This window comes from Labedella gwakjiensis (assembly GCF_003014675.1).
Classification (GTDB): Bacteria; Actinomycetota; Actinomycetes; order Actinomycetales; family Microbacteriaceae; genus Labedella; species Labedella gwakjiensis.
The window spans coordinates 907,671-963,334 of record NZ_PYAU01000001.1 but is presented as its reverse complement, the minus strand read 5'-3'; the positions used below and the strand labels follow the sequence as shown (position 1 = coordinate 963,334).

The 55,664-nt window shown below is 70.3% G+C and carries 54 protein-coding genes (1 of these 54 only partly in view); 35 read left to right on the top strand and 19 right to left on the bottom strand.

The window, feature by feature from the left end:
• Together CLV49_RS18450 and CLV49_RS04500 are read right to left on the bottom strand one after the other, a co-directional pair.
• A protein-coding gene (locus CLV49_RS18450) for a helix-turn-helix transcriptional regulator (RefSeq protein WP_208019865.1) crosses the window boundary here: on the bottom strand, positions 1-465 show its beginning. 1,041 nt of this gene lie to the left of the window's left edge; 465 of the gene's 1,506 nt are visible here — the first part of the coding sequence; the start codon lies at positions 463-465; its stop codon lies off the left edge, out of view.
• 121 nt (positions 466-586) lie between these two features.
• Positions 587-1,618, bottom strand: a complete 1,032-nt coding sequence (locus CLV49_RS04500; RefSeq protein WP_106562461.1) for a LacI family DNA-binding transcriptional regulator — start codon at positions 1,616-1,618, stop codon at positions 587-589.
• Positions 1,619-1,806: 188 nt separating this feature from the next.
• On the opposite strand from CLV49_RS04500, the gene CLV49_RS04495 reads away from it, so the two are divergent.
• From CLV49_RS04495 to CLV49_RS04470, 6 genes are all read left to right on the top strand, one after another.
• Positions 1,807-3,162 carry an ABC transporter substrate-binding protein gene (locus tag CLV49_RS04495; RefSeq protein WP_106562460.1) on the top strand — a complete coding sequence of 452 codons (1,356 nt, stop codon included), beginning with the start codon at positions 1,807-1,809 and terminating at the stop codon, positions 3,160-3,162.
• Positions 3,162-4,136, top strand: coding sequence for a carbohydrate ABC transporter permease (locus tag CLV49_RS04490; RefSeq protein WP_106562459.1), 975 nt, complete (start codon positions 3,162-3,164; stop codon positions 4,134-4,136). The genes CLV49_RS04495 and CLV49_RS04490 overlap by 1 nt, the downstream gene beginning before the upstream one ends.
• Positions 4,136-4,960 (top strand): carbohydrate ABC transporter permease, encoded by an 825-nt coding sequence (locus CLV49_RS04485; RefSeq protein WP_106562458.1) that lies wholly within the window; start codon positions 4,136-4,138, stop codon positions 4,958-4,960. The genes CLV49_RS04490 and CLV49_RS04485 overlap by 1 nt, the downstream gene beginning before the upstream one ends.
• Positions 4,957-6,171 (top strand): serine hydrolase domain-containing protein, encoded by a 1,215-nt coding sequence (locus CLV49_RS04480; protein ID WP_106562457.1) that lies wholly within the window; start codon positions 4,957-4,959, stop codon positions 6,169-6,171. Before CLV49_RS04485 ends, CLV49_RS04480 begins: the two co-directional genes overlap by 4 nt.
• A gap of 61 nt (positions 6,172-6,232) precedes the next feature.
• Entirely contained in the window at positions 6,233-6,556 is a 324-nt protein-coding gene (locus CLV49_RS04475; protein ID WP_106562456.1) for a DUF7882 family protein, read from the top strand.
• 94 nt (positions 6,557-6,650) lie between these two features.
• On the top strand, positions 6,651-7,043 hold the full coding sequence (locus CLV49_RS04470) for a hypothetical protein (protein WP_106562455.1): 393 nt from the start codon (positions 6,651-6,653) through the stop codon (positions 7,041-7,043).
• A gap of 9 nt (positions 7,044-7,052) precedes the next feature.
• Here CLV49_RS04470 and CLV49_RS04465 read toward each other — a convergent pair whose 3' ends face one another.
• On the bottom strand, positions 7,053-7,874 hold the full coding sequence (locus CLV49_RS04465) for a dienelactone hydrolase family protein (protein ID WP_106562454.1): 822 nt from the start codon (positions 7,872-7,874) through the stop codon (positions 7,053-7,055).
• A 332-nt stretch (positions 7,875-8,206) separates the two neighbouring features.
• Between CLV49_RS04465 and CLV49_RS04460 the strand changes: the two genes are divergently transcribed.
• The 9 genes from CLV49_RS04460 (at position 8,207) to CLV49_RS04420 (ending at position 18,350) form a co-directional block, all read left to right on the top strand.
• Positions 8,207-8,995 (top strand): DeoR/GlpR family DNA-binding transcription regulator, encoded by a 789-nt coding sequence (locus tag CLV49_RS04460; protein WP_106562453.1) that lies wholly within the window; start codon positions 8,207-8,209, stop codon positions 8,993-8,995.
• Positions 8,992-10,005 carry a 1-phosphofructokinase family hexose kinase gene (locus CLV49_RS04455; protein ID WP_106562452.1) on the top strand — a complete coding sequence of 338 codons (1,014 nt, stop codon included), beginning with the start codon at positions 8,992-8,994 and terminating at the stop codon, positions 10,003-10,005. Before CLV49_RS04460 ends, CLV49_RS04455 begins: the two co-directional genes overlap by 4 nt.
• Positions 10,006-10,014: 9 nt before the next feature.
• Entirely contained in the window at positions 10,015-12,060 is a 2,046-nt protein-coding gene (locus tag CLV49_RS04450; RefSeq protein WP_106562451.1) for a PTS fructose transporter subunit IIABC, read from the top strand.
• 36 nt (positions 12,061-12,096) lie between these two features.
• Positions 12,097-12,366: an HPr family phosphocarrier protein gene (locus CLV49_RS04445; protein ID WP_106562450.1), complete on the top strand. Its 270-nt coding sequence runs from the start codon at positions 12,097-12,099 to the stop codon at positions 12,364-12,366.
• Between the two features lie 94 nt (positions 12,367-12,460).
• Positions 12,461-12,829, top strand: coding sequence for a hypothetical protein (locus tag CLV49_RS04440; RefSeq protein WP_106562449.1), 369 nt, complete (start codon positions 12,461-12,463; stop codon positions 12,827-12,829).
• A gap of 122 nt (positions 12,830-12,951) precedes the next feature.
• Positions 12,952-13,581 (top strand): DUF4232 domain-containing protein, encoded by a 630-nt coding sequence (locus CLV49_RS04435; protein ID WP_106562448.1) that lies wholly within the window; start codon positions 12,952-12,954, stop codon positions 13,579-13,581.
• Between the two features lie 69 nt (positions 13,582-13,650).
• Positions 13,651-15,117, top strand: a complete 1,467-nt coding sequence (locus CLV49_RS04430) for an amidase (protein ID WP_106562447.1) — start codon at positions 13,651-13,653, stop codon at positions 15,115-15,117.
• Positions 15,118-15,312: 195 nt separating this feature from the next.
• Positions 15,313-17,046 carry a ribonuclease J gene (locus CLV49_RS04425; protein ID WP_106562446.1) on the top strand — a complete coding sequence of 578 codons (1,734 nt, stop codon included), beginning with the start codon at positions 15,313-15,315 and terminating at the stop codon, positions 17,044-17,046.
• A gap of 170 nt (positions 17,047-17,216) precedes the next feature.
• Positions 17,217-18,350, top strand: coding sequence for a spore photoproduct lyase family protein (locus CLV49_RS04420; protein WP_106562445.1), 1,134 nt, complete (start codon positions 17,217-17,219; stop codon positions 18,348-18,350).
• A 21-nt stretch (positions 18,351-18,371) separates the two neighbouring features.
• Here the strand turns inward: CLV49_RS04420 and CLV49_RS04415 are convergent, their stop codons facing one another.
• Together CLV49_RS04415 and CLV49_RS04410 are read right to left on the bottom strand one after the other, a co-directional pair.
• Positions 18,372-18,773, bottom strand: coding sequence for a DUF2256 and DUF3253 domain-containing protein (locus CLV49_RS04415; RefSeq protein WP_106562444.1), 402 nt, complete (start codon positions 18,771-18,773; stop codon positions 18,372-18,374).
• A 188-nt stretch (positions 18,774-18,961) separates the two neighbouring features.
• Positions 18,962-21,415, bottom strand: a complete 2,454-nt coding sequence (locus tag CLV49_RS04410) for a discoidin domain-containing protein (protein ID WP_106562443.1) — start codon at positions 21,413-21,415, stop codon at positions 18,962-18,964.
• 197 nt (positions 21,416-21,612) lie between these two features.
• On the opposite strand from CLV49_RS04410, the gene CLV49_RS04405 reads away from it, so the two are divergent.
• From CLV49_RS04405 to CLV49_RS04385, 5 genes are all read left to right on the top strand, one after another.
• Complete coding sequence (locus CLV49_RS04405) at positions 21,613-22,860, top strand: extracellular solute-binding protein (RefSeq protein ID WP_106562442.1); 1,248 nt, start codon at positions 21,613-21,615, stop codon at positions 22,858-22,860.
• A 57-nt stretch (positions 22,861-22,917) separates the two neighbouring features.
• Positions 22,918-23,796, top strand: a complete 879-nt coding sequence (locus CLV49_RS04400; RefSeq protein ID WP_106562441.1) for a carbohydrate ABC transporter permease — start codon at positions 22,918-22,920, stop codon at positions 23,794-23,796.
• Positions 23,783-24,694, top strand: coding sequence for a carbohydrate ABC transporter permease (locus CLV49_RS04395; protein WP_106562440.1), 912 nt, complete (start codon positions 23,783-23,785; stop codon positions 24,692-24,694). Before CLV49_RS04400 ends, CLV49_RS04395 begins: the two co-directional genes overlap by 14 nt.
• Positions 24,695-24,708: 14 nt before the next feature.
• Positions 24,709-26,136, top strand: coding sequence for a glycoside hydrolase family 5 protein (locus CLV49_RS04390; protein WP_106562439.1), 1,428 nt, complete (start codon positions 24,709-24,711; stop codon positions 26,134-26,136).
• Positions 26,137-26,203: 67 nt separating this feature from the next.
• Positions 26,204-27,424, top strand: a complete 1,221-nt coding sequence (locus tag CLV49_RS04385) for an ROK family transcriptional regulator (RefSeq protein WP_166426866.1) — start codon at positions 26,204-26,206, stop codon at positions 27,422-27,424.
• A 55-nt stretch (positions 27,425-27,479) separates the two neighbouring features.
• Here CLV49_RS04385 and CLV49_RS04380 read toward each other — a convergent pair whose 3' ends face one another.
• Positions 27,480-28,991 carry a SulP family inorganic anion transporter gene (locus CLV49_RS04380; protein WP_106562437.1) on the bottom strand — a complete coding sequence of 504 codons (1,512 nt, stop codon included), beginning with the start codon at positions 28,989-28,991 and terminating at the stop codon, positions 27,480-27,482.
• 233 nt (positions 28,992-29,224) lie between these two features.
• Here CLV49_RS04380 and CLV49_RS04375 point away from each other — a divergent pair, with 233 nt between their 5' ends.
• From CLV49_RS04375 to CLV49_RS04350, 6 genes are all read left to right on the top strand, one after another.
• On the top strand, positions 29,225-29,575 hold the full coding sequence (locus tag CLV49_RS04375) for a MerR family transcriptional regulator (RefSeq protein ID WP_106564883.1): 351 nt from the start codon (positions 29,225-29,227) through the stop codon (positions 29,573-29,575).
• Between the two features lie 27 nt (positions 29,576-29,602).
• A complete protein-coding gene (locus CLV49_RS04370; protein WP_106562436.1) occupies positions 29,603-30,625 on the top strand; it encodes a LacI family DNA-binding transcriptional regulator in 1,023 nt (340 codons plus the stop codon).
• A gap of 164 nt (positions 30,626-30,789) precedes the next feature.
• On the top strand, positions 30,790-32,919 hold the full coding sequence (locus CLV49_RS04365; RefSeq protein ID WP_106562435.1) for a beta-galactosidase: 2,130 nt from the start codon (positions 30,790-30,792) through the stop codon (positions 32,917-32,919).
• A gap of 57 nt (positions 32,920-32,976) precedes the next feature.
• Positions 32,977-34,311, top strand: a complete 1,335-nt coding sequence (locus tag CLV49_RS04360; RefSeq protein WP_106562434.1) for an ABC transporter substrate-binding protein — start codon at positions 32,977-32,979, stop codon at positions 34,309-34,311.
• A 130-nt stretch (positions 34,312-34,441) separates the two neighbouring features.
• Complete coding sequence (locus CLV49_RS04355; RefSeq protein ID WP_106562433.1) at positions 34,442-35,401, top strand: carbohydrate ABC transporter permease; 960 nt, start codon at positions 34,442-34,444, stop codon at positions 35,399-35,401.
• Positions 35,398-36,369: a carbohydrate ABC transporter permease gene (locus tag CLV49_RS04350; RefSeq protein ID WP_106562432.1), complete on the top strand. Its 972-nt coding sequence runs from the start codon at positions 35,398-35,400 to the stop codon at positions 36,367-36,369. The genes CLV49_RS04355 and CLV49_RS04350 overlap by 4 nt, the downstream gene beginning before the upstream one ends.
• Before the next feature lie 105 nt (positions 36,370-36,474).
• Here the strand turns inward: CLV49_RS04350 and sfnG are convergent, their stop codons facing one another.
• The gene (gene sfnG, locus CLV49_RS04345) at positions 36,475-37,629 is read right to left on the bottom strand and encodes a dimethylsulfone monooxygenase SfnG (protein WP_106562431.1); all 1,155 of its coding nucleotides are present in this window, start codon (positions 37,627-37,629) and stop codon (positions 36,475-36,477) included.
• A gap of 221 nt (positions 37,630-37,850) precedes the next feature.
• On the opposite strand from sfnG, the gene CLV49_RS04340 reads away from it, so the two are divergent.
• Positions 37,851-38,261 carry a hypothetical protein gene (locus CLV49_RS04340; RefSeq protein ID WP_106562430.1) on the top strand — a complete coding sequence of 137 codons (411 nt, stop codon included), beginning with the start codon at positions 37,851-37,853 and terminating at the stop codon, positions 38,259-38,261.
• Between the two features lie 33 nt (positions 38,262-38,294).
• On the opposite strand, the gene CLV49_RS04335 is transcribed toward CLV49_RS04340, so the two are convergent.
• From CLV49_RS04335 to CLV49_RS18275, 3 genes are read right to left on the bottom strand one after another with little or no spacing between them, the layout of a single operon-like run.
• Positions 38,295-39,017 carry a glycosyltransferase family 2 protein gene (locus CLV49_RS04335; RefSeq protein ID WP_243696722.1) on the bottom strand — a complete coding sequence of 241 codons (723 nt, stop codon included), beginning with the start codon at positions 39,015-39,017 and terminating at the stop codon, positions 38,295-38,297.
• The gene (locus CLV49_RS04330) at positions 39,017-40,402 is read right to left on the bottom strand and encodes a bifunctional PIG-L family deacetylase/class I SAM-dependent methyltransferase (protein ID WP_106562429.1); all 1,386 of its coding nucleotides are present in this window, start codon (positions 40,400-40,402) and stop codon (positions 39,017-39,019) included. The genes CLV49_RS04335 and CLV49_RS04330 overlap by 1 nt, the downstream gene beginning before the upstream one ends.
• Positions 40,402-41,445 (bottom strand): acyl-CoA dehydrogenase, encoded by a 1,044-nt coding sequence (locus CLV49_RS18275; RefSeq protein WP_158261902.1) that lies wholly within the window; start codon positions 41,443-41,445, stop codon positions 40,402-40,404. The genes CLV49_RS04330 and CLV49_RS18275 overlap by 1 nt, the downstream gene beginning before the upstream one ends.
• Before the next feature lie 169 nt (positions 41,446-41,614).
• Here CLV49_RS18275 and CLV49_RS04320 point away from each other — a divergent pair, with 169 nt between their 5' ends.
• Complete coding sequence (locus CLV49_RS04320; RefSeq protein WP_243696721.1) at positions 41,615-42,094, top strand: NUDIX domain-containing protein; 480 nt, start codon at positions 41,615-41,617, stop codon at positions 42,092-42,094.
• On the opposite strand, the gene CLV49_RS04315 is transcribed toward CLV49_RS04320, so the two are convergent.
• Complete coding sequence (locus CLV49_RS04315) at positions 42,073-42,549, bottom strand: hypothetical protein (RefSeq protein WP_127054460.1); 477 nt, start codon at positions 42,547-42,549, stop codon at positions 42,073-42,075. The genes CLV49_RS04320 and CLV49_RS04315 overlap by 22 nt on opposite strands.
• A gap of 325 nt (positions 42,550-42,874) precedes the next feature.
• Between CLV49_RS04315 and CLV49_RS04310 the strand changes: the two genes are divergently transcribed.
• The 5 genes from CLV49_RS04310 (at position 42,875) to CLV49_RS04290 (ending at position 45,976) form a co-directional block, all read left to right on the top strand.
• Positions 42,875-44,029 (top strand): SLC13 family permease, encoded by a 1,155-nt coding sequence (locus tag CLV49_RS04310; RefSeq protein ID WP_106564880.1) that lies wholly within the window; start codon positions 42,875-42,877, stop codon positions 44,027-44,029.
• Between the two features lie 119 nt (positions 44,030-44,148).
• Positions 44,149-44,400, top strand: a complete 252-nt coding sequence (locus CLV49_RS04305) for a hypothetical protein (protein ID WP_106562427.1) — start codon at positions 44,149-44,151, stop codon at positions 44,398-44,400.
• Positions 44,401-44,452: 52 nt separating this feature from the next.
• Positions 44,453-44,773, top strand: a complete 321-nt coding sequence (locus CLV49_RS04300) for a hypothetical protein (protein ID WP_106562426.1) — start codon at positions 44,453-44,455, stop codon at positions 44,771-44,773.
• Positions 44,774-44,817: 44 nt separating this feature from the next.
• Positions 44,818-45,183 carry a hypothetical protein gene (locus tag CLV49_RS04295; protein WP_106562425.1) on the top strand — a complete coding sequence of 122 codons (366 nt, stop codon included), beginning with the start codon at positions 44,818-44,820 and terminating at the stop codon, positions 45,181-45,183.
• Between the two features lie 49 nt (positions 45,184-45,232).
• Positions 45,233-45,976, top strand: coding sequence for a DUF429 domain-containing protein (locus CLV49_RS04290; protein WP_106562424.1), 744 nt, complete (start codon positions 45,233-45,235; stop codon positions 45,974-45,976).
• A gap of 27 nt (positions 45,977-46,003) precedes the next feature.
• Here the strand turns inward: CLV49_RS04290 and CLV49_RS04285 are convergent, their stop codons facing one another.
• The 8 genes from CLV49_RS04285 to CLV49_RS04250 form a co-directional block, all read right to left on the bottom strand.
• Complete coding sequence (locus CLV49_RS04285) at positions 46,004-46,528, bottom strand: hypothetical protein (RefSeq protein WP_127054458.1); 525 nt, start codon at positions 46,526-46,528, stop codon at positions 46,004-46,006.
• A 39-nt stretch (positions 46,529-46,567) separates the two neighbouring features.
• The gene (locus tag CLV49_RS04280) at positions 46,568-47,368 is read right to left on the bottom strand and encodes a polyprenol monophosphomannose synthase (RefSeq protein WP_106562422.1); all 801 of its coding nucleotides are present in this window, start codon (positions 47,366-47,368) and stop codon (positions 46,568-46,570) included.
• Positions 47,369-47,461: 93 nt separating this feature from the next.
• Positions 47,462-48,124, bottom strand: coding sequence for a class F sortase (locus CLV49_RS04275; protein ID WP_106562421.1), 663 nt, complete (start codon positions 48,122-48,124; stop codon positions 47,462-47,464).
• Positions 48,121-49,314 (bottom strand): family 8 glycosyl hydrolase, encoded by a 1,194-nt coding sequence (locus CLV49_RS04270; RefSeq protein ID WP_106562420.1) that lies wholly within the window; start codon positions 49,312-49,314, stop codon positions 48,121-48,123. Before CLV49_RS04270 ends, CLV49_RS04275 begins: the two co-directional genes overlap by 4 nt.
• On the bottom strand, positions 49,311-50,240 hold the full coding sequence (locus CLV49_RS04265; protein WP_158261901.1) for a DUF4397 domain-containing protein: 930 nt from the start codon (positions 50,238-50,240) through the stop codon (positions 49,311-49,313). The genes CLV49_RS04270 and CLV49_RS04265 overlap by 4 nt, the downstream gene beginning before the upstream one ends.
• A 74-nt stretch (positions 50,241-50,314) precedes the next feature.
• Positions 50,315-52,372, bottom strand: coding sequence for a glycosyltransferase family 39 protein (locus tag CLV49_RS04260; protein ID WP_106562418.1), 2,058 nt, complete (start codon positions 52,370-52,372; stop codon positions 50,315-50,317).
• Entirely contained in the window at positions 52,369-53,922 is a 1,554-nt protein-coding gene (locus CLV49_RS04255) for a glycosyltransferase family 2 protein (protein WP_106562417.1), read from the bottom strand. The genes CLV49_RS04260 and CLV49_RS04255 overlap by 4 nt, the downstream gene beginning before the upstream one ends.
• A complete protein-coding gene (locus CLV49_RS04250) occupies positions 53,919-54,533 on the bottom strand; it encodes a GtrA family protein (RefSeq protein WP_106562416.1) in 615 nt (204 codons plus the stop codon). The genes CLV49_RS04255 and CLV49_RS04250 overlap by 4 nt, the downstream gene beginning before the upstream one ends.
• Positions 54,534-54,854: 321 nt before the next feature.
• Between CLV49_RS04250 and CLV49_RS04245 the strand changes: the two genes are divergently transcribed.
• Positions 54,855-55,349 (top strand): hypothetical protein, encoded by a 495-nt coding sequence (locus CLV49_RS04245; RefSeq protein ID WP_106562415.1) that lies wholly within the window; start codon positions 54,855-54,857, stop codon positions 55,347-55,349.
• Positions 55,350-55,357: 8 nt separating this feature from the next.
• Positions 55,358-55,654 carry a DUF1905 domain-containing protein gene (locus CLV49_RS04240; protein ID WP_106562414.1) on the top strand — a complete coding sequence of 99 codons (297 nt, stop codon included), beginning with the start codon at positions 55,358-55,360 and terminating at the stop codon, positions 55,652-55,654.
• The last annotated feature ends 10 nt before the right edge of the window (positions 55,655-55,664 follow it).

Below are 55,664 nucleotides of genomic sequence, written 5' to 3'. Positions count from 1 at the left end.
CTCGTGTGCCGCGGCGAGGTCGCCTCGCAGGAGGTGGAGGAGGCCGTCCTCCACGAGGACGTCGGCCGTGAGCGCGAGGCGGTGGGGCGCGTGGAGGATCGACGCGAGGTGCCCGCGCGCGGCCGCGACGTCGGAGGCCGCGTCCTCGAGGCGGCCGAGGGCGCGGCAGAGGTGGCTGTGTGCGAGGCGGGCGACGATGGCTTCGGCCGCGCCTCGCGACCCGCGGGACTCCAGCGACTCGTTCAGGATGTCGAAGGTGAGGAGGGAGGCCGACGCGGTCGACTCGCCGGCCTGGAACGCGGCGAACACGCGCAGGATGTCGGCCTCGCTCGGCTCGTCCGCCTCGCTCGCCTCGTCCGGCGCGTCGGCGGCGTCGGCCGGACCGGACCCCCTGACGGCCTCGACGAGGGCTGTCGGCTGGGTCCGCGCGGCAGCCCAGAGGGGGATGACGGAGAAGTCGTCCATGATGTCTCCCGTCGGCGGTCGTGTTCTGCGGTGGATCCGCGCGCCTCCATCGTCGCACCGTTCGAGGTCCTCGGACGAGAACCCTGCGCTCGACGGATAATGCGGCCGACCAGCCCGAAAGTCAGGCGCGGGGAGCGGCCACCGACGCCCGCTCCACGACGGGCATGTCGACGAGCGTCTCGCCCTCGGTCGTCCCGCCCTCGGCGAGCAGGAGCTCGATCGCGCGCGCGCCCATCTCCTCGTGCGGCAGGCCGACCGTCGTGAGTCCCGGGCGCAGGTATGCGGCGAGCTCGTCGTTGTCGAACGAGACGATGGAGACGTCGTCCGGAACGCTCAGCCCGAGCTCCCCGAGCGCCTGGTACGCGCCGAAGGCGAGCCGGTCGTTCATGCAGACGAGTGCCCGGATGCCGGGTTCCCGGTCGAACAGCGCATGCGTGGCCTCGTAGCCGTTCTGCGGCTCCCACAACCAGATCGACTCCTCCGCGGCGAACGCGAGCCCGTGCTCGCGCATCGCCGCGCGGATGCCGGCGGCCCGTCGCGAGATCGTGGTGGAGCGGAAGAGCTCCCGCTCCACGTCGTCGTTCTGACCGAGGAGGGCGATGCCCTCGCGGTGTCCCGCGGCGACGAGCAGATCGACGGCGGCACGGCCGCCGGTCTCCTCGTCGGGCAGGACGCTGAGCGGGTACCGCGGGTTGGTCGCGTTGAGCAGCACGGCGCGCGTCGTCTCGGGCAGGTCGGGGATGAAGAGGTCGCGCGCCCGCATCGTGGCGAACACGATGCCGTCCACCTGACGGTCGACGAGGGCGGCGATCGCATCGGTCTCGCGCCGCTGATCGCCCCCCGTCTCCGTGACGAGGAGCACGTGGCGCGCCTTCTCCGCCGCGCCGAGAGCCCCCGTGATGAGTCCGCTCGCGAAGCGCGTGGTGGCGACGAGGTCGGAGACGAAACCGATCGTCTGGGTCTTGTCGGTGCGCAGGCCGCGTGCCGCCAGGTTGGGGCGGTAGCCGAGTTCCGCGGCGGCGGCGAGCACGCGCTCATGCGCCTCCTTCGACAGACGCGTGTCGGGTCGGCCGTTGAGGATCATCGACGCGGCGGCGCTCGAGAGGCCGGCCTTGCGGGCGACGTCGGCGAGCGTCACGCGTTTCGCTGCCATGTCGTCTCCTGCTCGTCGTCGTCGCGGGGGTACCGTCCGTGCGGCCGATGATATCGGTGAGGTCACGACCTCTTGCTTTTTCTCGCCCGTCCCCTCATCCTATGAGTGCTGAAACCATTTAGCACCCCGAATTCAGCGATCACCCGCACCGATACAGCACCACGCCCGTAGACGAAGGAGTCCACCTCATGGCACCATCCCCCCGCCGCTTGCCCCGCCGGGCGGCCCGATTCGCCATCGCGGCGACGGCAGCCGTCGGCGTCTTCGCGATGTCCGGCTGCGCACCGGGAGCCTCGGCCCCGACCGCGACGCAGAACACCGACGTGAGCACCGAGCTCACGAGCGAGGACGTCGTCCTCACGATCGCCGACGAGACCGGCTTCCCGGTCACGGACGAGCTGACCGAGGAGTTCACGAAGCAGCACCCCAACGTGACCTTCGAGATCACGCGCGACACGTTCGCGAACCTCACGGCGAACGCCCCGAAGCTCCTCGCGAGCAACGACCCGCCCGACCTCATCCGTCTGCCCACGATCGGCGACACCGTCAAGGACGGCCTGCTCGCGAATCTCGACCCGTACTACGACGCGTACGGCTGGGACGCGTGGCCCGCTTCGCAGCTCGCCCCGCTCCGCATGACGGAGGACGGCGTGCGCGGCTCCGGCTCGCTCTACCAGCTCGGTCTCGGCTACAGCATCACCGGCATCTACATGAACGACAAGATCGCCGGAGAGCTCGGCATCGACGAGGCCCCGCAGACGATCGCGGAGCTCGAGGAGGACCTCGCCACGGCCAAGGCCGCCGGCGTCACCCCGATCGTCGCGGGCGACAAGGACGGCGTCGTGAACTTCGTCGTGCAGGCCGCGATGAACCAGTACGCCGACAAGGACGAGTTCCTCTCGTGGATGTTCAACGAGCCGGACGCGACCTACGCGACCGACGGGAACATCGAGGGCGCGGAGCTCATCGAGAAGTGGGCCAAGGCCGGCTACTTCGACGAGGACATCAACGCCGTCGACTACTTCACGTTCGTGACGCGCTTCTCCGAGGGCGGTGGACTCTTCACCTTCAACGGCAACTGGGAGGCCGCGAACTACCAGAAGGCCCTCGGCAGCGACGTCTCCTACTTCCTCGTGCCCCCGGCAGAGGAGGGCGGCGACCACGTGGCCATGGGAGCGGCGAACTCGTTCTCCGTGGCCGCCGGCTCCGACAACATGGACGAGATCGTGTACTTCCTCAACTGGATCCACACGGACGAGACGGCTCGCCAGATCGTCGTCGACGTCACGGGCGCATCGCCGGGCGGCGACCCGTCGCTCGAGCAGCCGACCGTCGAGGCCGGGTCGCTCATCGAGCAGGCCCTCGCCATGGCGGCGCAGATCGGTGAGGAGAACGGCCAGGTCGACTTCATGGCCAACACCACGGCTGGCATCTACTCCGGCTCGATCATCCCCGAGTCGCAGCTGCTCGTCACCGGGAAGATCACCGGCAAGGACTTCGTCGAGCGCGTCCAGGCCTTCTATGAAAGCGAGATCGGCGGCTGATGTCGTCGCCCTCGCTCGACGCTCGCCCCTCGCTGGCGAGCGATGCCGGGGCGGACGGTCCCATCCTCACCGTCCGCCCCACCCGTCGGGTCGCCGCTCGCGCGGCGGCCCGACGGGCCGCGCTCACGGGGTGGATCCTGCTCGTCCCCGCCCTCGCCGCCTACGTCGGCTTCGTGATCTGGCCCCTCATCCAGGGCGTCCAGTACTCGTTCTACGACTGGAACGGCATCGGCGTGGCCGAGTGGGTCGGTCTCGACAACTACGCGACCGTCTTCACCGATCCGGCCCTCCTCGGCTCGATCGTGAACGCGTTCATCCTCATCCTCTTCTTCACCGTCATCCCCGTGACGGTGGGACTCGTGCTCGCGACGCTCATCCGGTCGATCCGCGCCGGCGTCTTCTCGAGCGCGGCCCAGACGATCCTCTTCCTCCCGCAGATCATCCCGCTCGCCGCGGCCGGTATCGCCTGGTCGTGGATGTACGCGCAGACGGGGACGATCAACCAGATCCTCGGTTGGATCGGCCTCGGCGGCATCACCCGCTCGTGGCTCGCCGACTACGCGACGGCACTGCCGGCCGTCGGCCTCATCGGCTCGTGGGTGCTCACGGGCCTCTGCACCGTGCTGCTGCTCACCGGCATCGGCAAGATCGACACGGCGCTGTACGAGGCCATCCGCCTCGACGGAGCCGGGTGGTGGCGCGAGTTCTTCACCATCACGGTCCCGGGCCTCCGCCAGGAGATCGTCGTGCTCGTGACCCTCACCGTGATCGCAGCGCTGTCGAGCTTCGACATCATCTACACGTCCACCCAGGGCGGACCGGGCCGGGCCACCCTCGTGCCCGGCATCTCGATCTTCCGGATCGGATTCACCCAGAGCGACGTGGGCCTCGCGTCCGCGTTCGGCATCGTGCTCATGGTGCTCGTGCTCGCGGTGGTCCTTCCGATCCAAAGACTCTCGAAGGCGAACGACTGATGAAAGCCAGCCGCATCGAGGCGTGGACGGGTCGCATCCTGCTCGTCGCGATCCTCGTGCTCACCGTCCTGCCGCTCGTCAGCATGCTGTCGGCGGCCCTCCAACCCGCCGATCGCAACCCGACGGGACTCGTCTGGCCCACCGATCCGCAGTGGGGCAACTTCGTCGAGGCCTTCGAGGTGGGCAATGTGTGGGTTCTCATGCAGTCGAGCGCGTTCATCGTGCTCGGCGTCGTGCCCATCAGCATCCTCGTCGCCACCCTCGCCGGCTATGCGCTCGGGGCGCTCAAGATCCCGGGCTCGCGCGCGATCCTGCTCTTCTTCGTGCTCGGTCTCACGATCCCGTTCGAAGCGCTCATCATCCCGCTGTACTACCAGTCGCAGTCGATGGGCACTCTCAACACCCAGTGGGCCGTGATCCTCCCCCTCATCGGCCTGTACATGCCGTTCAGCGTCTTCTGGATGCGCGCCCACTTCGTGAACGTGCCGCCCGAGCTGTCCGAGGCCGCGCGCGTGGACGGCGCGAGTGTGTGGCAGGAGTTCCGCAGCGTCCAGCTGCCGCTCGCCCGCCCGGCGCTCTCCGCCCTCGCGATCCTGCTCTTCCTCTGGACGTGGAACCAGTTCCTGCTCCCGGTGGTGCTCATCGCGAACCCGCTCAACCGCACGGTCGCCGGTGCGCTGACGTTCTTCCAGGGCCAGTATTCGCTGAGCATCCCGCTGCTCAACGCCGGAGCGCTCATCATCATCACGCCGGCGATCATCGTGTTCCTCGTCTTCCAGCGGCAGTTCATCCGCGCGCTCCTCCAGGGCGCGGTGAAGGGATGAGCGCCGTGCGCTCCGTCCCCGTCCACGGCACGGTCGCCCCGCGGTTCGACGCCGTCCGCTCGGCGTTCGAGCAGGCGTTCGCCGGAGCGGATGGCGGTGTCGACACCGAGATGGGTGCGGCACTCGCCGTGCGCTACCGCGGCGAACCCGTCGTGGACCTCTGGGGCGGCGTCGCGGACGTGCGCGACGGTCGGCCCTGGCGGGAGGACACGGCGAGCGTCGTGTTCTCCTCCACGAAGGGCGTCATGTCGCTCCTCGCGGCCCGGCTCGTGCAGGACGGGCTGCTCGACTACGAGGCGCCCGTGGCCCGTTACTGGCCCGAGTTCGCCGCCGCCGGCAAGGAGAGAGTGCTCGTGCGGCACGCCCTCTCCCACCAGGCGGGACTCTCGGCGCCGCGACGCGACCTCACCAGGGACGACCTCCTCGACTGGACGCGCGTGACCGACGCGCTCGCCGAACAGGCGCCCCTGTGGGAGCCCGGCACCGGCTACTCGTACCACGCGCTGACGCACGGCTGGCTCGCCGGCGAGCTCGTGCGACGGGTCACGGGGCTCATGCCGGGCGAGTACCTCCGGCAGCTGCTCACCGATCCGCTCGCCGCGGACTTCTGGCTCGGCCTGCCGGTGGAGCAGCGCGAGCGACTCGCGCCGATGACGGTGGGTCCGTCGCTCGCCGCCCTCACGGCGGCGCAGGAGGCGCAGCGCGCGCCCGACACGATCGACTGGCCGGCGCGAGCGATGACCCTCGGAGCGGCCTTCCCGCCCGAGCTCATCGCCGACGGCGTCGGCTTCAACGACGTCGAGGTGCTCGGCGCGCAGGTCCCGGGCGCCGGCGGCGTGGGCACGGCGCGCGCGCTCGCCGCGATGTGGTCGTCGACGGTCGTCGAGACCGACGGGGTGCGCTCGCTCGACGAGGTGGTCGTGCACGAGGCGACCCGCGAGCAGACCTCCGGCCGTCCCGTCTTCGACCTCCCCGGCCCGTGGCCGCGGTGGGGGATGGGCTTCCAGCTCGACTCCGAGGCGCGGCGCCTCCTCACGCCCTCCTCGTTCGGACACGACGGCGCCGGCGGGCAGGTGGCCTTCGCCGACCCGGAGCACGAGGTGGGCTTCGCGTTCCTCACCAACCGCATGGAGGCGGGCGACGACAGGCGCGCCACCCGCATCGTCGACGCGCTGCGCGACGCGCTCGCGGACGGGACCCGCTCGGCATGAGGCGGATACACGCGCCGGCGGCCGTCGCGGGTCCGGCCCGATCGGGTGCATCATGGAGCGCATGGGTTCTCTGAACTACGACGGTCACCTCTACGACTTCGAGGACCGTTTCCTCGCACACGTGCAGGTGGTGCTCGCGCAGAAGATGCGTCGCCGCGAGAGCTTCCTCCTCTCCTGGACGGCTCCCGCCCACGAGGAGGCATGGGGGCGGGTGTCGATCTGGATCAGCCCGTCGGCCGACGTGAGCTTCCGGTACTCGGGCTCGAAGTCCGCTGCGCTCAACAGCGAGTGGCTCGAGCGCATGATGTCCGCGACGCATTCCACGCGTGGTCTCGACCTCGACACCCAGAAGGAACCGCCGGCGGGTAGCCCTGCGCACTCCTGACGCCCCGGCGGACCCGCCTCACCCGGCCCATAGACGCCCTGTCCGTTTTGCGCAACGGGGAAAACCGCAGCAGCCGTTGGGGGAGAGTTTCCGTATGAGATGCATCACATACGCAGGGGAGAACGTGATCACCTCCGACGACGTTGCTTCCACCCTCGTCGAACTGACAGCCGCGCTCGCGAAGCGCGGCCAGGCCGAGGCTGTCCACATCCCGATCGTCATCGAGAAGACCGGGCGACACGACTGGGCCGAGCTCGTCGTGGGAGTCGGGAACGACGTCCTGTCCGTCCCGTACGCATGGGACGGCGACGAGGTCGACTTCACCGAGCAGTCCGCCGAGCTCCGCCGTCACCTCGACACCGTGCGCCCGCGCCGCGATGCCGAGGTCGTCGTCGAGGGGGAGCACGGCGACGACACGGGTGGAGACCCGGTCGACCCCTTCTTCGACATCGACATCCGCTTCGACGACGGAACCGCGAAGGCCTGACGGGCCCCGTCAGCCGAGGCGCTCGCGGAGGAACGCGACCACGCGGTCCCGGGCGGCGAGAGCCGGGTGGCCGGGCGTCTCGCGGACCTCGCTCGTGAGCACGGAATGCGCGCGGCGGGGGAAACCCCACGGGTTCCCGGCCGACGAATCGAGCTCGATGACCTCGAAGGCGTCGCCGAGGCGCTCGCTGATGGTGCGGAACCGTGCGGGCGGCACGCTCGCGTCCTCGCTGAAGCGCAGGCCGATCGCGCAGACCTCGCCGCGGGACGCCCTCCCCGCGACCACACCGAACTCCGCCGGTGACATCGAGGGGTCCGCCTGTCGCCGCGCGCCCACGGGGAAGGGTGCGGCCGGCTGGCTCAGGATCGACGCGCTCACGGAGTCGTCGACGGCCGCAGCGAGCGCGAAGCCGCCCGTGAAGCACATGCCGATGACACCGACGCCGCGACCGGGCGTCCGTGCCGCGAGGTCGGCGGCGACGCCCCGGATGTAGGCCGTGATCGGGCGCCGCGCCCCCACGGCGAAGGCGCGGAACTCGGCGGCGACGCACAAGCGGGCCACGACGCCGAGCGTGTACCCGACCGTTCCCTCGCGGCCGGGGGTCCCGAACGGCGACGGGACGACCACGGTGAAGCCCTGTTCGACGAGATGGTCGGCGAGCCCGAGGACCTCCGGTGTGAGCCCGGGGATCTCGGGGATGAGGACGACGCCGGGCCCCGTCCCCTTCTCGAAGCAGTCATGGGTGATCCCGGCCGACGTGAACGGCCGGCGCGACCACCCGTCGAGCGTCGAGGTCGGCGCGCTGGTGCTCTGGCTGTCGGACGCACTCATGGCTGACTCCTTCGACGATCGTGCGACCGACGATACGCCCGCCCCCCGGCACCCTCACCCCCCCCCGGCACCCCCGCCCCCGGCCCCGCCCCGCCCCCGCCCCGCCCCCCCGCCCCCGATTCCCGTCGGATGCAGCTTTTGAGCGCGTTTACGCCGGTACAGCGGTGTGATCACGCTCAAAAGCTGCATGTGGCGGGGTGTCGTGGCGTGCGGAGGAGGAATGATTCTGTGGTTGTCTTGTTTTATGTGGGTTTGTGTGGTTTTCTTGTTCCTACCCACATCGGGGATAGACGCAGATTCACGGTCGAGCACACACAGTCGAGGAAGACGCCATGTACGCAACGGAGCGGCACCAGGAGATCATCGCCTCCATCGAGGCCGACGGCCGCGTCTCCGTCACCGAGCTGTCCCGCCGCTTCAACGTGACGAGCGAGACCATCCGCCGCGACCTCGACCAGCTCGAATCGGTCGGCCACGTCCGCCGCGTCCACGGCGGCGCCGTCTCCGCCTCCCGCGCGAGCGTCGCCGAGCCCACGCTCGCCGACCGTGAGACCCTCAACCGCGACGGCAAGCGGCGCATCGCCGCGGCCGCCATCCGGCTCGTGCCCGCGGGTTTCCGCGGATCGGTCCTCGTCGACTCGGGCACCACGACGGGCGCGTTCGCGGCGCGGCTCGGGGAGTGGGCACCCGAGACGCCGGGGGACACCCTCGACGTCATCACCAACTCCGTACCCATCGCCGCCGCCCTCTACGGCGCACCCGCGCTCGACCTCCACCTCCTCGGCGGCCGGGTGCGCGGCGAGACGAGCGCGGCCGTCGGCGCCCCCACCGTCGAGCAGCTCGACCGCCTCCGACCGGACATCGCCTTCATCGGCACGAACGGCGTGAGCGCCGACTTCGGCCTCAGCACCCCCGACGAACTCGAGGCGGCCGTGAAGGCCGCGATGGTTCGCTGCGCCCGCCGCCGCATCCTGCTCGCCGACTCCGGCAAGCTCGGTGAGGAGGCGCTCCACCGCTTCGCCGCCCTCGGCGACCTCGACATGCTCATCACCGACGCCGAGCCCGACGCGCGGCTCTCGAAGACCCTCGAATCCGTGGGTGTGGAGGTGGTGGTCGCATGATCGTCACCGTCACGGCCAACCCCTCGATCGATCGCACGATCGAACTCTCCGAGCCGCTCAAGCGCGGCGAGGTGCAGGTGGTCGCCGAGCAGCACGAGCAGGCCGGTGGCAAGGGCGTCAACGTGGCGCGGGCGCTCCACGCAGCCGCCGTCGACGTGCTCGCCGTGGTGCCGTGCGACGCGAGCGACCCCTTCCTCACGGAGCTCGCCGAGCTCGAGGCGTCCGTCGCGAACGTGCCGACGGGTGCTCTCGTCCGCACCAACGTGACCGTGAGCGAACCAGACGGCACCACGACGAAGCTCAACGCCGCGGGCGAGCCCCTCACAGCCGCGGCCGTCGAGCGGCTCATCGCGGAGACGGCCCGTCGCGCGGCGACGGCGCAGTGGCTCGTCCTCGCCGGTTCCGTCCCCCCAGGCGCCACCGAGGACCTCTACCCCCGCCTCATCGCGGCCGTGCGTGCGCGATCCGCGGAGCTCGGCGTGCCGGCGCCCGCCGTCGCCGTCGACACCTCCGGGCCCGCCCTCGCCTCCGTGATCCGCTCGGCGGGCACGTCGGGCGGCGTCGACCTCATCAAGCCCAACGCCCACGAGCTCGCCGAGCTCGCCGCGACCCTCGGCTACACCGACGTCCCGGACGGCGACGCCCTCGAGGCCGACCCGGAGCTCGCCGCACGCGTAGCCGAATCGCTCCTGCCCGAGCTCGGGGTGGCGGCCATGCTGCTCACGCTCGGCGCGGCCGGGGCGCTGCTCGTGACGCGCGACGGATCCTGGGCGGCCCGGCCGCCGCGGATCACCCCGCGGTCCACCGTCGGCGCCGGCGACTCGTCGCTCGCCGGCTACCTCGTCGCCGTGCACGCCGGGCAGCCGCCCGAGCGTGCCATCGGCCTCGCCGTCGCCTACGGTGCGGCGGCCGCCTCCCTCGCGGGCAGCACCGTTCCGCGTCCCGATCAGACCCGTCCCGACCTCGTCGAGGTCACCCCCCTTCCGCGCATCGTCGCCGGACACCAGTAAGGACACATCATGACCACACTCATCACCCCGGCCCTCGTCGCCCTCGACGCGGACCTCGGCCCGGACAAGTCCGGCGTCATCCGAGCCCTCGCGACGCGCGTCGTCGACGCGGGCCGCGCGACCGACGTCGAGGCGCTCTACGCCGACGCGTGGGCCCGCGAGAGCCAGACCGACACGGGCATCCCCGGCGGCCTCGCCATCCCGCACTGCCGCTCTGCCTCCGTCACAGAGCCGACGCTCGCCCTCGCGCGCCTCTCACGTCCCGTCGACTTCGGAGAGCCGGACGCCCCGGCCGACCTCGTCTTCCTCATCGCTGCGCCCGACGGCGCCGACCAGGCGCACCTCGCGCTCCTGTCGACCCTCGCGCGTTCGCTCATCCGTCCCGAGTTCGTCGAGTCGCTCCGGTCCGCCCCCACGGCCGAGGCCCTCGTCGCTCTCGTCGACGAGGCGCTCACTCCGGAGGGGGAGAAGCCGGCCGCTGCTGCTGCTCCGGCCGCCGCTGCCCCGGCCGCAGGTTCTGCCGAGCCCGCCGCGCCGCGCGTGCTCGTCGGCGTGAGCGCGTGCCCCACCGGCATCGCGCACACCTACATGGCCGCCGACTCGCTCACCGCCGCCGCGAAGCGCGCCGGCGTCGAGCTCCACATGGAGACCCAGGGCTCGTCCGGTGCGACGCCGCTCGACCCCGCACTCATCGAGCGCGCGGAGGCCGTCATCTTCGCGGTCGACGTGGACGTGCGCGACAAGGCCCGCTTCGCCGGCAAGCCCGTCGTGCAGGTGCCCGTCAAGCGCGGCATCGACGACGCCGACGGCCTCATCCAGAAGGCGCTCGCCGCTGCGGACGACCCCAACGCGTCGCGCGTCGCCGGTTCGTCCACCGACGCCTCCGCCTCGGCCGCCGCGGCATCCTCGGGTCCGAAGGAGAGTGGAGGAGCGGCCGTGAAGCGCTGGCTACTCACCGGCGTCAGCTACATGATCCCGTTCGTCGCGGGTGGCGGTCTGCTCATCGCCCTCGGCTTCCTCCTCGGCGGCTTCGACATCACCGAGCGTCCCGTCGAGATCATCCTCGGCAACACGCTCTGGAACCTCCCGGCCGGTGGCCTCGGCGAGTACCTGGGTGCGGTCGCGTTCACGATCGGTAACGCCTCGATGGGCTTCCTCGTCGCCGCCCTCGCCGGATACATCGCCTACGCGATGGCCGACAGGCCCGGCATCGCCCCCGGCTTCACGGCCGGCGCGATCGCCGTCATCATGGGTGCCGGATTCCTCGGCGGCATCGTCGGTGGTCTGCTCGCCGGAGCCGTGGCCATGTGGATCGGCCGACTCTCCGTGCCCCGCTGGCTGCGCGGCCTCATGCCCGTCGTGATCATCCCGCTCGTCGCCTCGATCATCGCGAGCGGCCTCATGGTGATCATCCTCGGCGGCCCCATCGCCGCCATCACCACGGGCCTCAACGCCTGGCTGACCTCGCTCTCCGGCGTCGCCGCCGTGGGACTCGGACTCATCCTCGGCACCATGATGGCGTTCGACCTCGGTGGCCCCGTGAACAAGGTGGCCTACGCGTTCGCCGTCGCCGGTCTCGGCGCCGGGTCGATCGACAACCAGGCCCCGTGGGTCATCATGGCCGCAGTCATGGGCGCGGGCATGGTGCCGCCGCTCGCCATGGCGCTCGCGACGACGCTCGACCGCAAGCTCTTCAGCGCCGCCGAGCGCGAGAACGGCAAGGCCGCGTGGCTCCTCGGCGCCGCGTTCATCTCGGAGGGGGCCATCCCCTTCGCCGCAGCCGACCTGTTCCGCGTCATCCCCGCGTCGATCCTCGGAAGCGCCGTCACCGGCGCGATGCTCATGGGCTTCGGCGTCACATCGCAGGCCCCGCACGGAGGAATCTTCGTCTTCTTCGCGATCGGCAACGTGTGGCTCTTCATCCTCTCGATCGCGGTCGGTACGGTGATCTCGGCGCTCGCGGTCATCGCCCTCAAGCGCTGGGTGCGTCGTCGCCCGATCGAGACGGACAGGGCGGTCGTAGCGGACGACGTCCGCGCGCCCGTCGCCGCCTGACCTCTACCCCGTCCCCGTTCCCTGAAAGGACACATCATGGCCGAACGCAACGCCGTCATCGCGAGCCGCGTCGGGCTTCACGCCCGCCCCGCCTCCATCTTCATCGCCGCGGTGAAGGAGCAGTCCGTGCCCGTCACCATCGCGAAGGGCGACGGCCAGCCGATGCCGGCGTCGAGCATCCTGTCCCTCCTCGGACTCGGTGCGTCGCACGGCGACACCGTGACGCTGCGCGCCGAGGGCGAGGGCGCCGAGGAGGCGCTCGAGAAGCTCGCCGCGGTCCTCGAGACGGACCTCGACGCCGAGTAGGGCGCAACGCGGAACGGGTCGGGTGCTGACGCACCCGGCCCGTTCCGCGTTCTCCCGTGACGGTCCTCGGTGACGTGCCTGCCAGACTGGACGGATGAGCGAGTTCGAGCCGCGACGCGACCCGAAGAGGCCCGGGCTCGGGCGCGGTTTCTCCGTGGTGCTCTGGACGTGGCTCGTGCTGAGCCTCGCCGCCGGCGTCGCTGCGGCCGTCGCGACGTCCGCCGCCGTGGACGGGCCGCAGGATGTCGCGGGTAGTCGACGCCACATCCTTCAGGCTCTGGAGTCCGTCGGCTACGTGGTCCGTGGTGAGTACGTCGTCGATTCGGACGCACTCGCCTCGGCTCGAATCCTCCTTGCGGCGTGCCTCGTGATCATCCCCGCCATCGTCCCGTACGCGATCGTCGTGGCCGCTCGGGCGGGCCTTCGCGCCGACGCCGCGGAAGCCGCCGAGCGCGACGCCTGAGCGCGGCACCACCCCGTCTCCCCACCGGATAGCGGGCCTCGGCCTGGATGCGCGCCGTGAGCAGGCTGGGCGCGTCTGAGAGGGTCTGGACACCGGATCCACAGCGGGAGTCGGATGGAGCCATGTCCCGTCGTCTCTTCTCCTCCCTCGTGTCCGTCGGTGCCGCGGCGGTCCTCGCCGCCGCCCTCGCCGGGTGCACCTCGTCCGCCGATTCCGCCGTGAGTGCCTCCCCGTCGTCGACGCCAACCGCCTCCGCCTCGTCCGCTCCCGTCTCCGCGCCGAGCGCGGAGCCGTCCGCGAATGCCTCTCAGACCCCTGCCCCCGAGGGCACGTGCCCGACGGACGGTCTCGACATCACCGTCGTGGACGGCGGCGGAGGGGCCGCGGGTAGCGTCGACCTCGCGCTGCAGTTCACGAACACCACGGACGCCGAATGCCTGCTCGACGGCCCTCCCGGCGTCTCGTTCGTGGGCGACGGGAACGGCACCCAGATCGGTGCGCCGGCGACCCAGACGGGTGCGGGAGAGCCCGTGACGATCGCGGCCGGCGGGTCCGCCTACGCGCCGCTCAAGGTCGCGAACGCCCAGAACTACGACGCCGCCGACTGTACCCCTGTGACGGCGGACGGCTACAGGGTGTACCCGCCGCACTCCTACACGTCGGTCTTCGTGAAGGCGTCGGGAATGACGGCGTGCGAGAACCCCGACGCCGCGCTCCTGAGCGTCGGACCGGTGCAGTCCGAGCACCCGTGATCTGGTCGGTGTCCCCGTCCGCGCCGATAGGGTCGAGGAGGGTCCGCCGACCGACGACGAGGAGACGGCATGCGTGACGGGACGAGCACCGCCGACGGTCTCGACGGTCTCGACCGTCCTCATAGTCTCGACGGCGGTAGGTTGTCTGCGCGGACGGCGACGGAGCTCTCGCGACTCCTTCGTTCCGGCGAGGTGTCGGCCGTCGAGGTGCTCTCCGACCACCTGGCCAGACTCGACGAGGCGAACGGAGCGATCAACGCCGTCGTCAACATCGACGCCGACGGTGCGATGCGTGAGGCGCAGCGTGCCGACCGGGCGCGCGAGGCCGGTGCGCCGCTCGGACCCCTGCACGGGCTGCCGATCAGCATCAAGGACACCGCGTCGACGACGGGGTTCCCGACGACGTCCGGTTCGCCGCGCCACGCGAACGATGTGGCCACAGCCGACGACCTGCACGTCGCGCGCATCCGCGCCGCCGGCGCGGTCCGGATCGGCAAGACGAACGTGCCGGAGCACGCCGCGGGCTCGAACACGTTCAACACCCTGTTCGGGCCCACCCGGAATCCGTACGACCTCACGCGCAGCGTCGGGGGATCGTCCGGCGGCGCCGCGGCCGCGCTCGCGGCGGGGTTCCAGCCGATAGCGGACGGATCGGATATGGGTGGTTCGCTGCGCAACCCCGCCGCGTTCTGCAACGTGGTCGGCTTCCGCCCGACACCGGGCGTCGTGCCCAACACGTCGACCGATGTCCTCTCGACGCTCACGGTCACGGGCCCCCTCGCGAGGACCGTCGACGATGTGGCGCTGCTGCTGTCGGTCATGGCAGGCCCCGACGCGAGGGATCCGCTCTCCTACGCCGCCCCGACGATCGACGCGCCCGTGCAGGCCGTCCCGCTCTCCGGGCTCCGCATCGCCCTCGCGCCGACCCTCGGAGGACGCACGCGGGTCGACCCCGAGATCGTCGAGAGCGTCGAACGGGCCGCTCGTCTCCTCGAGGACGCAGGCGCGGAGATCGTCGAGGTCGCTCCCGACCTGGACGGGTCGGTCGAGGCCTTCCGGACCCTTCGCGCGGCGGAGTTCTTCGACGCGTTCGGGGAGGACCTCGACGCCGGCACGGAGTCGTTCGTCGACTTCCTCGCGGCGAACATCGAGGAGGGCAGGCGCCTCACCGCCGTCGACGTCCTGCGAGCGCAGCAGGTGCAGACGCGACTCGTGCGCGAGGCCGCACGCTTCTTCGACGACGTCGACGTCCTCCTCTCGGCGACCACCTCGGTGCTTCCGTTCGTCGTCGAGGACCGGTTCCCGAGAGCGGTCGCGGGCGAGCCCACGACCGACTACCTGTCGTGGATGGAGCCGTGTCTGGCGCTCACCCCGCTCGGCGTCCCCGGGATCTCCGTGCCGAACGGCTTCTCGGCGTCCGGCCTGCCCATCGGCCTCCAGCTGACGGCCGGCCCCCGCCGCGATGCCCGCCTGCTCGGAATCGCGCGGTCCGTCGTCGACGTCCTGCCCCCGTCGATTCGGCCGCTCGCGGTGTGACGTCCGGCGCCCTCGTCGAGACACGGGCGCACGCCGCACAGGTTCGTGTGGGAAGGTAGAGGGGATCCCCGTCGACGAACGCATCTCGTTCCGCCGACATCGCCACCCGTCGATCGACTCCGATCGATCGACTCGGGCGGAGGGAACCCCTCAGACTCCGGCACCCCATGTGGTGCCACCCCCTGCGCGTCGCGCATGAACGACGCACCTCACGAAACGAAAGTACACACGTTGAACAACAAGACACCCCGTCACGAGCTCGATCTGCCCGCACCCCGCAAGCTCGTCGACGGCGGCCTCCGCGTCACGCCGCTCGGCGGACTCGGCGAGATCGGCCGCAACATGACCGTCTTCGAGCACAAGGGCAAACTGCTCATCCTCGACTGCGGCGTCCTCTTCCCCGAGGAGAACCAGCCGGGCATCGACGTCATCCTCCCCGACTTCAGCGCGATCCGCTCGCGACTCAAGGACGTCGTCGCGATCGTGCTGACGCACGGCCACGAGGACCACATCGGGGGCGTGCCGTACCTCCTCAAGGAGCGCCAGGACATCCCCGTCGTCGGCTCGCGCCTCACGCTCGCGCTCATCACGGCGAAGCTCGAGGAGCACAAGATCAAGCCGAAGACCGTGCAGGTCGCCGAGGGCGACGAGGTCGACTTCGGACCGTTCGGCACCGAGTTCTTCGCCGTCAACCACTCCATCCCCGACGGCCTCGCCGTGGCGATCCGCACCGACGCCGGCACCGTGCTCGCCACGGGCGACTTCAAGATGGACCAGTTCCCGCTCGACCGCCGCATCACCGACCTCGGCGGCTTCGCGCGCCTCGCCGACGAGGGCGTCGACCTCTTCCTCACCGACTCGACGAACGCCGACGTCCCCGGTTTCACGACCTCGGAGGAGGACCTCGCCCCCGCGATCGACCAGGTGTTCCGCACGGCCCCGCGTCGCATCGTCGTGTCGAGCTTCGCGAGCCATGTGCACCGCATCCAGCAGGTCATCGACGCCGCCGACCGCCACGGTCGCAAGATCGCCTTCGTCGGCCGGTCGATGGTTCGGAACATGGGCATCGCGCAGGAGCTCGGCTTCCTCACCATCCCCAAGGGCATGCTCGTCGACATGAAGGCGATCGAGAAGATGCCCGACGCGAGCACCGTCCTCATCTGCACCGGCTCGCAGGGCGAGCCCATGGCCGCGCTGTCGCGCATGGCGAACCGCGAGCACATCATCGAGATCGGCGAGGGCGACACGATCCTCCTCGCGAGCTCGCTCATCCCCGGCAACGAGAACGCGATCTACCGCATCATCAACTCGTTCACGCGCTGGGGCGCCCAGGTCGTGCACAAGGGCAACGCCAAGGTGCACGTGTCCGGCCACGCGAGCGCCGGCGAGCTCACCTACTGCTACAACATCGTGAAGCCCACCGCTGTGCTGCCGTACCACGGCGAATGGCGCCACCTCACGGCCAACGCCGCGCTCGCCCGCAAGACGGGTGTGCCGGACGAGAACGTGTTCGTCATCGAGGACGGTGTCTCCGTCGACCTCGTGGACGGCAAGTCCAGCATCAGCGGCCGCATCCCCGCCGGCCACATCTTCGTCGACGGCTCCACGATGGGTGTCGCGACCGAGACGGCGATGAACGACCGTCGCGTCCTCTCCGAGGAGGGCACCATCACGATCCTCGCGATCGTCGACTCCACCACCAACCGCCTGCTCGAGCCGCTCGAGTTCTTCGCGCGCGGCTTCGTGGAGGAGAAGGGCTGGGAGGAGAACGCGAGCAAGGCGATCACCGACGCCCTCGCCGGTGCCGGTCCGCGTTCGAAGACGTCGAGCGAGGACCTCGAGGCCCTCATCACGCGCACGATCGGCCGTTGGCTGTCGCGCCGTCACCGCCGCAACCCGGTCGTCACGACGATCGTCGTCGACGAGTAGGTCGCCGGGGAGCTGGGGCTCGCCCATCGGGGATTCTCCGATCGAGTCATCACCGAGTGCGGGTGTCGCGTGTCGACACCCGCACTCTGCGTTCACGCGGCGGGGAGCGCGCGACCGGGCGGCGGAGACCTCGGCCGCAATGTCAGTGGTTCCGGGCAGACTCAGAGCACATGGATACGGTGACGACTGCTCCCTCCCTCCCGGACTCCGGCTCGGCGATCCCCGCCTCGTCGCCGGTCCGCCCTGCGCGCCCGCTGCTCGAGATCTCGCGCATCTACGCCGAGCCGGCTGCGGCGGCGTCGGAGCGGGGACGGCAGATCCTCGCACGCTGGCCGGACGCCGAGGTCGTCGAGGTGCCGAGCCACTGGCAGATCCCGGAACTCCACGGCGACGAACGGAACGTGCGCCGGTGGGTGCGCATCAAGACCGAGGCCCTCGTCCTCGGCACCAAGAAGACCCTCACGGTCCGACCCAACGGCCGGTCGGCCGACTTCATCGCACCCTCCCACGCGAACGGCTGCGCCATGGCCTGCGTCTACTGCTACGTGCCACGGCGCAAGGGCTTCAGCAACCCGGTCACGACGTTCACGAACATCGAGCAGATCTCGGCTGCCATCGCGAAGCACTCCACGAAACAGGGGATGAAGCTCGAGCCCAATCAGTGCGACCCGGACCTCTGGATCTACGACGTCGGGGAGAACAGCGACTGCAGCGTCGACGCGATGATCAGCGACAACGTGCGCGACCTCGTCGAGCTGTTCCGTTCCCTCCCCGGCGCGAAGGGCTCGTTCGCCACCAAGTACGTCAATCGTGAACTGCTGGAGTGGGATCCCCAGGGCAAGATGCGCGTGCGGGTCTCACTCATGCCCGCCGAGACGGCCAAGCTCGTCGATGTCCGCACATCGCCCATGGCGGAGCGACTCGCGCTGCTCGACGACCTGGTGGAGGCGGGTTACGAGGCCCACGTGAATTTCAGTCCTGTCATCATCGAGGACGGCTGGATCGAGAAGTGGACGGAGCTCCTGCGGCAGCTCGACGCGGCCACCTCTCCGGCCACGAAGGCGCAGCTCGCGTGCGAGGTGATCTTCCTCACCCATAATCGTGCGCTCCACGAGGTGAACACGGGCTGGCATCCGAAGGCCGAGGAGGTGCTCTGGCGGCCCGACCTCCAGGAGGGCAAGGTCTCCCAGAACGGTCAGTCGAACGTGCGCTACCGCTGGGAGGACAAGCTGCAGTACGTCCGGCAGTTCCTCGACCTCGTCGAGCACTACGCGCCGTGGTGCCGCGTCCGCTACGCGTTCTGACGGAAGGCTCGGCACCGCGTCCTAGCCGCGGTGGCGGCGGATGCGGATCGGGCCCTTCGCCGTTGACGGGTCCACGACGTTTCCGCCCTGGGTGATGTCGACGACGCCGTCCGCGACGAGGCGGCGGGCGGCGCGGCGGGCCGGTTCCATGAGGTCGCGCCAGGAGTCCTCGTCGCCCACGGCGCGAGCGGCGTCCGACGGGCAGATCGTGGAGGTCGCCGCACGCTTCCCGAGAAGTTCGAGGATCGTCTCCTCGAGCTTCCGATCAGTCGCTGTCACACCGCGGCGCCGGCACGCGTCGGAGCAGTAGCGGACCGCGTCCCAGTCGTCCGCCCACTTCGCGCGCCACTCGATGCGTCGACCGCACGACGCGCACGTCTTGTCCTCGTGCACGGGTGCCGACGTTCGCGCCTTATGAGCCATACCTTCAGTCTCGCCCCGCCACGTCCGCCGCGCACGGGGTAGCGCTCGCCTCGGACATCCGTCAGGTCGTGCGTTTGCGCCGATTCGCGGCGGCACACCGCACCGTATCGGCGCAAACGCTCTACCCGGACGACGTAAGGCCCGCCGGGGAGTGTCCTCGACGGGCCTTTCGCCTCAGTGCCGTCACATCAGTACGACGAGTACACCGTCACCTCGTCGATCGACCACCAGTTGGTGGGCGTCGAGCCGGTCTGCGTGATGCGGATGTACCGCGCCGACTGCGGCGTCACCGTGATGGGTCTCTTCCAGCCGAAGCCGATTCCCGACCCGACGGTCGTCCACGTGGTTTCGTTCGTCGAGAACTGCAGCTGGAAGCCCCGCGGGTAGTCCTCCTTCGCGTCGCCCGGCGTCTGGACGGTCACCTGCGCGATGGTCCGGGACGAGCCGAGGTCGATCTGGTACCACTGGCCGGGCGTCTGTGCCGCTCCCGAGTTCCACCGCGTGGACCCGTTGCCGTCGATGCCTCCCGCGAGGGAGCTTCCGGGACCAGTCGCCGACGCGGTCGCCGTCCAGCCCGCACGACTGATGGCCACGGGGTTGAACGTGGACAGGCCGCCGGCGTACTTCGTGACCGTCGCGGTCATCCGCTCGTTCTTCGTGAAGTTCGCGGTGCCGAAGCGCTGCAGCTTCTCGATGAACGTGGCGGACGAGTCGCTGTTGATGACGGGCACGGGCGCCGGGTTGTTGGAGTAGAAGCCCCAGTAGCCCTGCCCGTCGGCGTCGCCGCCCTTCACCTTGTACGTCCAGTTCGTCCACGACTGGTTGTAGCTGTTCAGTCCGGCCATCCAGCGCGCCCAGACGTCGTCGTAGTAGTACAGCGAGTACTCGCCGAAGAGGACGGGAACGCCGGGGTTGGCGAGCAGGCCGGGGAGCGCGTTCAGCTGGTCCGTCACGAGCTGGTTCTGCGCGTTCCAGTCCTTCGCATTGGGCATGTCGTACGGGTGGAGCTCGTAGACGACGTTGGTCCAGCCGTACGTCGACGGCGGTGCCACGTTGTTGTACCCGAAGAACGCGCCGATGTAGATGGTGTGGTTCGGATCGATCGCGCGGACGGCGTTGTACAGCGTGTTGTAGACCGCGCTCTTCTGCGCGACGTCCGCCGCGTCCTCCTGGAAGTCGAGGAGCGGCTCGTTGATCAGGTCGTAGCCGGCGACGGCGGGATTGCCGTTGTAGCGCGTCGCGATCGCCTGCCAGATCCCGGTGACCCAGCTCTGGTAGGTCGACGACCCCCAGAACCCGTTCGGGTTCGGTCCGATCCGGCCGCAGCTGCCCCAGGGGCAGCCGCCACCGGGGACCGTGTGCAGGTCGAGGAGCGTGTAGACGCCGCGTGCCTGCAGCTCGCTCACGATCCAGTCGAGCTTCGTCCACGGGTTCGACTTCCACGTGCCGTCGGGATTCAGGAACGTGGTCCACCCGATGGGTACACGCACGAGGTTCGTCCCCATCGCGGCGATGTTGTCGAGGTCGGCCGTGGTGATCCACGTGTCCTCGTGCGCGTTGCGGATGGTCTGCGCGCCCGAGGCGCCGAAGCGCTGGTTCATCGTGAGCTGGAGGTTGTAGTCGTCGCTGTTGAGGGCCACGGCCATCTCACCGATAGACCACCACTGCGCCGCCGTGCCCGTCTGGTTCACGCGCACGTATCGCGTGCTCACGGGCGGGAAGTTGATGTTGGTCGCCTTGAACGTCCCCGTTCCCGTCGCCACGTTCGTCCACGACGAGCCGTTGTTCGACACCTGCACGGTGTAGCCGCGCGGGTAGTCCCCTTCGTCCGTCGAGTCCTTGGCCGTGTCGAGCCAGACGTTGTTGATGGTCATCCGGGCACCGAGGTCGAGCTGGACCCACTGCCCGGCGGCCTGCGCCGCGTTGCTCGTCCAGCGCGTGCCGAGGTTGCCGTCGAGGATCGCGGACGCGGCGGTTCCCCCCGAGCTCGTGGCCGTCCACTGCGACGGGACGAAGGAGGCGGCATCGTTGAAGACGTTGATCTCGCCGACCGACCACCAGTCGCCGGCGCTGCCCGTCTGGTTGACGCGCAGGTAGCGCGCGGCCGTCGGCGAGAAGGTCGCAGACGTCACGGTGCTCGACGACGACCCCGCCCCGGTCGACACGGTGGTCCACGTCGACCCGTTCGGCGAGGTCTGGATCGTGTATCCCCGGGGGAAGTCGCCGCCGGCGAAGTCGGTGTGGTTGAAGGCGACGCGGTTGAACCGTGTCGTGGCGCCGAGGTCGAGACTCAGCCATTCGCCGCCGGTCTGCGCGGCGCTCGTGGTCCATCGTGTCGAGTCGGCCCCGTCGATCGCTGCAGCGGCCGAGCCGGCGGAGGCGGTCGCCGTCCACCCGGCGCGGTCGAGCGCGAACTCGCCGAGGGGTGACATCCAGTCCTCGTGCGTGAGCCAGCCGCCGAGGTTCGTGCCTCGCAGGTTGATGGTCGCGCCGGTCCCCGAGTTCTTCTTGAGGACGTTTCCGCTGACCTTGAGGAAGTCGCCGCTCGCGAGCGGAGCCGCCGTGGCGGGGGAGGTCACGGAGACCATCCCGCTCGCCGTCAGTGCACTCGCGATCGCGAGTGCCACCCATCGTTTCTTCATGATCCTCCTTGATCGACCGCCGCGACGCCGATGTCGCGACGGGACCATGATGCACTCTTGCGCGCACATTATCTACGCCTTAGGCTAAGTCGTAGACAAACTCCGGCTGCTTGACGGGTTCACCGACGAACCCCGACGGGACCATCGAGGTCGATGCCCCGTCAGCCACCTGCAGCACCCGAAAGGACAGCACCTCAATGAAGAGATCACGCCTCCTCGCGCTCCCCGCCGTCGTGGCCGTCGCCGGGCTCTCGCTCACGGCCTGCTCCGGCGGCGGAGACACCGCGGCCCAGAACGACGACACGCTCACCGTCTGGGTGATGGGCGACAGCTCGGCGAACTTCGAGGAACTCGTCGCCCCGTTCGCCGAGGACTCGGGGATCACCGTGGACACGGTGGCCATCCCGTGGGACAGCATCGACCAGAAGCTGACGACCGCCGTCGCCTCGGGCAACGGCCCGGACGTCGTGCAGATCGGCATCTCCAAGCTGCGCACCTTCGCCGACTCGGGCGCACTCCTCTCCCTCGACGACGACACGCTCGCCGACTACCCGAACCTCGCCTCCGAGAACTTCATCTCCGGAGTGTCCGGCGACGCCACGGCGATCGACGGCGAGGTCGTGAGTGTCCCGTGGGTCAGCGACACCCGCGTGCTCTTCTACCGCACCGACATCCTCGCGGAGAGCGGGATCGACGAACCGCCCGCCACGTGGGACGAGCTGCGCGCCGACGCGAAGACCCTCGCGGGTCGCGGAGACGGCCAGTACGGCTACTACGTGCCCCAGTGGGACAGCGCCCTCCCCGTCGTGATGACGTGGGACCACGGCGGTGACATCGTGAACGGGGACGGAGCCGTCGACTTCGACACGTTGGCGTTCGAGAGCGCGGTCGACGTCTACACCGGCCTGTACGCCGACGGGAGCGTGCCGACGAACAGCGACTTCGACCAGACGCAGGGCTTCACCTCCGGGGTGACCCCGATGCTCGTGAGCGGCCCGTACCTCGCCGCCGCCATCACCGAGGCCGCACCCGAGCTCGAGGGCAAGTGGTCCGTCGCGCCCATCCCCGGAGCCGACGCGGACACGTCGCTGCTCGCCGGATCCAACATGGGGGTCTGGGGCTCTACCGACAACGAGGAGGGCGCCCTGCGGCTGCTCGACTACCTCTCCGAACCCGAGACGCAGCTCACCTGGTACGGCCTCGACGGCCAGCTCCCCACGGCGACGGCCGCCCTCGAGGACCCGTCGCTCACGGAGGACCCGCTCGTCGCCGTCTACGCCGAGCAGCTCCAGGACGCGAAGATCCTGCCGCTCGTGCCGAACTGGGACGGCGACACGGGCAAGACGCTGCTCGACAGCCTCAACGCGATCGTCCTGAACGGCGCGGACCGTGACCAGACCATCGCCGACCTCGTCGCGGCGACGTCCGGCACCTCCGTCAACTGATCAGGACGCGGTGGGGTCGAGCGCGCACCCGCTCGGCCCCACCGCCCAGGAGTCCCCATGAAACCCCGCATCGCGCCGTACGTCTTCATCGGACCGGCCACCCTGCTCCTCCTCGCCTTCGGCGTCCTCCCGATCCTCGTCGCCGGGCTCGTGAGCCTGACGGACATGAACCTCGGGGGACTCGGCGACTGGTCGCGCATCGAGTTCATCGGTGTCGACAACTACGTCGAACTCTTCGCCGACGGCGCCTTCTGGCAGGCCATGGCCAACACGGGGATCTTCGCCCTCATCGGCGTCCCGTCCGTCATCGCGCTGTCGCTCGCGGTCGCGCTGCTGCTCAACCGCAGCGGGAGCGCGTTCTTCCGGGCGCTCCGCTCGTTCTACTTCGTGCCGGCCATCACAGCGATCGTCGCCATCTCGCTCGTGTGGGGCTACCTCTACAACACGCAGTTCGGGCTCTTCAACTACCTGCTGTCGATCGTGGGTCTGCCGCCGGTCAGCTGGCTGAGCGACCCGGTCGCCGTCAAGTTCTCCGTCGCTCTCGTCGCCGTCTGGCGGGGGACGGGGCTCAACATCATCATCTTCCTCGCGGCGCTCCAGGGCGTCCCGCGGGAGTACCTCGAGGCGGCGTCGCTCGACGGCGCCTCCGGGTTCCGCAAGACGGTGTCGATCGTCATCCCGCTCCTGCGGTTCGCGATCTTCTTCGTGACGATCACGACGATCATCGCGTGGCTGCAGTTCTTCGACGAGCCGTTCGTCCTCACGAAGGGCGGACCCATCGGCGCCTCCACGAGCATCTCGCTCTTCCTCTACCAGGAGGGGTTCTCGGCGAGCCAGTTCGGCTACGCGAGCGCCGGCTCCGTCGTCCTCTTCGTGGTCATCGCCGCCGTGACCCTCGTCCAACTCCGAGCCAGGAGAGCAGATGTCGACTACTAGCCTCGATCGGACGACGGAGGCCGTGTCTCCCGTCCGTCCGCCCCGTCGCGACGACCCCGCCAGACCGGTGCGCCGGCACCGCAGTCGCGGCCGCGGCCTCACCGTGGCGATCGGCGCGGCGCTCGCGGTGGGCGCCCTCATCACGGCCTTCCCCTTCATCTGGATGATCGCCTCGTCGGTCAAGCCGCGCAGCGAGTCGCTCGCCTACCCGCCGCGCGTGCTTCCGGAGGAGCCCACGTTCGAGTTCTTCGTCCAGCTCTTCCAGGAGCTCGACTTCGGGCGATACCTGCTCAACACCATCGCGATCGTGCTCATCGGCATGGTCGGACTCGTCCTCATGGCGATGGCGGGCTATGGCTTCGCGAAGTTCGACTTCCGCGGGCGCGAGCCGCTCTTCTTCCTCGTGCTCGTCACGATGATGATCCCGGTGCAGGTGACCATGATCCCCACCTACCTGATCCTCAACGGGATGAAGCTCACGAACACGCTCGTGGGCATCGCCCTCCCGAGCCTCGTGAGCGGGTTCAGCGTCTTCCTCTTCCGGCAGTTCATGACGACCATCCCCACGGAGATGATCGAGGCGGCGCGGATCGACGGCGCGAGCGAGGCACGGATCTTCTGGCGCATCATCATGCCCCTGTCGAAGCCGATCCTCGCGGTGCAGGTGGTGTTGACCTTCATCGGCGGGTGGAACAGCTTCCTCTGGCCGCTCATCATCGCGAACGACGAACGGCTCTACACGCTGTCGGTCGGCGTCGCGCTCCTCAATCAGCAGATCGCCTCCAACCCGTCGCTGCAGATGGCGGCCGCCACGCTGATGGTCGTCCCGATCCTCATCGTCTTCGTCGTCTTCCAGCGCTTCGTCGTGCAGGGGTTCGCCCTGTCAGGGCTCAAATGAGAATCGGGGCTCACATGAAAAAGGACACCGTGACCATTCCTCCCACCGGCTTCGTCCACACCAGCGGAACGGAGATCGTCGACGGCGCCGGGCGCCGCCTCCTCCTGCGCGGGGTGGGTCTCGGCAACTGGCTGCTCGCCGAGGGCTACATGTGGCGCTTCGGGGACGAGCTCGCCTCCCCTCGGCAGATCGAGGCGCGGATCGAGGGGCTCGTCGGTGCCGAACGAGCGGCCGAGTTCTGGCGCACCTTCCGGGCGCGCTACGTGACAGAGGCCGACATCGCGCTCATCGCCGAGTCGGGGTTCGACCACGTCAGACTCCCCATCAACGCGCGGGGCGTCATGGACGACGACGGGGTGTTCCTCGAGGACGGCTTCGCTCACATCGACGACGCCATCGACTGGTGCGAACGCCACGGGTTGTGGATACTGCTCGATCTCCACGGAGCGCCGGGGGGCCAGACGGGGACGAACATCGACGATTCGCCGAACGGGGTGCCCGAACTGTTCATGGACGAGCGCTACCGCGCGCTCACCGTCCGGTTGTGGACGGAGATCGCGCGACGCTACAGGTCGCGCACGGCCGTGCTCGGCTACGACCTCCTGAACGAGCCGCTGCCGAACGAATGGCACGACCGGTACGCCGACGACCTCGTGACCCTCTACGCCGAGCTCACGTCCGCCGTCCGTGCGGTCGACCCCGACCACCTCATCATGTACGAGGGCACGAGGTGGGCCACCGACTGGTCGATCTTCGATCGGGTGGAGGACGGCAACGCCGTGCTCCAGTTCCACCGCTACTGGTGCCCGCCGGACCGCAGCAGCATCGTCGAGTACCTCGACGCGCGCGACCGTCTCGGCGTGCCGATCTACATGGGGGAGGGCGGCGAGAACACGCCGGAGTGGATCTACAGCGCCACGCGCCTCTACGAACGCCACGGCATCGGCTGGAACTTCTGGCCGTGGAAGAAGCTCGAGACCCGCACGTCGCCGCTGTCCGTCTCCGCCCCCGAGGGGTGGTCGCGCATCACGGACCCTGCCGATGCGCTCGAGCCCGAGGCGGCCTGGACGATCCTCCTCGACATGCTCGATCGGATCCGGGTCGAGCGGTGCGAGTGGCGGGCGCCGGTGGTCGACGCCCTCTTCGGGCGCCTGCCCCTCGACCTCCCGGCGTGGGGCGGCGGGGCAGACGGGCCCGCGTGGTCGGACATCCCCGAGGGGATGTGGCACCACACCGCCGGCGAGCCCTATGCGACCGACGAGCACGTCTCGGTGCACCTGCCGACGGGTGCGCGGCTCGAGTTCCCGCTCGCATCCGAGCCGTCGTCGTGGGTCGTGCGATCGAGCGACGACGGCGCCGTCGACGTCGCGTGGGTCGACGACAGACTCGTGGCGACGGCTCGTCGGGCTGTCACGGTCACCGGCATGCGCGTGGAGGTGTGAGGTCGCCGTGACGACGGTCGGAGCGCCCGTCGAGGTCGGCCGCCTGCGGAGGGAGTACCGTCTAAACGTGACCCAGAACCCCTCTCCTGCGCTCGGTCAGCCGGGTGCGGAGACGGGGACCGTCGGGTCCCTGCGCCAACGGAACCGGGCCCTCGGCCTCCGGCACATCCTCCGCGCCGGACGGACCACCCGCGCCGACCTCGCTCGGGCCTGCGGCATGTCCACGGCCTCGGCGGCCAACATCGTCGCCGACCTCGTCGCGGAGGGGCTCGTGGAAGAGGCCGGCTCGGTCTCGTCCGGAGGTGGCCGGCCCATCGCCGTGATCGCGCCGCGAGCGGACGGCGCCTTCGCCCTCGGGGCCGACGTCGGGGAGCGCGGCGTCGCCGTCGAGCTCTTCGACCTCTCCCTCACGATGGTGGACCGGGAGTTCCGCGGGGGACGGGCGGAGGAGCGGCCCGAGGCGATCGAGGCCGACCTCCGGGATGCCATCGAGGCGCTCCGCGTGCGCAACATCGCGCGCTGGCCGCGCGTGCTCGGCATCGGACTCGGACTCCCCGGGGTCGTCGAGACGGGCGACGACGGCACGCAGACGCTCTTCGCGCAGAGCCTGGGCTGGGAGCCGCGCGCGGTCCCGTCCGAGCTGGGCGGCGACATCCCCGTGTTCGCTGAGAACGGGGCGAAGACGCTCGCGAAGGCCGAGCTGTGGTCGGGTGCCGCCGTCGGGGTCGATCATGCGCTCGTCGCGCTGCTCGGTCGCGGCGTCGGCCTCGGCGTCGTGTCGGACGGCCAGGTGCTCACCGGGTGGTCGAGCAGCGCGTCGGAGTGGGGGCACACGAAGATCCGTTTCGACGGCGAGCTGTGTCGATGCGGCGATCGGGGCTGTGTGGAGGCCTACGTGGGTGCCGACGCGATCCTCGAGGCGTGGAGACGGGCCGGCGGCGAGTTCGAGGGGACGGGGTGGCACGCGCTCGGTCGCCTCCTCGACGCCGCCGAGACCGACCCTGCCGCCGCGGCCGTCCTCGACGAGACTCTCCGCGCCCTCGGGGCCGCCCTCGGGAGCATGGTCAACCTCGCGGGTCCGCAGCGCGTCGTGATCGGCGGGTGGGTGGGGCTGCGCCTCATGGAACGTCACGCCGACCGCATCCTCGACACGATCCGCGCCAACTGCCTGGCACACGTGGGCGACCGCCTCGAGCTCGTCGCTGCCACGTTCGGGGGCGACACGGTGGCTCTCGGTTCGGCGCTCATGCCCATCGACGCCCTCATCGCCTCGCCCCTCTCCGCCTGATCCCTGCGGGGCCGGCGCCGCTCAGTGGCCGGCGCCGCTCAGGGACCGGCGCCGCTCAGTGGCCGGCGCCGAGGCGACCGGCGAGGCGTCCGTGCATACGGGCGCTCGCGTCGTTCATGCCCTCGATCACGACGGTCTTGTCGTGGTGCTCGTACTTCGTGGTGATGGCGTCGAGGGCCGCGACGGTCGAGGCGTCCCACACGTGCGATCCGGAGAGGTCGATGACGACGCGCTCGGGGTCGCCCGCGTAATCGAACTGCGTCGTGAGGTCGTTGCTCGAGGCGAAGAACAGCTCGCCGGTCACCGTGTAGTGCGCCGTGGCGCCATCGTCGGCGAGAGTGCGCTCGACGGTCGCGAAGTGCGCGACGCGGCGGGCGAAGATCACCATCGCGGCGATCACGCCCACGATCACGCCGATCGCGAGGTTGTGCGTGACGACGACGACCGCGACCGTCGCGACCATGACGAGTGTCTCGCCGACGGGCATGCGCCGCAGGGTGGACGGGCGGATGCTGTGCCAGTCGAAGGTGCCGACCGAGACCATGACCATCACGGCCACGAGCGCGGCCATGGGGATGATCGCCACGATGTCGCCGAGCACGACCACGAGGATGAGGAGGAAGACGCCGGCGAGGAACGTGGAGATCCGCGTCCGCGCCCCCGAGGCCTTCACGTTGATCATCGTCTGGCCGATCATGGCGCAGCCGCCCATGCCGCCGAAGAGGCCCGACAGCACGTTCGCGGCGCCCTGTCCGAGCGACTCGCGCGTCTTGTTCGATCCGCTGTCGGTGACGTCGTCGACGAGCTTCGCCGTCATGAGGGACTCCATGAGCCCGACGAGCGCCATCGCGAGGGTGTAGGGCGCGATGATCGTGAAGGTCTCCATCGTGAGCGGCACGTTCGGGACGAACAGCTCGGGAAGGCTGCGGGGCAGCTCGCCCTGGTCGCCGACCGTGGGGACGGCGATCGCCATGGTCACGGTCGCGACGGTGATGAGGACGATCGCCACGAGCGGGGCCGGCACGACCTTCGTGACGCGCGGCATGAGCACCATGATGCCGATGCCCACCGCCACGAGCGGGTAGACGAGCCACGGGACGCCGATGAGCTGGGGCAGCTGCGCCGTGAAGATGAGGATCGCGAGCGCGTTGACGAAGCCGACCATGACGCTGCGGGGGATGAAGCGCATGAGCTTCGCGACGCCGAGCAGGCCGAGGATGAGCTGGAAGACGCCGCCGAGGATGACCGTGGCGATGAAGTAGTCCATGCCGTACTCGCGTGCCACGGGGGCGATGACGAGGGCGATCGCTCCGGTGGCGGCCGTGATCATGGCGGGTCGTCCGCCGAGGAACGCGATCGACACGGCCATCACGAACGAGGAGAAGAGCCCGACGCGCGGGTCCACCCCCGCGATGATCGAGAACGAGATCGCCTCGGGGATGAGGGCGAGGGCCACGACGAGGCCGGCGAGGACCTCGCGGGTCAGGATGCGGGGCGAGCGCAGGGCGCCGAGGACGGACGAGTCGTTCGCGGCTCGGTGTCTGGCGAGGTCTTCGAGTGTCGACATGGGTCTCCTGTCGGAGTCGGGGCGCTCGTCGCGAGCGCCGATGGGGATGTTCGTGGGCCCGGCGCGACGCTGCGCTCGCCACCGCCGACACGCGCGCCGCCGGCGGCGTCGAGGACGCACGCTCTGTCGCGAGATGATGGTGGGGGAGTCCGGCTCGACGGCCGGTGATCTAAACTCTACCCTAACGTAAGGGTAGAGATGAAGGGTGAATCGTGGGCGACGAGCAGGGGACCATGCACATCGGCGAACTGGCCGAGCGCACCGGTATGTCGCTGCGCACGCTCCGCCACTACGACGAGGTCGGCCTCGTCACCGCGTCGGGGCGCACCGAGGGCGGCTTCCGCCTCTACACGCACGACGACTACGAGCGACTCCTCCTCATTCGGCGGATGAAGCCGCTCGGCTACTCCCTCGAGGAGATGGCCGAGCTGCTCGACGTCATCGACGGCGTCACAGCGGCCCAGCCCGACGCCGACGCGAAGCTCGACGGCTTCGTCCGGAGCGCGAGCGAACGCCGCGAGAAGCTCCGCACGCAGCTCGAGATGGCCGACGAGTTCATCGCGCTCCTCGACGCCCGCCGCTGACGGTCGCTGCACCGGTACCCTCGTCCTATGAGCGACGCCACGATCTACGACGTGGCTGAGCGAGCGGGGGTCTCGCATCAGACCGTCAGTCGGTTCCTGCGCGGCTTCGAGGGCATCAGGCCAGAGACCCGCGCGAAGGTCGAGCGCGCGCTCGCGGAGCTCGAATACCGCCCGAACAGTGCGGCCCGATTCCTCCGCCTCGGGCGCACGAATCGTATCGGCCTGCTCGCCGACAACATGCACCAGTCGGGCCCGGCGCGTACGATCGCCGGCGCGACGAAGGCCGCGCGCGAGCTCGGTTACGTGACCGACATCGTGTCGATGGACGGCGGCGACGAGGCGAGCGTCCGCGACGCCCTCGACCTCGTGCTCAGTCAACAGATCGCGGGTCTCGTGCTCACGGCGCAGACCGCGATCGCCCGCGCGGCCATCGATCGACGCGAGATCGAGGTCCCCGTCGCGCGTGACTTCGGGCTGCTGCTCGACGGTTCGGACGAGTCGCTGAACGGGCATGCCGGCGCCGTGGCGGCCGAGCACCTCGTCTCGCTCGGCCACCGCGTCGTCGCCTACGTCTCGGGCCCGGAGCAGTGGCTCGCCTCGCGCGAGCGCCTCGACGGGTTCACGGCCGCGACGGAGGCCGTGGGCGGTCGCGTTGCCGTCACCGCTGACGGCGACTGGTCGGCCGAATCGGGCTTCGAGATCGGTCGTCGGCTCGTGGCCGCCGGGCACGTCACAGCAGGAGGGGGCGGCGGGGGTGTGACAGCCATCGCCGTGGGCAACGATGCGATGGCGATGGGGCTGCTCGCGGCCCTCGCCGAGGCCGGCATCTCGGTTCCCGGCGACGTGAGCGTCATGGGCAACGACGACTCGCCGGAGGCGCGTTTCATGGTGCCGTCGCTCACGACGGTCGCCCTCGACTTCGACTCCGAGGGTGCCCTCGTGGTCCGGTCCCTCATCGCGCGCATCGAGGGCCGGGAGACCGATCCGTCGCTCCACCTGCACACGCCGCGCCTGGTCCTCCGGCAGTCCACGGCGGCTCCCCGCTCCTGAACGCGCCCCTCGAGGGGCCCGGATGTTGCTCTTGCGCCGCCCCCGGTGGTCGGGTATGTTCACTTCAGCCGGGATGTTATCGACAACATTTATCGACAACATTTTGCACAGCCCCTTCACCACGAGCCTCGGCCCTCGCTGAGGCGCGAACAGACAGGTCGACGATGACGTCAACGCCCCGCCACTCCGGAGTCCTCTTCGGCGCCGCCTACTACGCCGAGTACCAGCAGGCCGGCACTCTCGACCGGGACCTCGACCTGATGGTCGAGGCGGGGTTCACCGTGATCCGTGTGGGCGAGTCCGTGTGGTCCACATGGGAGCCGCGCGAAGGCGAGTTCGAGCTCGATTGGCTGCAGCCGGTCCTCGACGGCGCGCACGCTCGCGGGATCTCCGTGATCCTCGGAACGCCCACGTACGCCGTCCCGCCGTGGCTGCAGGTGCTGCACCCCGAGATCGCCGCTGAGCGCCAGACAGGGGTCCGCGCCGGATGGGGCGCACGTCAGGAGATGGACCAGAGCCACCCGGCATACCGCTTCTACGCCGAGCGCATCGTACGTCGCATCGCGGAGCGGTACGCCGGCCACCCGGCCGTGGTCGGATGGCAGGTCGACAACGAACCCGGCAACGAGCTTCCGCGCAACGAGCAGGTCTTCACCCGCTTCCTCGCCTGGCTCCAGCGCCGCTACGGCACCGTCGAGCGCCTCAACGAGGAATGGGGACTCGTCTACTGGTCCCACCGGATCACCGAGTGGTCGCAGCTCTGGAGGCCCGATGGCAACGTGCAGCCGCAGTACGACCTCGAATGGCGCCGGTTCCAAGGCGAACTCGCCGACGAGCTCATCGCGTGGCAGGCAGCCGTCGTGCGCGAGTACGCCCGCGACGACCAGTTCGTGACGACGTGCATCTCCTACTCCCGACCCCAGGTGGCCGACGACCGACTCGTGAAGAGCCTCGACGTGACCGCCGGCAACCCGTACTACAAGATGCAGGACGGCCTCACGCTCGGCGTCGAGATTCCCCGCGAGGCCGGCTGGTGGCACACGGGCGTCTGGGCGCTCCACCAGTGGGGCGACCGCGCGTTCTCCTCTGCGCAGGCGCCGTTCCTCGTCACCGAGACCAACGCCCAGTCCATCGGCGGACCCTGGCAGAACCACCCTCCCTTCGACGGCCAGATCAAGCAGGCGGCTCTCGCCCTGGTGTCCCGCGGCGCACGCATGGTCGAGTATTGGCACTGGCATACGCTGCACTTCGGCGTCGAGACCTACTGGGGTGGGGTGCTGCCGCACAGTCAGCGCCCCGGCCGCATCCACCGCGAGGTCGCCGGCCTCGGGGCCGCGCTCAAGGCGATCGGGGGAGCCGTCGACGGGTTCGAGCCGGCGTCCGACGTGCTCATGCTCTGGTCGACCGACACGAAGTGGTCGTTCGAGGGGTACCCGCCGCTCGCGCTCCCGAACGGCGACCCCGACCCGGACTCCTACCTTCACCTCTTCGACGCGCACTACCGTGGTCTCGCCGAGTCCGGGGCGCAGGTCCGCATCCAGCACGTCGAGCAGTTCCTCGCCGCCGGTCCCGCCGCGGTCGCCGCCGCGCACCCGGTGCTCGTGGTGCCGGGCCTCTACGTCGTCGACGACGAGACGCTCGCGGCCCTCTCCGCCTACGTCGAGGCGGGCGGACACCTCGTCCTCGGCGTCCGCACCGCCTACGGTGACCGGTTGGCCCGCGCCCGGCGCGAAGTCGCGCCCGCGGTCCTGTCGGCGTCGGCCGGCGTCTGGTACGAGGAGTACACCAACCTCGACGAGCCCCTCGCCGTGCAGAGTTCCGATCCGGCACTCGAGCTCGAGCCCGGATCGGCGGGCACCCGCTGGTCCGACGTGCTGATCGTCGACGACGCCGACGTCGTCCTGCGCTACGCCGGCGTCACGGAGATCGGCGCGGACGCCGTGCTCACGACCCGCGCGGCCGGCGCTGGACGCGTGAGCTACGTGGCCACCGTGCCGAACCCCGAGCTCTCGCGCAGCATCGCCCGCTGGCTCGTCCCGGCGACGGCGGCGCGCGAGTGGTCGGCGGCCGACACGGTCACCGTCACGACCGGGTCCCGGCCCGGTCGCACCGATCTGGCGTTCGTGTCCAACTGGTCGGCCCACGAGGCCGCCGTCACGCCGCCGTCGGCGGTCCGCGACCTCGAGACCGGCGAGGTCCTCGAGTCGGGCAACACCCTGACCCTCGGCCCGCGCTCGGCCCACGTGTTCGAGCACGTCGGTGGCGGGCACGAAACCTCCACCCCCACATCCTGAACACCCCGACCTGACACCCATCGAAGAGAGAAGACAATGAAGAGGAAGAACACAGCAATGGCGCTCGTGTCTGTGGCCGTCGTGACGGCCGTCGCACTGAGCGCGTGCGCACCGAGCAACGGAGGCACGGACGCCGGCCAGACCACCGCTCCCGTCTCGCAGGCCGAGATCGACGAGGCGATGGACACCGAGACGACCATCACCTTCTGGACGTGGGTCCCCGACATCCAGAAGGAGGTCGACCTGTTCGAGGCGAAGTACCCGAAGATCACGGTCGACGTCGTCAACGTCGGCACGGGAACAGCCCAGTACCCGAAGCTGCGGACGGCCCTCAAGGCCGGGAAGGGCGCGCCGGACGTCGCCCAGATCGAGTACCAGTACATCCCGTCGTTCCGCCAGACGAACAGCCTCGTGGACCTGACGCCCTACGGCGGCGCCGAGCTCGAGGACTCGTACGTCGAGTGGGTGTGGAACCAGGTGGCCGACGACGCGGGCGTCTGGTCCGTGCCGCAGGACTCCGGTCCGCTCGGGAACCTCTACCGCTCCGACATCTACGCCCAGGCCGGCATCACGGAGGCCCCGGCCACGTGGGACGACTTCGCCGAGGACGCGAAGACCATCAAGGAGAAGACGGACTCGTACATCTCGAACCTGCCGGGCAACGACCCCGGTCAGATCGTCGGGCTGTTCTGGCAGGCCGGCGCCAAGCCGTTCTCCTACGACGGCGACAAGACGGTCGGCATCGACCTCGACTCGGCGGAGACGCAGAAGGTCGTGTCGTTCTGGCAGGACCTCATCGACCAGGACCTCGTCTCGACGGACGCCGACTTCAACGACGCCTGGTACCAGGGCTTCGCCTCCGGCAAGTACGCGAGCTGGCAGACCGCAGCGTGGGGACCGGTGTTCCTGCAGGGGACCGCCGCCGACACGAGCGGCAAGTGGACGGCCGCGAAGATCCCGCAGTGGAACGCCGGGGAGGACGTCTCGGGCAACTGGGGCGGTTCGTCGAACGCCGTGATCACGGGTACGAAGAACCCGATCGTGGCCGCGGAGTTCAGCAAGTTCCTCAACACGGACCCCGAGTCGACGCTCGCCTTCGCGAACGAGCAGTTCCTCTTCCCGACCACGACGGACACGCTCTCGAGCCCCGACTTCATCGGGACGGAGTCGGAGTTCTACGGCGGACAGAAGGTCAACGAGCTCTTCGCGGGCGTCTCCGACACGGTGAGCACGGACTTCCAGTGGCTGCCGTTCAACGACTACGTCTACTCGAGCTTCAACGACACCCTCGGCAAGGCGATCGCCGACCACGGCGACATGTCGGCGGCTCTCACCGCCTGGCAGGACGCCGTCACCGCCTACGCGAAGCAGCAGGGCTTCACCGTCGAGTAGGCACCTCGAGGAGGCACCTCGAGTAGTCGCTCATGAGGAGGCGCCGTCGAACAGGCGCCCCAGCGCAGTACCACCGGGTGCCGTCCGCGTCGACCAGCGGACGGCACCCCTCAGCCGGCGAAGGAGCCGCATGTCCACCGTCACATCGCGACGAGGCGCGTCCCACGACGCCCCGTCAGCCCGTCCCCCGTCGGCCTCCCGGCGGCGCCGGTCCCTCGGCCGCCCACAGCTCTTCGCCGCCTGGGCTCTGACCATCCCGTTCCTCATCGTGTTCGCCGCGATGTTCCTCGTCCCCCTCGGCTACGCGGGGTACCTCAGCACCTTCACCTCGCAGCTCGTCGGCGGCCAGGTGTTCTCCGGCCTCGCCAACTACGCCCGCGCACTCGAGGACCCGAGCTTCTGGGCAGGTCTCGGCCGCGTCGCCCTCTTCCTCTTCGTGCAGGTGCCGATCATGCTCGTGATCGCCCTCGTGATCGCCCTCGCGCTCGACACGGGTCGCGTCGCCGGGAGCAAGTTCGTGCGGCTCGCGATCTTCGTGCCGTACGCGGTGCCGGGCGTCGTCGCCACTCTCATGTGGGGCTACCTCTACGGCCGCGAGTCGGGGCTGATCGCGCAGATGATCTCGAGCGTCGGCCTCACCCCTCCCGATCTGCTCTCCCCGCAGAACGTGCTCGGCAGCACCATGAACATCGTGAGCTGGGAGTTCATCGGCTACAACATGATCGTTCTCTACGCCGCCCTCCGCAGCGTTCCGACCGACATGTACGAGGCCGCGGAGATCGACGGTGCCGGTCCGTTCCGCGTGGCCTGGAGCATCAAGATCCCCGCGATCCGTTCCGCCATCCTCCTCACCGTGATCTTCTCCGTGATCGGGTCGTTCCAGCTCTTCAACGAGCCGAACCTGCTCTACAGCATCGCGCCGAACGCGATCGGCTCCGACTTCACGCCGAACCTGTACGCCTACAACGTCGCGTTCCGGAACCAGGACGTGAACTACGCTGCCGCGATCGCGTTCCTCCTCGGCTTCTTCATCATGGTCATCAGCTACGTCGTCCAGCTCGCCACCTCACGCAAGGAGCGACTGTCATGACGATCGCACCGCCGCCCGCCGACACCGCGGGGTCAGCGCCCACCAACACCGACCGTCCCGCCGGGTCGGATGGGGGAATCGGGGGCGTGAACCGTCGCTCGCGCCGCCGTCCGGTGGAACGCGACAAGCGTCGCAACCCGATCCTCACGGTCATCCTGTGGATCACGCTCGCGTACTTCCTGCTACCGCTCGTGTGGCTCGCGGTGCAGTCGACGAAGACGAACGCCGACATCTTCAGTACCTTCGGCCTCGCCTTCGGTCGCACGTTCGCGTTCGGGGACAACCTCGTCCAGTTGTTCACCTTCCAGGACGGGATCTTCCTGCACTGGATGGGGAACACGGTGCTCTACGCCGTCGCGAGCTCCGTGGGCGCCGCGATCCTCGCCACGATGTGCGGCTACGCGCTCGCGAAGTACGTCTATCGCGGACGGTCTTTCGTGTTCGGGCTCATCCTCGGCGCCGTCATGGTGCCGCTGACCGCGCTGGCGATCCCCACCTATCTGCTCTTCAGTGCCGCGAACCTCGTCGACACTCCGTGGGCCATCATCCTGCCGTCGCTCGTGAGTCCGTTCGGCGTCTACCTCATGCGGGTCTACGCGGCGGAGGCGGTCGACGACAGCCTTCTTGAGGCGGCGCGCATCGATGGTGCTGGAGAGTTCCGCATCTTCCTGACGATCTCGTCGCGACTGCTCGCACCCGGCATCGTCACGGTGCTGCTTTTCGCGCTCGTCTCGACGTGGAACAACTACTTCCTGCCGCTCATCATGCTGAACGACCCGTCGCTCTTCCCCGCGACGGTCGGTCTCGCGCAGTGGCAGCAGGCTGCCACCGGCGGCGGAGGTGCGCAGGTGCTCTTCTCCACGGTGCTCACCGGATCGTTCGTCTCGATCCTCCCGCTCGTGGTCGCGTTCCTCTTCCTGCAGCGGTTCTGGCAGTCGGGCCTCAGCACGGGCAGCGTGAAGGGCTGAGGGGTCCATCCACTTAGAGCGTTTGCGCCGAATCGAGGCATCAGGTCGGCTCGATTCGGCGCAAACGCACGACCTCGCGGGGGTGCGGGACGAAGGAGCGGGCGCCTAGCGCGCGGGGACGAGCGGGTCGCCGCTGCGCGCGAGGTCGGCCTCGAGCTCGCGGACGATCGGGAGGACGCGCTCGCCGAACGCCTCGATCTCCTCGATGAAGTGCAGGAAGCCGAGGAGGAAGAGGTCCACGCCCTTCTTCTTGTACTCGATGATGCGTCGGGCCACGAACTCGGGGTCGCCGATCAGCTGGGTGCGGAAGCCGTCGTTGTACTGGACGAGGTCCTCGAACGACGAGTCGGCCCACATGCCCTTCTTGTCGCCCGTCGACGCGCCGGCCTGTTGCACCGACTTCCGGAAGCCCTCGACGGATTTCGTGTCGGCCTTCGCGATGATCTCCCGCAGCTGCTCGCGCGCCTCCTTCTCGCTGTCGCGCACGATCGCGAAGCCGTTGAGCCCGAAGCGCACGGTGCGGCCGTGCTCGGCGGCCACGCGCGTGACGTCGTCGTACTGCTCGGTGAACCCGTCGAAGTCCTTCCCGTTGGAGAAGTACCAGTCGGCGTGCGCCCCGCCGTTGAAGCGAGCGGCGGTGGAGTTGCCGCCCTGGAAGATCTCCGGGTGGGGCCGGCCCTCCACGGGGTAGGGTCCCGGGCGCAGGGTGAAGTCGTTGACGCGGTAGAAGTCGCCCGCGAACTGAACGTTCTCCTCGGTCCACAGGGCGCGCAGCACCTCGATGAACTCGGCGGAGCGGCGGTAGCGCTCGTCGTGCTCGAGCCACGGGAGGCCGAGCTTCGTGTACTCGTCCTTGAACCATCCGCTCACGACGTTGACGGCGGCTCGGCCTTTCGAGAACTGGTCGGCGGTGAGGATGAACTTGGCGAGCACGGCCGGCTCCCACAGCCCCGGGTGCACGGCCGCGATGACCTTGAGCTTCTCCGTCGCCAGCAGCAGGGCGAGGCTGATGCTCGTGGACTCGTGCTGCTGCGCCGCCCCGTAGCTCGACAGGTAGCGGACCTGGCTGAGGGCGTATTCGAAGCCCACACGCTCGGCGGTCTGCGCGAGGCGCACGTTGTAGTCGTAGTCCCAGTCGGTGCGCTGCTCGATGGTGCTCACGACGAGACCGCCGCTCACGTTCGGGACCCAGTAGGCGAACTTCAGGGGCTCGTGACCGGGCGCGCGGTCCGGGCTGGTGGCTGGCGTGGTGTCGGTCATGGCTTTCCTCGCTGACGGGCGGCCGGGCCGCGACGGGTGGATGCGGCAACGATATGCGCGTCACCCTGCGTGCGGGCGGAGTGTTGCGTGGGATGACGCCGAGACGTTCCACAGAAGTCGCGTCATGATCGGCGTTCGTCCGACTCTCCCTGGTGGCCTTTCGAAGCGCCCCACGATCGAACGTCGCGCCACCCGAAGGCGCCCGACCTTTCAGGAGAGACATGTCGACGACCACCCGCCCGGCCAAGAACCGTCCGGCACAGAACCGTCCGGCACAGAACCGTCCGGCACAGAAGAGCCCGGTCGCGAAGAGCCCGGTCGCGAAGAGCCCGGCCACCAAGAGCCTGGCGAAGAAGAGCCAGGCGAACAACCGACCCGCGACCGGTATCGCGACGAACCGCCCGGTGAAGAGCCGTCAGGCGGACAGTGCGGGTATCGGCACCGTCGCGCGTGACCAGGCAGCTGCGGACCGCCGCCTCGCGGCCCTCGCCGACGAGCTGGCGCGCCGCGACAGCGCCGCGAACGCCGAGCGGGAATCCCGTCGCCCCCTGATCTGGCTCCTGGCCATGACGCTCGGCGCTGTGGCTCTCGCGCAGCTCGCCGTCTACGTGATGGTCGCCCCGCCGGTCTGACACCTGCCGGTTCGTGCGGAGACGCAGCCCGGCTCAGGCGCGGGCGGGGCGGGCGCCGTAGGCGGACGCGAGGAACGCGGCATAACCGCCGGGGGTGCGCCCGATGCGTCGGCCCGAGGTGATGACGGGGGCGGCGAGGGTCGCCCGCACGTCCAGGTCCGCGAGGCGGGCCCGCGCCACGAGGTCGACGTCCTCGTGCTCGGCGAGGGCCGCGAAGCCCCCGATCCGGCGGTAGGCGTCGAGTCGGACGCCGAGGTTCGCGCCATGCACGTTGCCCGGGAGATGACCGGGAGGATGGGTCTCGAGCCAGCGCCGACGGCCGTCCTCATCGAGGTCGTCGAAGTCCGGACGCACCGTTCCGAGCAGCACGTCGACGCCGCTCGTCAGCGCGTCGAGGTGCACGGCGAGCCACGAGGGATCGACGCGCGAGTCGGCGTCCGTGGTCGCGAGCCAGCGGTGTGCGTCCGGGACCGACGTGGGTGAGGCGACCGCAGCCTCCGCTCCCGCACGCCGCGCCGCACCCACGTTCTGCTCCGCGATCTCGACCACCGTCGTGGCGAGTCCCGATGTCGCGACGACCTCCGCGGTGCCGTCCGTCGAGGCGTCGAGCACCACGACGACACCCACCTCCACGCCCGGCTCCGTGCCGAGCAGACGATCCCGGGCGAGGCGTAACGCCTCGAGGCACGCCCCGATGAGTTCGTGCTCGTCGTGCGCCGGCACGACGACGTCGATCCGTGTGGTGGGACGCCCCATCAGACGAGCCCGGCGTTGGCCGCGATCGACGGCTGCCCGTCGCGCACGAACACGTCCACGAGGATGTCGTCCTCCGCGTGATGTACCGAGCGGCGGCCGGGCCAGCGCGCGGCGATGCGCTCGTGCACGTCGGCGGCGTCGGTCACGGCGTCCTCGTCGGGGTGGCGCCAGTGGCACGCGACGAAGACGCCGTCGTCGCTCAAGGAGTCGAGCGCGCGGTCCACGGTGCGCTCCAGGTCGGCCGCGGAGAGGTAGTAGCCCACCTCGCTGAGCACGACGAGGTCGAACGCGCCGTCCGGCCATTCGTCGGGGACGGTGAGGCGCTCGAAGGTCGCCGTCGGGGCGTTCCAGCGCGCCTCCTGCAGGGGCGCCTCCGCGATGTCGACGCCCACCGTCGCGTCGCTGCGTTCCGCGAGTCGGGCGGTGAGCACGCCCGTGGCGCAGCCGAGTTCGAGCGTGCGGCGGAACCGCTCGCGGGGAAGCGCCGCGAGCAGGACGTCGCGCTTCCGCGCCTCGTACCAGGAGGTGAAGTCCCAGCCGCCCGGACGCCGCTCGTAGAACTCCTCGAACGAATCGCGACTGCGGGATTCGGTCGTGTCGTCGCTGGAGTGGTGCGCACGCTCGGGCGAGGGCGTGAGGAACAGCACCTCCGACGATCGGAGGAAGTGGCGCAGGTGGCGTTCGTCCACGATCGCCTCGTCACCGGCCGCGGGGGAGAGCGGCTCGGTCTGCGAGCGGTACGCGTCCATGGCGAGCTGTTTCGCGTACGACGCGTCGCCGTCGAGATCGACCCGCGCGGCGGACGACCAGGGGAGGGAATCGTCGGCGGGATCCGCCCAGTGCCACAGCCAGATCGGGTACTCGGCGAGATGCGCGCCGGTGCGCTCGGCGACCCGCGCGGCCGCCTCTCCGGCGACGCGGTGGTCGTGATGCCCGTCGCCCCGCCAGGGCGCGACGATGAGCGGACGCGCACCGGCGAACGAGACGGCGCGCGCGATCGCGTCCTCGATCTCCCGCTCGTGGGTCCCGGACCCGCCATCGGGCACACCGAGCGCGCGGTGCGCTGCGTCCGGATTCAGGACGCGGAGTGCCGCGCGGAACTCCGCGGCGCGCACGAGTGCGAGCTCCGACGTCGAGTGTGTCGGCGACTCCGGGTGCGAGTTCTCGCCGATGGTCACGAGCAGCACCTCGACGGGGATGCCACGAGCGTGGGCCAGCGCGATGAGGCCGCCGACGGCGAGACTCTCGTCGTCCGGATGCGGCGTCACCACCACCATGCGCGTCGCGTCGGCCCATCCGTCCCACGCCGGGACGTCGAGCTGCGCGAGGCGTGTGTCCCACTCGGCCGGATCCGTTCCGGGGTCGCGGTGGTCGAAGTCGATCATCAGAGTGCTCCGTCGAGGATCATGCGGCCGAGGCGGGCGAGGTCGCGCTCGCCGTGGTCCTGCTGCACGTACAGCTCGAGGTCGGCGACGCGCGCGAGGTAGGGGGCGTCGGCTGTGAGCGGGGCCGGCCCGAGCGTCGCGACGGTGCGGGACCGGATTGCGTCCACTCGTCCGCGCACGGTGGAGCGCACGCGCTGGGCGATCGCCGCGCCTCGTCGTCCCTCCACGAGTCCCGCTTCGACGGCGCGGGCCGCCTCGGCGACGGCGTTCTCCGCGGCAGCGATGTCGACGGCCGACGATCCGAGCGCCGCGAGCGCGAGCTCCGAGTCGGGCTTCCGCTGCGCGTGGGCCTGGAGGGCATCGACGAGTCCGATCGCTCCGCCCCACCAGCACGCCGCCACCCCGATGCCGCCCCACGCGAAGCCGGGGCGATCGACGTACCAGCCGGCGTCGCCGACCGGCTCCGCAGGCACGTTGGCGACGTCGACCGGGCCAGAGGGGACGAGCGGCATGCCGCGCGCGAGCCACAGGTGATCGTTCGCGGTCACGCCGGGGTGCCGGAGGTCGACGCGGAAGAGGCGCCGCTCTCCTGAGGGAGTGTGGGCGGTGAGGAGGGCGTGGGAGAGGGCGGACGCGAGGGAGCACCACGGCTTCCGCCCCGTGAGCGTCCACGATCCGTCCTCGGACGGCGTCGCAACGAGTCGGTCGCCAGGGGCCTCCGCCGCGAACACGCCGAAGCGGTCGCCGTCGTCGGCGATCGGCATACCCGCCTGGGCGAGGATGCCGAGGGCGTCGAGGTGGGGTTCGACCACGCGGGCCACGGTCACGTCGCCTGCCGCGATCGCGCCGAGCCCAACGAAGAACCGTCCGGCGTTGTCCTGCTCGAGCAACCCGATCGTGCGGTGTGCGAGCCCGGCGACGTTGAGCGCGCGCTCGACGGAACCCGCGGCGTCGGCGGCCGCCGATCGCAGGCTCTGCTGCTGGGCCTCGTCGAGCACATCGGTCGGCCACGCCGTCGACGTCATGACGGTGCTGGTCGTCACTGTGTCGGTCGTGCCTGTGCTGGTCGTCAGCGCCACGGCGATCCACCTCTCATCGGTCTCACCCCGCAACGGTACGGCGCGAAACGACCGCCACCGTGGGCTTGACGTCTGCGCGGATCACCGACAGCACGAACGGTGCACGTCGATAGGCGCTCCGTAGACTCCCTCCATGGCGATGTCCGACTACGTTGCATCGATCCGTTCCCGCATCGGGACCGACCTGCTCCTGCTCCCGGGCGTCACCGCGGTGATCCGGGACGGCGACCGATTCCTGCTCGCGCGGCACCGCCACTCGGGGCTCTGGAGCCTCATCGGCGGAGGAGTGGAGCCCGGCGAGGAGCCGGCAGAGGCCCTCCTGCGTGAGGTCCTCGAGGAGACGGGCGCGCACATCCGCATCCGAGGCATCGTCGGCGTCTACGGCGGCGAGCCCATGATGATGACCTATCCGAACGGCGACAACGTCGGCTACATCACGACCGCCTACGACTGCGAGCTGCTCAGCGAGGCGATCCCCGACATGGAGGAGCTCCTCGAGCTGGGCTGGTTCCACCGCGACGCGATCCCGACCCTGCCGCGCCGCGACTGGATCGACCGCGTCATCGCCGACGCGCCTCCTCCGGCCGATCGTCAGCCGGCCGCGGGCAGGTAGGGCTCGAGCCACCCCAGCGTGCCGTCCCGGACGGGTACCTGTACGGTCTCCGAATCGGAACCGACCGACACGGTGATGTCGGCGAGCGCGCCCGGCCTCGCGTCAGCGGTGTCGAACAGGGTCGGGTTCTCCTGAAACGCATACTGCTGGCCGGGCTCGAGGGCGACGACGACCTCGTCGTCCTCATCCGACAGCATCACCTCGACACTCGACTCGGACTCGTTGAGGAGCACGCCGATGAGGCGCGCGGGTTCGGACTCGCCACGTGTGACCACGAGCAGATTGCCCACCTCCACGGGCCCCGCCTCGGCGTTCGCTCCGAGGTTGATCGCTTCCTTCTCCTCAGGTGGTAGCTCCGACGTTCCGGCGCAGCCGGACAGGCCCGCCGCAACGATCACGAGAGAGACGATGCTCGCTCGACCTCGGGGGAAGGGGTGATCTGAGGGCCTGTTCATCGGCTGTTCTCCTGTTCAGGTCGGTGTGCGGCGGAGGCGGAGGCGGAGTCGTCGTCGGTCGAGGGTCGTCATCCGACAGGACTCGCGGTCTCCACCCGTTCGGGCACTCATATTCGCCGCGCCCGACGCGGGCACGCAAGGGCCGCCCGAGCAGACGAGCGTCATGCGACGATGATCATTTAGAGGGATGGGAGCGCTACGGGCCTGCGGGCGCCTCGGTCCGGCGGACGACCGCCACCTCGCCACTCGCCGTCGCTTCCGTCCCATTGGGAGTACGGTGATCGAGGTCTCGCGGGGCGCGGACCGGAACGTCGTCGGAGGTCGAATGCGCACGGGGCTCGTCGGGGCTGGGCTGCTGCTCGTCGGTGCGGTGCTCGCGCTCGTCACCGGCACGCCCGTGGACGACCTCCTGGCGCTCGGCGAGCGCATCTGGCCGGTGCTGCTGTTCGTCGTCGCGATCACGGTCGTGACCGAGCTGGCCGCGGAGGCCGAGGTGTTCCGTGTGGTCGCCGAGAAGCTCGCCCGGCTGGGCCGCGGGCGGACGGTCGTGCTGTGGGCGTTCATCGTCGTGTTCGCCACGGTGAGCACCGCCTTCCTCTCCCTCGACACCACGGCGGTGCTGCTCACTCCCGTGGTCGTGCTCCTCGCCCGGCACATCGGCGTCAACCCGATCCCGTTCGCGCTCACGACGGTGTGGCTCGCCAACACGGGTTCCCTCTTCCTCCCGGTGTCGAACCTCACGAACCTGCTCGCGGAGCACAAGCTCGACGGTGTCGGGGCGTTCGGGTTCGCGGCGCTCAGCATCGTGCCGGCGCTCGTGGCGGTCGCGGTCCCCGTCGTGGTCCTCGGGATCGTCTACCGGGAGGAACTCGCGCGCTCCTACGAGGTCGACGTCGGCGGTCCGGTCGCCGACCCGGTTCTGTTCCGGTGGTCGGCCGTCGTGCTCGTCCTGCTCGTGCCCGCGCTCGTCTCCGGGCTCGAGGTCTGGATCCCGGCTCTCGTGGCCGCCGTCGTGCTCTCGATCGTGTTCGTGGTGCGCCGCCGGGAGGTGCTGCGCTTCTCGCTCATCCCGTGGCAGCTCGTGGTCTTCGCCGCGGGGCTCTTCCTCACCGTGGACGCAGCGCGGGGCTTCGGGTTGACGGCCGTCGTCGAGGCTCTCGCCGGATCGGGTTCCGCCCCGGCGGACCTCCTCCGGGTCGCCGGGGTCGGTGCCGTGGGGGCGAACCTCCTCAACAACCTGCCCGCGTACCTCGCTCTCGAACCCGTCGGCACGTCGCCTGAGCGACTCGTCGCGCTGCTCATCGGCGTCAACGCCGGTCCGCTCGTGACGCCGTGGGCGTCGCTCGCCACGCTTCTGTGGCACGAGCGACTCCGAGGCCTGGGCGTGGAGATCTCGTGGTGGCGGTTCGCGGGGCTCGGCCTCATCGTCGCGCCGCTCACGGTGGGGGCGGCGACGCTCGCGTTCGCGCTCACGCGGTGACGATCCCGCTACCACCCGGAACCCGAAAATCAAATAGCTAGCTTGTCTAGCTATTTGTATGCCAAGATCGTGTATGGCATCGAAACGGATGCCGCGCCTCCACAGAGAAGGGCGACGTCATGAGCCTCACCGCACCGTCTGACCTCCCGGTCGCCGAGACTCCGATCGACGCCGCCGAGACCGTCCCGGTGGATTCCGCCGACACCCTGCACGACCCGCTCTCTCCGGCCGTCACCGCGCTCATCGCCGCCGCAGCCCTCGCGTTGTCCGTGGTGTGCGCGACGCTCCTCCTCACTTTCGCCTCCACCGGGCTCGAGCCGCTGACCGCGCCAGACGGTCCCGCCACGATCGGTGTGTTCTTCGGCCTCTGAGGCGGAGGCGCGCGCGATCCGCTGCGGCCGCGCCGGGCCGTAGGCTTGCGGCATGCCCTCCGAGAAGCGGTTCACGCGCGGTCCCGACGTCGAACACACCCGCACGGACGTGGTCGCGATCCTCTCAGCGATCGCCGGTGCTCTCGCGCTCGCGTGCTTCCTCATCCCGCCGCTCTGGGTCATCTACGTGGCGCTCGCGCTCGCGGTCGCCGGTTTCCTCCTCGGCCTGCGCTCGCGCAAGCGGCTGCAGGCCGACCCCACCCTCGGCGGCGCCGGCCTCTCGGCCTTCGGGTTCCTGGCCTCGATCATCGTGCTCATCGTGCGCCTGCCCGTGCTCGTCGTCGACATCGCGGCGCTCGCCGGCCTCAGCTGAACCCGGGCACCCGATCGGGGCGCGAGTCCCGTAGCATTTCCGGCATGGCCTCCGATCGCTCAGACGACATCGATCACCTCGACTTCGAAACGCCGAGCGACATCGAACGGCGCTTCGCCGCCGCCCAGCAGGCACCGCGCCAGACCCCCCGCCCGTCGCCGCACCCGGAGCTCGCCGACGCGGACGTCGACGACGACGGCTCCACCCGCCTGCCCGGCCATCACATCCGACGAGCCGTCGTGATCCTCGTGGCGCTCCTCCTGCTCGTCGCGCTGTTCCTCTCGAGCGGCGTCCTCGGACTGTTCCGTCCGGCCCAGGAGCCTGTGGACGACGGCGACCGGGGAGTGAACGCCTCGAGCCCGGAGTCGGCCGCACCCGTGTCGTCCGCGTTCGTGCCGGCCGGCCGCTGAGGTCGTTGCGTCTCGCTGAGCGGGGAGCGACGATGCTGACCGCACTCCGATGCTGACCGTCGGCGTCGACCTCGCCGCTGAGCCGCGAGGAACCGCCCTCGCGGTGGTGCGCTGGGCGGACGGCGCGGCCGTCGTCGAAGACCTCGTCGTCGGGGTGACCGACGGACCCATCGTCGACGCCGCCCGGCATGCGGACAAGACGGGGATCGACTGCGCGCTCGGCTGGCCCGACGCGTTCGTCTCCTTCGTCGCCGGTCACGCCGCGGGAGAGGACGCCGGACCGGAGGCCGACGGCGGGATGGACTGGCGCCGCACGCTCGCCTATCGGGAGGCGGATCGTCGCGTCCGGGAGCTCACGGGCCGCTGGCCGCTCAGTGTGTCGACGGACAGGCTCGGCCTCACGGCGATGCGCTGCGCCGGCCTCGTCGCTCGTCTGCGCGATGTCGGCGTGGACGTGGACCGGAGCGGCTCCGGCGGGATCGCCGAGGTGTACCCGGGCGGCTCGATGCGACTCTGGGGCATCCGAGTCGACGGCTACCGCACGGACGCCGACCGGCGGGCCGAGGCCGTCGAGGCGCTAACGACCGCCGCACCGTGGCTCGACCTCGGCGGATGTCTCCCGCTCCTCCGCGGATCGACCGATGCGTTCGACGCCCTCGTCGCGGCGCTCGCGACCCGGGCAGCGGCTACCGGTCGGGCAGACTCTCCGCCGCCGCACCTCGCGGAGACCGCCGCGCGCGAGGGCTGGGTGGCCCTCCCCACGACTCCGCTCGCCGAGCTCCCCTTCCCGTGATGCTCGTCGCGGACGAGGACCCTTCCCTCAGCGAAGATCCGACGAGGGGGCGAGCCGCGGTTCGCGTCTCACACCGGCCCCAAGGGCGAGCACGAAGGCGGCTACCGTCGCGAGGCCGCTGACGACGAGCAGCGGCGTGGCCCACGGCGACGCGTCCGCTCCGCTGATCGCGAATGTGTCGGCCAGGGACATGCCCATCGAGAAGGACGTGAGCCAATACGCGGGTGCCCCGAACGCGAGGATCGTCGCGACGCCGGCCGCGATGAGCACCGGACGAGGGGCGGGCATCCAGAGCGCCACGACGAGGAGGGCCATCGCGAGCGAGACGCCGACGGAGGACAAACCGATCACCCAGACGTGAGCGCCGGGCCACCACTCTCCGGCCGCCTGCATGGTCGCGTAGACCTCGTCGAGCGTCAGCCCGGACGGTGCCGCGGCGAGGGGATTCCACACGAGGATCTGCAGCACCATGACGAGCGCGTACGCGGCGACGAGCACGACACCGACGGCCGCGACCCCCACCGCTTGCCGACGCTCCCGAGACATCCCCACGCCCACACCATAGCTCCCGCGAGGGCGACGGGCGACGCGTCAGGTGCCGAGGGGGCTCGCGCGGCGGACGATGTGGGAGTGCTCGCGAACGGAGGGCAAGCGCCGGCGGTGCAGCACGAACTCGCGGGCCGCGAGCGCGCGGCGCTTGATCCCCCATTCCGTGACCTTGAGGAGCGACTCGGTCACGATGTCGCCGCCCATCTTCGAGACGCCGTTCACGCGCTCGGTGAAGGTGATGGGCGCCTCGATCACGTCGAGCCCCGCCTGGAGCGCGCGCCACACGAGGTCGAGCTGGAAGCAGTAGCCGTGCGACTCGACGCCGTCGAGGTCGAGGCCCGCGAGCGCCGTCGACCGGTATACGCGGAAGCCGCCGGTGGCGTCCTTCACGTCGATGCCGAGAGCGAGACGTGCGTAGAGGTTGCCCCCTCGGCTCAGGATCTTGCGGCGGAGCGGCCAGTTCTCTACGCGCCCTCCCGGCACCCAGCGCGAGCCGAGGACGAGGTCGTTCGACGCGGCGAGCTCGAGCATCTCGGGCAGCGCCTCGGGGTGGTGGGAGCCGTCGGCGTCCATCTCCACGAGGAACTCGTATCCCCGCTCGATGCCCCACGCGAAGCCGGCGAGGTACGCGCGGCCGAGACCTTCCTTGCCGGCGCGGTGCAGAACGTGCACGTGGCCGTCGCGGGCCGCGAGGGCGTCGGCGAGGTCGCCCGTGCCGTCGGGGGAGGCATCGTCGACGACGAGCACGTGGGAGTCCGGGGTGGCCGCGCGCACGCGAGCGACGATCCAGTCGAGGTTCTCGGCCTCGTTGAAGGTGGGGATGATCACGAGTGTTCCGGGCATGTCGTCCTCCTGCTTTCGGGTAAGTGTTCGGGATGCTGCTGTGGGTCGGATCGGCCCCGACTGTGTGTCGACAGTGGGAATTGCTCGGAGTGCTCAGCCGCCGTCGGTGACGAGCGTCGCGAAGACCACGAGGTTGTCGACGTAGTGGCCGGTCGAGGCGTCGTAGTCGCCGCCGCACGTGATGACGCGCAGCTGCGGGGTGGGGGTGGACTTGTAGACCTCGGAGGTCGGGAAGTCGGCCTTCGACGCGCTGAGCGATCCGTCGACGCGGTACGTGTCGACGGTGCCGTCGGAGAGCGTCACCTGGATCTCGTCACCCTCCGTGAGGGAAGCGAGGTCGAGGAACACGGCCGGTCCGTAGGGGGAGTCGACGTGGCCCGCTATGACCGCGGGACCCACATCGCCGGGAACGACGCCCTTCGAGTACCAGCCGGCCTTCTCCCACGCCACGGGCGGCTGGATGCGTCCGTCGCTCTCGAGGCCGAGGGTCTCGAGGTCGGTGTCGACGCCGATCGACGGGATCGCGACGCGCGTGGGGGTGAGGCCGCGTGCGGCGTTCGACTCGGTCGTGCCGAGGTCGGGGTCCTGGAACCCGCCGGCCGCGCCGACGCCGGGGGACGTCGTCGCGGGCGGCGCATCGGCGGGTTCGGCGCTCTGCGAGCCGGTTCCGCACGCGCTCAGCAGGAGCGTCGCGGCGATCGCGGCGGCTGCCGCGACGAGACCGAGCGGGGAGCGCCCGCGCCGCACGCCGATCACGACCCGTCTCCGTCGTCAGTGCCGTCGTCGGCACTGTCGTCACCCATGGGAGCGCAGCCTCCGTAGACGTCCGACTCGAGCATCGCCCGGCCGAGTACCGACCACGCCGCCCCGTAGTACGTGGGGGACTGGGCGGCGAGGCTCGTCGCGGCGTACAGGTCGGAACCGGCTCCGGCGTAGTCCTCCATGGAGGCGCGCGCGGCGGCCCGAGCGACGTAGCCGAGCGGGTGCTGCGCCTGGCCGAGCGCCGCACCGCCGAGGTCGAGCTCGGCGGCGAGCGGATCGGTGAGGCCGAGCGTCTGCGCGAGATCACCCGCGAGCGCGCGGTCGGCGGGGTCGCACGACTCCGCGTACCTGAGCGGGAGACGTGCCGCGTCGTAGCCGTAGCGGACGGACTTGCCCGTCCCGGCGGCGCCCGGCATGGGCTCGACGCGACCGTCGCCGTGCACCTGCGCCCAATCGGGCGGCAGGGGGCTCTGCTCGAGCAGCGTCGTCGTCACGGCGGCGCTGCCCGCGGAGACCTCGTCCCACCGGGGGTCGCCCGTCGCGTCGGCGAGCACCGCGAAGGCGGCGGGCGACGCGTACGACGGGTTGTACTGGTAGGGGTCGGCGGCCGCGGCCCAGAGCCCGGGCACGAGGATGCGTCCCACCTCGGTCTCCACGGTCATCGTGTCCGCGACGGTCGTCGCGAGCTCGACGCCCGCGGCCGTGTAGTCCGCGTCTCCCCAGGTCTCGCCGGCGACGACGAGGGCGCGAGCGGCGTCCACGTCGGCGTCGGACGCCGGCTCGTCGTCGACGATCGCACCGTCGGCCCACTGCCAGGCGAGGAGCCCGTCGGGACGCTGGAGGTTGTCCTGCGTCCACGACCAGATCTTCGAGAAGGCCTGCTCGTCGTCGGCCGCGAGCGCGATGAGGAGGCCGTAGGCCTGCCCCTCCGAGACGGTGTCGCCGCCCTGGTCGTGGCGCACGACCCGCCCGTCCTCCACCCATTCGGCGAGGAAGGCGTCGGCGGAGTCCGCGAGGGTCTCCTCCGGGTCGGGCGTCTCGGTGGCGGAGGGAAGCGGGGTGGACTCGCTCGCCGCCGGACCGCCAGGCGACGGGGGCGCGAGCAGCACGACCGCGGCGACCGCCACGATGGCCGTGGCGAACACCGCTCCGATCGCGATGATGATCCGGCTGCGCGAGGTCATCGGGACTCGGTTCCCTCCGTCACGTGCACGGCCGCGGCGTTGCGCCGACGGACCACGAGGGTCACGGCGACTCCGAGCGCGAGGGCAGCGGCGATCCCGCCGGCGATGCCGGCGGCGTCCGTGTCGTCACCGTGGGTCGCCGCCCATCCGCCACCCGTGTCGACGCCGTCCTGCGGGGTCGTTCCGGGGGCCGCTGCATCGACGACGGCCTTGACGGTGGTGCCGCCGTCGGCCGTGTCGAGCACGAGGAGGGTGTTCACGGTCCCGCCGCCGAGCTGGACGTCGGCGGTGCCCGTGGCGTCGCCGCTCAGCTCGAGCGTCCACGGTCCGGCGGGCACGGTGGCGTAGCCGGTGGCCGCGCCCTGCTCGGCGCCCTCGGCGATGGCGATGCCGGTCGACGTCGAGATGTCGACGCTCTCGGCGACCGTCGACGCCTGGATCACGCGGATGCGCGAGTCGCCGTCCGCGGGGTTCTCGAGGTCGTCCTCGTACACGGCGGTCTTGAGGTCGTCGTTGGTGCCGTAGGCGGCGACCGTGATGGGCTCGCCCTCCTCGACCGTGACGGACTGGGAGATCACGGGGTCGCTGTCGGCCGCGGCGCCCGACGGCACCATCGAGACGACGTACGTCCCGGGGTCGAGGGCGAGGTAGTCGGAGATCTGACCGTACGTGATGTCCTCGAGCTCGTAGAGGACGTCACCGCCGGAGAGCGCCGTGAGGCGCACGTCGACGGACTTCGTGTCGGGGGAGAGGTGCGTGATGCGGGCCCAGCCGTCGGTGGGGGCCGCGGCGTTCGCGGCGACGGCTCCTCCCAGGCTGAGGGCGCCGGCCATGAGGCCGCCGAGCGCCGTGGTCGCGGCGATCCTGCCCAGTCGGGAGGATCGTGAGGATCGGGTGGTGCGGGTGGTGGTGGATCGGTCGGCCATGATGGCTGTTCCTTTCATCCGGGTGAGCGGGTTCGTGGTCGTGGGGGTGGCTGTTCGGGTCGAGCGGTCGAGGGTCATCCGGTGACTCCGGAGATCAGTCCGGCCGGCTCGTCGATCGAGAAGGTGGCGAGGACGCCGCCGTCGACCGTGGACACGGAGCGGGCGGCCGTCACACCGGAGAGGTTCGAGAGCCACCGGGTCGCCTCGTCGGCGCCCGCGGTCGTGGTCGTCGGCTCGCCGTCGACGGAGGAGACGAGCACCTGACGCCGCACGGCGTCTCCCTCGCCCTCGCTGATCGGGAAGTCGGCGACGGTGACCTCGGAGGTCACGGCGTGCTCGGCGAGCGCGAGGATGATCCGGGAGTCGACCATGCCGGCCTCGAGGAGCGAGCGGCTCTCGCCCGTGAGGGTGACGTTCGGGTTCTGCGCGAGCGCGGACCCCGCGGCGGCCCGGGCGTCGATCGACGCCTGCGCGTCGGCCTCCGCCTGCTCGAGACCGTTCGGGTCGACCTTGCGCACGTCGACCTGCGTCGATCCCTCACCGAAGCTCGCGACGACGACCGAGTTGGCGATCGTCTCGCTCACCTGCGGGAACGCGGTGGGGAATGTGCGCATCGAGTCCGTCGTGATGACGTAGTCGACGTCCTGCCAGCCGTTCGGGAGCGTCTCGGCGACGGCCGGGTCGGTGTCGACCTTGTAGTACCAGATCACGTCCTCGCGGTCGAAGCCGGCACGGACGAGGTCGACCCACATGGCGTCGTCGACGACGAGCGTCGAGTCGCGCTGCACGTTCGTCTCCACCCACTGCTCGGCCTGCCGCATGGGCTGGTCGAGGTCGGCGAGGAGGAAGCCGCGCAACTGCGTCGTCCACAGGGGCACGATGGCGACGACCGCCGCCGTGGCGATAGCGATCCAGGCGGTGCGTCCGATCCGGCCGCCGCGTCCCGAGCGCTTCCAGGTGCGGATCGCGCGATCCGTGACACCCGCCACGAGGAGCGCGGCGAACGGGATGAGCATGATGATGTACGGCACGGGGAGGTAGCCGCCCGGTCGGAACATGAACGCCGTGAGCGCGAGCACGAGGATCGCGAACGGGCGCAGCTTCCGCACGAAGAGGGCGGCGACGGCTGCCGCGACTCCGGCGATGATGAACGCGGGGTCGAGCTGCCACCACATGCCGAGGGTGCGGTTGATGAGGCTCTCGGGGTCGAAGACCGATCCGCTCGACTCGCGGCTCGAGAGCTGGAAGGCGATGCCGTCGAAGAGGCTCACGCGGTTGGATCCGGGTGCGACCTCTCCCTTCACGAGGGCGAGCGCCAGGTAGGAGCCGCCCACGAGGACGAGCACGCTCGACGCGACCGTGAGGGTGTACCGGCGGGTCGCCTTCGAGGCGGTGCGCCACATGAGGAACGCGAGCAGGGGGAGGGCCAGGAGGTAGGTCTCCTTGCTCAGGACCGCGATCCCGAACGCGAGGGCGCTGCCGGCGAACGCCGCCAGCTGGTTGCGCCGCGACATCGCGAGGAGGATCGCGGCGAGCAGCCACACCGTCGCGATGTTGTCGAGGTACACCGAGCGGTGGAACTGCACGGCGAGCGGGGAGAGCGCGAAGATGAGCGACGCGACCGTCGCGGCGGGCCGGGAGAACGAGAGCCGGCGGGCCAGGAACCACACCAGCACCACGGCGACGAGGGTGAAGAACACCATCGCCTCGCGGGCGGCGAGCACGGCCACGTCGTACCGGTCGAAGGCCCCGGTGAGGCCCGTGTACGCGGCGATCTGGATCCAGCCGACGGGCGGGTGGTCGTACCAGTAGGTGTAGTGGGTGAGCTCGCCGAAGGCGCCGATCGACCACGCCTGGGCCGTGTAGGTGCCCTCGTCGTCGATGCGCTGCGGGGATCCGCCCATGTTGATCAGCTGGATCACGGCGGAGACGAGCACGGTCGGGAGGAGCCAGGCGAGGGTCCTCGCGTGGTGGCGCAGGAATCCGCCGGCTGACGCGATCGGGTTCCAGCCCCGGCCCGATCCGCCGTCGCCTGCGGAGTCGTCCACGGGCCCGGGCAGTCGGGAGGAGGGGGAGCCGGCGGCCGGCCGGGGGTTCCGGTCGGTGCCGGGGCGGTCGAGGGTGCTGGTCATCGGTCGTTCTCCGTCGAGTCGGTGCCGGGGGCGGCGGTCGTGGTGGAACGGGAGGGGGCTGCGGCACCGACGAGTTCGGTGCGCTCTGCGCGGGTGGGCGCGTCGGCGGCGTCACGGTGGGCGCCGGTGTGCTCGGTCTTCTCCCACGAGTTGTCGCCCTTGAGCTGGCGGAACACGGCGCGAACCGCGGCGCCCGCGAGGAACACCTGGTACGGGAAGGTGCCGAGCACGAGCTTCACGTAGTCGATGAAGCGCGGCTTGCGGCCGTAGAGGCGGCCGAACTCGGCGAGCCCGGCGATCTCCGCCGCCACCGTGATGACGGTGGGGACGAGAGGCAGGAAGGTGAAGAGCGCAATCGGCGTCGGCACCTTGGTGACGAGTACGAGCACGATCGAGATCGGCACGAGGATCCCGGTGATCGCCTGCAGGAACGGCATCGAGAGGAGGTACCGGGCGAAGCCGCGCTGACGACGCGTGGGGAGCTTCTTCCATTCGCCCTTGCCGAGCACCTGGAGGAAGCCCTGGTTCCAGCGCGTGCGCTGCTTGTAGAGGCTCGTGAAGGTTCCGGGCGTCTCCTCGCGCGTCACGACGTCGGGGGAGTAGGCCACGACGACCTTCGCGCCGGCGCTCGAGAGCCGAACGCCGAGCTCGCAGTCCTCGGCGAGGCAGTTCGCGTCCCAGCCGTCGGACCAGTCGAGCCATTCGCGCTTCACGAACACGGTGTTGCCGCCGAGCGGGATGAAGCGGGACTTCGCGTGGAAGTGCAGGCGGGAGCGGAACCAGAAGTAGTACTCGAGCACGTTGCGCAGCGACCACCAGCTGGACTGGAAGTTCATGAGCTGCACGCCGCCCTGCACCACGTCGGCGCCGGTCTCCTTGAAGCGCGTGTCCACGAGGGAGAGGAGGCGCGGGTGCACCTCGTCCTCCGCGTCGAACACGCCGACGACGTCACCGGTGGAGACGGTGAGGGCCAGGTTGAGAGCCTTCGGCTTGTTCTTCGGCACGCTGTCGTCCACGATCACGCGGATGAGCTCCGGGTGACGGGCGGCGGCCTCGCGGGCCACGAGCTCGGTGCCCGGGTCGTCGTGACCGACGATCGCGATGATCTCGAAGTTCGGGTGCGTCTGGGTGGCGAGACGGTCGAGCGTCTGGCCGAGCACCTCCTCCTCGTGTCGCGCGGGGACGAGGAGCGTGAAGCGGTGCACGGGGCGCGACGGCTTCGCGGGGAAGCGCGTGGCCGAGAGGCTCGACGCGTCGCGCCAGGCGTGCAGCATCCACCAGAGCGTCGTCACGGCGATGGCCGTGAGGCCGATCGCGACGAGGATGAGGGCGGAGTAGCCGAACCACTGGCCGATGCTCCAGTCGGGCAGGCTCAGGCCGAAGCTCGCGGCTCCCGACGTGTCGGTGGCCGGGGCCGGGGCGGGCACGGCCGGCTCGGCCGGGGCTGAGGGAGTGAGCAGCGGCGCCGGCTCGTCGTCGGTCGCGGTGCGGAGGCCGGCGGTGGGGAGGAGGGTGTTGACGAGCGCGGTCAGGGTGAGGGGCGGGGTCATCGGATTCCTCGGGTTTCGGATGTGAAGGGTGCAGGGAGGGTGAGGGACTGCGACCGGGTCGGGGTCGCGGTCTCGAACGGGGTGACGCCGCGCCGGTGAGGACCACCCGTTCGGGGGGTCGTTCGGGGTTCGGCGGTTTCCGGATGGGTCGGGTCGGGCTCCGAGGTGCCGTCGTCTCCCGTGCGCGCGGGCCGGAAGACGACGAAGCGGTAGCCGAGATAACGGAAGGCGGTTCCGAGCACGAGGCCGATCCCGTTCCCCGAGATGTTGTCGGCGAGCTGCGAGGTGAACCCGAGCACGTAGTGGGAGATGAAGAGGCACGCGGCGGCGATGAGCAGTCCGCCGACGTTCATGACGGCGAACAGGGCGGCCTCGCGGACGACGTTGCCGTTCCGCGTGGCACGGAACGTCAGCAGCCGATTGCCGATCCAGGCCACGACGGTCGCGACGGCGACCGACGCGACCTTCGACCAGATCGGGGACCCCTCGAGCACCGTGGCGCGCAAGAGGTTGTAGACGCCGATGTCGACGATGAACGCGATCGCACCGACCCCGCCGAACGTGGCGAGAGAGGCGATCGTGGCCTTCCAGCGCGTCAGGACGCGCGCCATCGCCGCGATCCCCGACCGGGTGAGGGTCGAGGGCGCAGGGACGCTGCCTGTTTGAGGAGTACTCGAATTCGCCGACATGTGGGTGTGTCCGTACCCCCCGAACGGGCCGGTTTGGTATAAACCCTCACTTTCAGGAAACGTTCACCTCCCCGAAACACCGAAAGGGCTACTCCCGAGCGAGGGCGCCACCTACACCTAGCGCCCTCGGTAGCGAACTGCAGCCCTCGCGTGATGAGGCCCCCACGGGGGAGTGGCCGGTCTCGTGCGGTCGCCATAGGGTGGGCGCAGACGATCGAGCACCGCCGAGCCCGGGAAAAAGCCATGACGACGATCTCCTCCGACCTCACAGCCGCCGACGAGGACGACCCGCGGCGGACGCAGGCGCGCGTAGCGGGCCGCGCGATCCTCCTCCTCCCCGTGGAGGCCGTCGCCGTCGGTGCGCTCGGCGGTCTCGTGACCCTCCTCCCGCTTCTCGTCCCGCCGCTCGCTGCCGGTCTGCCGCCGGCCATCCAGGTGCCGTCCACGGTCTCCGCCGCCTTCGCCGCCGCGATCGTCGGCATCGGCTACAGCCTGCTGGCGGGGATCGGTTCCGTCCTCGGAGCGCTGGCCGGTCGGGCGCTCATCCGACGACGCCCGGTCGGGGGAGCGGCCGCGGGCGCGGGGCTCGGAGCTCTCGCAGGTGCCGCGCTCGTGGTCTCGGGCGCTGTCGACGGTCCGAGCCCGCTGCTCTGGGCGCTCGCGGTGATCGCCGCAGCTCTTGCCGCCGGCTTCGTCGTCGCCGCCTCGCGCGCCATCCACGCGCGCAACCCGTTCTGAGCGACGCCATGACCGCACGACTCGCGTTCACGGGCGCCGTCTTCCACTGGCGAGGTCCCTCGCCGTTCCACTTCGTCCGTGTGCCGCCGGACGAGGCCGAGCTGATCGCGTCTCTCGCGCCCGTCGTGTCGTACGGCTGGGGCATGATCCCCGTCGCCGCGCGCATCGGGGGCACGGAGTGGAGGACGTCGCTCTGGCCGAAGGACGGCAGCTACCTCCTGCCCGTCCGGGATGCCGTCCGCCGGGCGGAGGGAATCGCTCTCGACCACGTCGTCGAGGTCGTCATGGACATCGTCGGCTCCTGAGCCGTAGGGT

Bases quoted from the DNA above. Each gene is read 5' to 3' on its own strand.
- CLV49_RS04500 (WP_106562461.1), bottom strand. From the start codon at position 1,618: ATGGCAGCGAAACGCGTGACGCTCGCCGACGTCGCCCGCAAGGCCGGC.
- CLV49_RS04495 (WP_106562460.1), top strand. From the start codon at position 1,807: ATGGCACCATCCCCCCGCCGCTTGCCCCGCCGGGCGGCCCGATTCGCC.
- CLV49_RS04490 (WP_106562459.1), top strand. From the start codon at position 3,162: ATGTCGTCGCCCTCGCTCGACGCTCGCCCCTCGCTGGCGAGCGATGCC.
- CLV49_RS04485 (WP_106562458.1), top strand. From the start codon at position 4,136: ATGAAAGCCAGCCGCATCGAGGCGTGGACGGGTCGCATCCTGCTCGTC.
- CLV49_RS04480 (WP_106562457.1), top strand. From the start codon at position 4,957: ATGAGCGCCGTGCGCTCCGTCCCCGTCCACGGCACGGTCGCCCCGCGG.
- CLV49_RS04475 (WP_106562456.1), top strand. From the start codon at position 6,233: ATGGGTTCTCTGAACTACGACGGTCACCTCTACGACTTCGAGGACCGT.
- CLV49_RS04470 (WP_106562455.1), top strand. From the start codon at position 6,651: ATGAGATGCATCACATACGCAGGGGAGAACGTGATCACCTCCGACGAC.
- CLV49_RS04465 (WP_106562454.1), bottom strand. From the start codon at position 7,874: ATGAGTGCGTCCGACAGCCAGAGCACCAGCGCGCCGACCTCGACGCTC.
- CLV49_RS04460 (WP_106562453.1), top strand. From the start codon at position 8,207: ATGTACGCAACGGAGCGGCACCAGGAGATCATCGCCTCCATCGAGGCC.
- CLV49_RS04455 (WP_106562452.1), top strand. From the start codon at position 8,992: ATGATCGTCACCGTCACGGCCAACCCCTCGATCGATCGCACGATCGAA.
- CLV49_RS04450 (WP_106562451.1), top strand. From the start codon at position 10,015: ATGACCACACTCATCACCCCGGCCCTCGTCGCCCTCGACGCGGACCTC.
- CLV49_RS04445 (WP_106562450.1), top strand. From the start codon at position 12,097: ATGGCCGAACGCAACGCCGTCATCGCGAGCCGCGTCGGGCTTCACGCC.
- CLV49_RS04440 (WP_106562449.1), top strand. From the start codon at position 12,461: ATGAGCGAGTTCGAGCCGCGACGCGACCCGAAGAGGCCCGGGCTCGGG.
- CLV49_RS04435 (WP_106562448.1), top strand. From the start codon at position 12,952: ATGTCCCGTCGTCTCTTCTCCTCCCTCGTGTCCGTCGGTGCCGCGGCG.
- CLV49_RS04430 (WP_106562447.1), top strand. From the start codon at position 13,651: ATGCGTGACGGGACGAGCACCGCCGACGGTCTCGACGGTCTCGACCGT.
- CLV49_RS04425 (WP_106562446.1), top strand. From the start codon at position 15,313: ATGAACGACGCACCTCACGAAACGAAAGTACACACGTTGAACAACAAG.
- CLV49_RS04420 (WP_106562445.1), top strand. From the start codon at position 17,217: ATGGATACGGTGACGACTGCTCCCTCCCTCCCGGACTCCGGCTCGGCG.
- CLV49_RS04415 (WP_106562444.1), bottom strand. From the start codon at position 18,773: ATGGCTCATAAGGCGCGAACGTCGGCACCCGTGCACGAGGACAAGACG.
- CLV49_RS04410 (WP_106562443.1), bottom strand. From the start codon at position 21,415: ATGAAGAAACGATGGGTGGCACTCGCGATCGCGAGTGCACTGACGGCG.
- CLV49_RS04405 (WP_106562442.1), top strand. From the start codon at position 21,613: ATGAAGAGATCACGCCTCCTCGCGCTCCCCGCCGTCGTGGCCGTCGCC.
- CLV49_RS04400 (WP_106562441.1), top strand. From the start codon at position 22,918: ATGAAACCCCGCATCGCGCCGTACGTCTTCATCGGACCGGCCACCCTG.
- CLV49_RS04395 (WP_106562440.1), top strand. From the start codon at position 23,783: ATGTCGACTACTAGCCTCGATCGGACGACGGAGGCCGTGTCTCCCGTC.
- CLV49_RS04390 (WP_106562439.1), top strand. From the start codon at position 24,709: ATGAAAAAGGACACCGTGACCATTCCTCCCACCGGCTTCGTCCACACC.
- CLV49_RS04380 (WP_106562437.1), bottom strand. From the start codon at position 28,991: ATGTCGACACTCGAAGACCTCGCCAGACACCGAGCCGCGAACGACTCG.
- CLV49_RS04375 (WP_106564883.1), top strand. From the start codon at position 29,225: ATGCACATCGGCGAACTGGCCGAGCGCACCGGTATGTCGCTGCGCACG.
- CLV49_RS04370 (WP_106562436.1), top strand. From the start codon at position 29,603: ATGAGCGACGCCACGATCTACGACGTGGCTGAGCGAGCGGGGGTCTCG.
- CLV49_RS04365 (WP_106562435.1), top strand. From the start codon at position 30,790: ATGACGTCAACGCCCCGCCACTCCGGAGTCCTCTTCGGCGCCGCCTAC.
- CLV49_RS04360 (WP_106562434.1), top strand. From the start codon at position 32,977: ATGGCGCTCGTGTCTGTGGCCGTCGTGACGGCCGTCGCACTGAGCGCG.
- CLV49_RS04355 (WP_106562433.1), top strand. From the start codon at position 34,442: ATGTCCACCGTCACATCGCGACGAGGCGCGTCCCACGACGCCCCGTCA.
- CLV49_RS04350 (WP_106562432.1), top strand. From the start codon at position 35,398: ATGACGATCGCACCGCCGCCCGCCGACACCGCGGGGTCAGCGCCCACC.
- sfnG (WP_106562431.1), bottom strand. From the start codon at position 37,629: ATGACCGACACCACGCCAGCCACCAGCCCGGACCGCGCGCCCGGTCAC.
- CLV49_RS04340 (WP_106562430.1), top strand. From the start codon at position 37,851: ATGTCGACGACCACCCGCCCGGCCAAGAACCGTCCGGCACAGAACCGT.
- CLV49_RS04335 (WP_243696722.1), bottom strand. From the start codon at position 39,017: ATGGGGCGTCCCACCACACGGATCGACGTCGTCGTGCCGGCGCACGAC.
- CLV49_RS04330 (WP_106562429.1), bottom strand. From the start codon at position 40,402: ATGATCGACTTCGACCACCGCGACCCCGGAACGGATCCGGCCGAGTGG.
- CLV49_RS04320 (WP_243696721.1), top strand. From the start codon at position 41,615: ATGGCGATGTCCGACTACGTTGCATCGATCCGTTCCCGCATCGGGACC.
- CLV49_RS04315 (WP_127054460.1), bottom strand. From the start codon at position 42,549: ATGAACAGGCCCTCAGATCACCCCTTCCCCCGAGGTCGAGCGAGCATC.
- CLV49_RS04310 (WP_106564880.1), top strand. From the start codon at position 42,875: ATGCGCACGGGGCTCGTCGGGGCTGGGCTGCTGCTCGTCGGTGCGGTG.
- CLV49_RS04305 (WP_106562427.1), top strand. From the start codon at position 44,149: ATGAGCCTCACCGCACCGTCTGACCTCCCGGTCGCCGAGACTCCGATC.
- CLV49_RS04300 (WP_106562426.1), top strand. From the start codon at position 44,453: ATGCCCTCCGAGAAGCGGTTCACGCGCGGTCCCGACGTCGAACACACC.
- CLV49_RS04295 (WP_106562425.1), top strand. From the start codon at position 44,818: ATGGCCTCCGATCGCTCAGACGACATCGATCACCTCGACTTCGAAACG.
- CLV49_RS04290 (WP_106562424.1), top strand. From the start codon at position 45,233: ATGCTGACCGTCGGCGTCGACCTCGCCGCTGAGCCGCGAGGAACCGCC.
- CLV49_RS04280 (WP_106562422.1), bottom strand. From the start codon at position 47,368: ATGCCCGGAACACTCGTGATCATCCCCACCTTCAACGAGGCCGAGAAC.
- CLV49_RS04270 (WP_106562420.1), bottom strand. From the start codon at position 49,314: ATGACCTCGCGCAGCCGGATCATCATCGCGATCGGAGCGGTGTTCGCC.
- CLV49_RS04265 (WP_158261901.1), bottom strand. From the start codon at position 50,240: ATGGCCGACCGATCCACCACCACCCGCACCACCCGATCCTCACGATCC.
- CLV49_RS04260 (WP_106562418.1), bottom strand. From the start codon at position 52,372: ATGACCAGCACCCTCGACCGCCCCGGCACCGACCGGAACCCCCGGCCG.
- CLV49_RS04255 (WP_106562417.1), bottom strand. From the start codon at position 53,922: ATGACCCCGCCCCTCACCCTGACCGCGCTCGTCAACACCCTCCTCCCC.
- CLV49_RS04250 (WP_106562416.1), bottom strand. From the start codon at position 54,533: ATGGCGCGCGTCCTGACGCGCTGGAAGGCCACGATCGCCTCTCTCGCC.
- CLV49_RS04245 (WP_106562415.1), top strand. From the start codon at position 54,855: ATGACGACGATCTCCTCCGACCTCACAGCCGCCGACGAGGACGACCCG.
- CLV49_RS04240 (WP_106562414.1), top strand. From the start codon at position 55,358: ATGACCGCACGACTCGCGTTCACGGGCGCCGTCTTCCACTGGCGAGGT.